At 58.3% G+C, this 57,671-nt stretch carries 48 protein-coding genes and 2 pseudogenes; 24 read left to right on the forward strand and 26 right to left on the reverse strand.

The window, feature by feature from the left end; translation table 11 throughout:
* The 6 genes from HQL76_07225 to rnhA form a co-directional block, all read right to left on the reverse strand.
* The coding region (locus HQL76_07225; protein MBF0108948.1) for a DUF3782 domain-containing protein at positions 1 to 456 on the reverse strand (456 nt) is incomplete at its 3' end.
* 272 nt (positions 457 to 728) lie between these two features.
* The gene (locus HQL76_07230) at positions 729 to 1,301 is read right to left on the reverse strand and encodes a hypothetical protein (GenBank protein ID MBF0108949.1); all 573 of its coding nucleotides are present in this window, start codon (positions 1,299 to 1,301) and stop codon (positions 729 to 731) included.
* 53 nt (positions 1,302 to 1,354) lie between these two features.
* The gene (locus tag HQL76_07235; protein ID MBF0108950.1) at positions 1,355 to 1,687 is read right to left on the reverse strand and encodes a DUF3301 domain-containing protein; all 333 of its coding nucleotides are present in this window, start codon (positions 1,685 to 1,687) and stop codon (positions 1,355 to 1,357) included.
* Positions 1,677 to 2,327, reverse strand: a complete 651-nt coding sequence (cysC, locus tag HQL76_07240) for an adenylyl-sulfate kinase (GenBank protein ID MBF0108951.1) — start codon at positions 2,325 to 2,327, stop codon at positions 1,677 to 1,679. Before cysC ends, HQL76_07235 begins: the two co-directional genes overlap by 11 nt.
* Positions 2,328 to 2,457: 130 nt before the next feature.
* Positions 2,458 to 2,667 (reverse strand): YdcH family protein, encoded by a 210-nt coding sequence (locus tag HQL76_07245; protein ID MBF0108952.1) that lies wholly within the window; start codon positions 2,665 to 2,667, stop codon positions 2,458 to 2,460.
* A 53-nt stretch (positions 2,668 to 2,720) separates the two neighbouring features.
* The gene (gene rnhA, locus HQL76_07250; protein ID MBF0108953.1) at positions 2,721 to 3,290 is read right to left on the reverse strand and encodes a ribonuclease HI; all 570 of its coding nucleotides are present in this window, start codon (positions 3,288 to 3,290) and stop codon (positions 2,721 to 2,723) included.
* A gap of 74 nt (positions 3,291 to 3,364) precedes the next feature.
* Between rnhA and HQL76_07255 the strand changes: the two genes are divergently transcribed.
* Together HQL76_07255 and HQL76_07260 are read left to right on the forward strand one after the other, a co-directional pair.
* Positions 3,365 to 4,375 carry an NAD-dependent epimerase gene (locus HQL76_07255; GenBank protein ID MBF0108954.1) on the forward strand — a complete coding sequence of 337 codons (1,011 nt, stop codon included), beginning with the start codon at positions 3,365 to 3,367 and terminating at the stop codon, positions 4,373 to 4,375.
* 130 nt (positions 4,376 to 4,505) lie between these two features.
* Positions 4,506 to 6,473: a HAMP domain-containing protein gene (locus tag HQL76_07260; GenBank protein MBF0108955.1), complete on the forward strand. Its 1,968-nt coding sequence runs from the start codon at positions 4,506 to 4,508 to the stop codon at positions 6,471 to 6,473.
* Positions 6,474 to 6,710: 237 nt separating this feature from the next.
* On the opposite strand, the gene HQL76_07265 is transcribed toward HQL76_07260, so the two are convergent.
* The 4 genes and pseudogenes from HQL76_07265 to HQL76_07280 all read right to left on the reverse strand — a co-directional run bounded on the left by HQL76_07265 (position 6,711) and on the right by HQL76_07280 (position 13,286).
* Positions 6,711 to 7,373 carry a DUF4276 family protein gene (locus HQL76_07265; protein ID MBF0108956.1) on the reverse strand — a complete coding sequence of 221 codons (663 nt, stop codon included), beginning with the start codon at positions 7,371 to 7,373 and terminating at the stop codon, positions 6,711 to 6,713.
* A 3-nt stretch (positions 7,374 to 7,376) separates the two neighbouring features.
* Positions 7,377 to 8,660, reverse strand: coding sequence for an AAA family ATPase (locus tag HQL76_07270; protein ID MBF0108957.1), 1,284 nt, complete (start codon positions 8,658 to 8,660; stop codon positions 7,377 to 7,379).
* A gap of 159 nt (positions 8,661 to 8,819) precedes the next feature.
* Positions 8,820 to 11,486: a pyruvate, phosphate dikinase gene (locus HQL76_07275; GenBank protein MBF0108958.1), complete on the reverse strand. Its 2,667-nt coding sequence runs from the start codon at positions 11,484 to 11,486 to the stop codon at positions 8,820 to 8,822.
* Positions 11,487 to 12,098: 612 nt separating this feature from the next.
* Positions 12,099 to 13,286, reverse strand: a pseudogene (locus tag HQL76_07280) (citrate transporter).
* Positions 13,287 to 13,909: 623 nt separating this feature from the next.
* On the opposite strand from HQL76_07280, the gene HQL76_07285 reads away from it, so the two are divergent.
* From HQL76_07285 to HQL76_07315, 7 genes are all read left to right on the forward strand, one after another.
* Positions 13,910 to 14,500 (forward strand): cytochrome b, encoded by a 591-nt coding sequence (locus HQL76_07285; protein MBF0108959.1) that lies wholly within the window; start codon positions 13,910 to 13,912, stop codon positions 14,498 to 14,500.
* The gene (locus HQL76_07290) at positions 14,497 to 15,096 is read left to right on the forward strand and encodes a YceI family protein (protein ID MBF0108960.1); all 600 of its coding nucleotides are present in this window, start codon (positions 14,497 to 14,499) and stop codon (positions 15,094 to 15,096) included. The genes HQL76_07285 and HQL76_07290 overlap by 4 nt, the downstream gene beginning before the upstream one ends.
* A complete protein-coding gene (locus HQL76_07295; protein MBF0108961.1) occupies positions 15,093 to 17,384 on the forward strand; it encodes a tetratricopeptide repeat protein in 2,292 nt (763 codons plus the stop codon). The genes HQL76_07290 and HQL76_07295 overlap by 4 nt, the downstream gene beginning before the upstream one ends.
* A gap of 229 nt (positions 17,385 to 17,613) precedes the next feature.
* Positions 17,614 to 18,054 carry a hypothetical protein gene (locus tag HQL76_07300; protein MBF0108962.1) on the forward strand — a complete coding sequence of 147 codons (441 nt, stop codon included), beginning with the start codon at positions 17,614 to 17,616 and terminating at the stop codon, positions 18,052 to 18,054.
* 153 nt (positions 18,055 to 18,207) lie between these two features.
* Complete coding sequence (locus tag HQL76_07305) at positions 18,208 to 18,906, forward strand: TIGR02281 family clan AA aspartic protease (protein ID MBF0108963.1); 699 nt, start codon at positions 18,208 to 18,210, stop codon at positions 18,904 to 18,906.
* 238 nt (positions 18,907 to 19,144) lie between these two features.
* Entirely contained in the window at positions 19,145 to 19,795 is a 651-nt protein-coding gene (locus tag HQL76_07310) for an AAA family ATPase (GenBank protein ID MBF0108964.1), read from the forward strand.
* 12 nt (positions 19,796 to 19,807) lie between these two features.
* On the forward strand, positions 19,808 to 20,587 hold the full coding sequence (locus HQL76_07315; GenBank protein ID MBF0108965.1) for a hypothetical protein: 780 nt from the start codon (positions 19,808 to 19,810) through the stop codon (positions 20,585 to 20,587).
* Positions 20,588 to 20,623: 36 nt separating this feature from the next.
* On the opposite strand, the gene HQL76_07320 is transcribed toward HQL76_07315, so the two are convergent.
* The 5 genes from HQL76_07320 to rplU form a co-directional block, all read right to left on the reverse strand.
* Entirely contained in the window at positions 20,624 to 21,736 is a 1,113-nt protein-coding gene (locus HQL76_07320) for a hypothetical protein (GenBank protein ID MBF0108966.1), read from the reverse strand.
* Positions 21,737 to 21,773: 37 nt separating this feature from the next.
* Positions 21,774 to 22,970 carry a glutamate 5-kinase gene (gene proB / locus HQL76_07325; GenBank protein MBF0108967.1) on the reverse strand — a complete coding sequence of 399 codons (1,197 nt, stop codon included), beginning with the start codon at positions 22,968 to 22,970 and terminating at the stop codon, positions 21,774 to 21,776.
* Entirely contained in the window at positions 22,939 to 24,096 is a 1,158-nt protein-coding gene (obgE, locus tag HQL76_07330; protein MBF0108968.1) for a GTPase ObgE, read from the reverse strand. The genes proB and obgE overlap by 32 nt, the downstream gene beginning before the upstream one ends.
* Positions 24,097 to 24,251: 155 nt before the next feature.
* Complete coding sequence (gene rpmA, locus HQL76_07335) at positions 24,252 to 24,503, reverse strand: 50S ribosomal protein L27 (GenBank protein ID MBF0108969.1); 252 nt, start codon at positions 24,501 to 24,503, stop codon at positions 24,252 to 24,254.
* An 89-nt stretch (positions 24,504 to 24,592) separates the two neighbouring features.
* The gene (gene rplU / locus HQL76_07340; GenBank protein ID MBF0108970.1) at positions 24,593 to 24,910 is read right to left on the reverse strand and encodes a 50S ribosomal protein L21; all 318 of its coding nucleotides are present in this window, start codon (positions 24,908 to 24,910) and stop codon (positions 24,593 to 24,595) included.
* Between the two features lie 435 nt (positions 24,911 to 25,345).
* On the opposite strand from rplU, the gene HQL76_07345 reads away from it, so the two are divergent.
* Both HQL76_07345 and HQL76_07350 read left to right on the forward strand, forming a co-directional pair.
* A complete protein-coding gene (locus HQL76_07345; protein MBF0108971.1) occupies positions 25,346 to 25,891 on the forward strand; it encodes a glycine zipper 2TM domain-containing protein in 546 nt (181 codons plus the stop codon).
* A gap of 88 nt (positions 25,892 to 25,979) precedes the next feature.
* The gene (locus tag HQL76_07350; GenBank protein ID MBF0108972.1) at positions 25,980 to 27,824 is read left to right on the forward strand and encodes a glycosyltransferase family protein; all 1,845 of its coding nucleotides are present in this window, start codon (positions 25,980 to 25,982) and stop codon (positions 27,822 to 27,824) included.
* 75 nt (positions 27,825 to 27,899) lie between these two features.
* Here the strand turns inward: HQL76_07350 and HQL76_07355 are convergent, their stop codons facing one another.
* The 4 genes from HQL76_07355 to HQL76_07370 all read right to left on the reverse strand — a co-directional run bounded on the left by HQL76_07355 (position 27,900) and on the right by HQL76_07370 (position 31,366).
* Complete coding sequence (locus HQL76_07355; GenBank protein ID MBF0108973.1) at positions 27,900 to 28,685, reverse strand: hypothetical protein; 786 nt, start codon at positions 28,683 to 28,685, stop codon at positions 27,900 to 27,902.
* A gap of 73 nt (positions 28,686 to 28,758) precedes the next feature.
* Positions 28,759 to 29,211 carry a GNAT family N-acetyltransferase gene (locus HQL76_07360; protein ID MBF0108974.1) on the reverse strand — a complete coding sequence of 151 codons (453 nt, stop codon included), beginning with the start codon at positions 29,209 to 29,211 and terminating at the stop codon, positions 28,759 to 28,761.
* Positions 29,208 to 30,416 (reverse strand): FIST C-terminal domain-containing protein, encoded by a 1,209-nt coding sequence (locus tag HQL76_07365; protein ID MBF0108975.1) that lies wholly within the window; start codon positions 30,414 to 30,416, stop codon positions 29,208 to 29,210. The genes HQL76_07360 and HQL76_07365 overlap by 4 nt, the downstream gene beginning before the upstream one ends.
* A 146-nt stretch (positions 30,417 to 30,562) precedes the next feature.
* Complete coding sequence (locus HQL76_07370; GenBank protein ID MBF0108976.1) at positions 30,563 to 31,366, reverse strand: OmpA family protein; 804 nt, start codon at positions 31,364 to 31,366, stop codon at positions 30,563 to 30,565.
* A 380-nt stretch (positions 31,367 to 31,746) separates the two neighbouring features.
* Between HQL76_07370 and HQL76_07375 the strand changes: the two genes are divergently transcribed.
* The 4 genes from HQL76_07375 to HQL76_07390 all read left to right on the forward strand — a co-directional run bounded on the left by HQL76_07375 (position 31,747) and on the right by HQL76_07390 (position 36,365).
* On the forward strand, positions 31,747 to 32,058 hold the full coding sequence (locus tag HQL76_07375) for a hypothetical protein (GenBank protein ID MBF0108977.1): 312 nt from the start codon (positions 31,747 to 31,749) through the stop codon (positions 32,056 to 32,058).
* 143 nt (positions 32,059 to 32,201) lie between these two features.
* Positions 32,202 to 32,417 carry a DUF2892 domain-containing protein gene (locus tag HQL76_07380; protein MBF0108978.1) on the forward strand — a complete coding sequence of 72 codons (216 nt, stop codon included), beginning with the start codon at positions 32,202 to 32,204 and terminating at the stop codon, positions 32,415 to 32,417.
* Positions 32,418 to 32,494: 77 nt separating this feature from the next.
* Positions 32,495 to 33,217 carry a M48 family metallopeptidase gene (locus HQL76_07385; protein MBF0108979.1) on the forward strand — a complete coding sequence of 241 codons (723 nt, stop codon included), beginning with the start codon at positions 32,495 to 32,497 and terminating at the stop codon, positions 33,215 to 33,217.
* Positions 33,218 to 33,290: 73 nt separating this feature from the next.
* Positions 33,291 to 36,365 carry a CHASE domain-containing protein gene (locus HQL76_07390; protein ID MBF0108980.1) on the forward strand — a complete coding sequence of 1,025 codons (3,075 nt, stop codon included), beginning with the start codon at positions 33,291 to 33,293 and terminating at the stop codon, positions 36,363 to 36,365.
* Positions 36,366 to 36,414: 49 nt separating this feature from the next.
* Here HQL76_07390 and HQL76_07395 read toward each other — a convergent pair whose 3' ends face one another.
* The 4 genes from HQL76_07395 to HQL76_07410 are packed head-to-tail and all read right to left on the reverse strand — an operon-like array spanning position 36,415 to position 38,727.
* On the reverse strand, positions 36,415 to 36,660 hold the full coding sequence (locus HQL76_07395) for an acyl carrier protein (GenBank protein ID MBF0108981.1): 246 nt from the start codon (positions 36,658 to 36,660) through the stop codon (positions 36,415 to 36,417).
* A gap of 45 nt (positions 36,661 to 36,705) precedes the next feature.
* The gene (locus tag HQL76_07400) at positions 36,706 to 37,917 is read right to left on the reverse strand and encodes a hypothetical protein (GenBank protein ID MBF0108982.1); all 1,212 of its coding nucleotides are present in this window, start codon (positions 37,915 to 37,917) and stop codon (positions 36,706 to 36,708) included.
* On the reverse strand, positions 37,863 to 38,342 hold the full coding sequence (locus HQL76_07405; protein MBF0108983.1) for a DUF86 domain-containing protein: 480 nt from the start codon (positions 38,340 to 38,342) through the stop codon (positions 37,863 to 37,865). Before HQL76_07405 ends, HQL76_07400 begins: the two co-directional genes overlap by 55 nt.
* A complete protein-coding gene (locus HQL76_07410) occupies positions 38,332 to 38,727 on the reverse strand; it encodes a nucleotidyltransferase domain-containing protein (protein MBF0108984.1) in 396 nt (131 codons plus the stop codon). Before HQL76_07410 ends, HQL76_07405 begins: the two co-directional genes overlap by 11 nt.
* A 480-nt stretch (positions 38,728 to 39,207) precedes the next feature.
* Between HQL76_07410 and HQL76_07415 the strand changes: the two genes are divergently transcribed.
* From HQL76_07415 to HQL76_07425, 3 genes are all read left to right on the forward strand, one after another.
* Positions 39,208 to 39,921, forward strand: a complete 714-nt coding sequence (locus HQL76_07415; protein ID MBF0108985.1) for an NUDIX domain-containing protein — start codon at positions 39,208 to 39,210, stop codon at positions 39,919 to 39,921.
* Positions 39,922 to 40,011: 90 nt separating this feature from the next.
* On the forward strand, positions 40,012 to 40,335 hold the full coding sequence (locus tag HQL76_07420; GenBank protein ID MBF0108986.1) for a type II toxin-antitoxin system RelE/ParE family toxin: 324 nt from the start codon (positions 40,012 to 40,014) through the stop codon (positions 40,333 to 40,335).
* Positions 40,332 to 40,682 carry a putative addiction module antidote protein gene (locus HQL76_07425; GenBank protein ID MBF0108987.1) on the forward strand — a complete coding sequence of 117 codons (351 nt, stop codon included), beginning with the start codon at positions 40,332 to 40,334 and terminating at the stop codon, positions 40,680 to 40,682. The genes HQL76_07420 and HQL76_07425 overlap by 4 nt, the downstream gene beginning before the upstream one ends.
* Positions 40,683 to 41,098: 416 nt before the next feature.
* Here HQL76_07425 and HQL76_07430 read toward each other — a convergent pair whose 3' ends face one another.
* From HQL76_07430 to HQL76_07440, 3 genes are all read right to left on the reverse strand, one after another.
* Positions 41,099 to 46,492: a cadherin repeat domain-containing protein gene (locus tag HQL76_07430; GenBank protein ID MBF0108988.1), complete on the reverse strand. Its 5,394-nt coding sequence runs from the start codon at positions 46,490 to 46,492 to the stop codon at positions 41,099 to 41,101.
* Between the two features lie 700 nt (positions 46,493 to 47,192).
* Positions 47,193 to 49,562 (reverse strand): tetratricopeptide repeat protein, encoded by a 2,370-nt coding sequence (locus HQL76_07435; GenBank protein ID MBF0108989.1) that lies wholly within the window; start codon positions 49,560 to 49,562, stop codon positions 47,193 to 47,195.
* A gap of 25 nt (positions 49,563 to 49,587) precedes the next feature.
* Positions 49,588 to 50,379, reverse strand: coding sequence for an inositol monophosphatase (locus HQL76_07440; protein MBF0108990.1), 792 nt, complete (start codon positions 50,377 to 50,379; stop codon positions 49,588 to 49,590).
* Between the two features lie 492 nt (positions 50,380 to 50,871).
* Between HQL76_07440 and flgK the strand changes: the two genes are divergently transcribed.
* The 6 genes and pseudogenes from flgK (at position 50,872) to HQL76_07470 (ending at position 57,463) form a co-directional block, all read left to right on the forward strand.
* Entirely contained in the window at positions 50,872 to 52,647 is a 1,776-nt protein-coding gene (flgK, locus tag HQL76_07445) for a flagellar hook-associated protein FlgK (GenBank protein MBF0108991.1), read from the forward strand.
* 32 nt (positions 52,648 to 52,679) lie between these two features.
* Positions 52,680 to 53,870, forward strand: coding sequence for a hypothetical protein (locus HQL76_07450; protein ID MBF0108992.1), 1,191 nt, complete (start codon positions 52,680 to 52,682; stop codon positions 53,868 to 53,870).
* A gap of 25 nt (positions 53,871 to 53,895) precedes the next feature.
* Complete coding sequence (locus HQL76_07455; protein ID MBF0108993.1) at positions 53,896 to 54,435, forward strand: flagellar assembly protein FliW; 540 nt, start codon at positions 53,896 to 53,898, stop codon at positions 54,433 to 54,435.
* 43 nt (positions 54,436 to 54,478) lie between these two features.
* Positions 54,479 to 54,961 (forward strand): annotated as a pseudogene (locus HQL76_07460) (flagellin).
* 1,056 nt (positions 54,962 to 56,017) lie between these two features.
* Entirely contained in the window at positions 56,018 to 56,524 is a 507-nt protein-coding gene (locus tag HQL76_07465; GenBank protein ID MBF0108994.1) for a hypothetical protein, read from the forward strand.
* 447 nt (positions 56,525 to 56,971) lie between these two features.
* The gene (locus HQL76_07470; protein ID MBF0108995.1) at positions 56,972 to 57,463 is read left to right on the forward strand and encodes a flagellar assembly protein FliW; all 492 of its coding nucleotides are present in this window, start codon (positions 56,972 to 56,974) and stop codon (positions 57,461 to 57,463) included.
* Positions 57,464 to 57,671 lie beyond the last annotated feature (208 nt).

Raw genomic sequence — 57,671 nt, forward strand, 5'->3', positions numbered from 1 at the left:
CTCGGCAAAAAGGGTTTCGCAGGCTGGGGCGACGATGCCTTCGACGAACTCACCCCACCGGCTGCCCAGGTTGCCAACCTGCTGGCTGACCTCCTTGATTTTTCGGTCGGTTTCCTTCATCTGTCGGTTGGTTTCCTGAAATTTGCGGTCCAACTCCGCGCTGATCTCTTTGATTGTGCGGTCGGTTTCCCTCATTTGAGCGGAAACTTCCTTGATCTGCTGGTCGGTTTCCTTCATCTGTCGGTCGGTTTCCTTCATCTGTCGGTCGGTTTCCTGGATTTTTCGATCGGTTTCCTTCATCTGCTGCTCGGTTTCCTGAAATCTGCGGTCGGTTTCCTTCATCTGCTGCTCGGTTTCCTGAAATCTGCGGTCCAACTCTGCGCTTCGCTCACGATTTTCCTGGACCATTTCCTGGAACATTTTCCAGATATCATCAAAAGTTACAGTCTGCGCCATCACAATACCTCCCGTTGACGGTGCTTGTTGACTACCGCGAGCCTGTTCATCCCGCATCACGGATTTCATTTTTCAATGTTTGCATGGCTTGACCATGTGTATCTTTCTGACCCGCCGGATGGGTGGAACCTTTGAACCCGTCTTCAGGGGACCAGGTTACCTGATCCACATCATGTCCTCCACAATACGTTTGGTTGAATGGTATCACCAACGGTTGCATTTCCGGGGTCCACCATGGTCCGGTAACAATGACGATATCGCCGACCCGGTGATCAATCGATGTACAGGTCATCGAAATCGCGGATCAGGTCGAGAAGATCGATTGCCGCTTCATTGGTTTGTTTTGCCGGCATGCTTGTGGCCAGGCGGTGGAGCTGGTCGAGGATCCCGCCCCAGATTTCCAGGTGGTCGGCATCGATCTGGGCCGCGAGGACGGTCAGCGATTCCAGGGATACCAGACCTCGTTGCGCGTTTTGTCCCAGGGCTTGTCCCATTTTCTCCGTCAGTCCCTGGTCCATGATTTCCCGTTGAATCAGAGCCAGTGGCATCGGAGGATTGCCGGGTGGCGTGACATCGGGCCGTTCCAGGGGACGGATCAACGAACCGAGGGCGCTCCTGAGGGCAAACTTGTGACTTCTTTTGGCATTCAGAGTGGTCCGTTTTTCGTAGACGGCGAAGACCACCACCAGGAACGCCCCTTGAAGGCAAAAGCCGATCAATTGTGGAAGAAGGCTGCGACTCAGATCGTCCTCGGCGTACAGCCACAGGGTCAGAAACGGCGCCGCGGCAAAAAAGAGAACCAGGAAAATAAGATACAGGGCAAGAAGCCCGCGCATGAATGACATCTGTCCCCCCAGTTTTTTTGTTTGAACCATGAGTGGTCCTGTCGCCTGGGAAACTAATGAGTGGTCTGCCGGGTGTGTACCAGGCAGGATTCCAGTTCATGGCCCGCGAGGATGATGGTTCCCTCGTGCAACAGGCCGTCATTGGCGACAAACCTGAATTCGTAGATCCGTTTCAGTACCAGACGTCCCTCGGTGGTGCGTTTGATCCTCATGGTACACAGGGCCACGGTGTCGTCGAGGAGTTCCACCTCCATGCGCCGGCAGAGGTCCCTTGCCACTTCATGGGATTTTTCTTTGGCGCGCATGCTGGCGAACCAGATCCAGGCGATGCCGAGCAAAATCCCGATGGCGGTCAGTTCCATGGTCGGGCTGTCTTTAGAGTTCACCCAGATCCACCTTGGCCAGGTCGGCGACCAGCAGGCGGGATTTTATGTTTTCCATGACTTTTTCGGTACATTCCGCGACGGACCATTCGCCGGTCTTCAAGACCAGATCGGGATGATCCGGCCATTCGTAGGGCGATGAAATGCCGGTAAAGTCGCGAATTTCCCCTTCACGGGCTTTTTTGTAGAGTCCCTTGACATCCCTGGCTTCGCACACTTCGAGGGGACAGTCACAGTAGACTTCGATGAAGTCGCCCGGATCCATGAGATTGCGCACTTTCTGCCGGTCGGCGCGAAACGGGGCGATCAGGGCGACCAGGGCGATGACCCCTGCCTGGGTCAGGAGTTTGGCCGCCTCGCCGACGCGACGGACATTTTCGCTGCGATCGCTGTTGGAAAACCCCAGGTCGGCGCAGAGTCCCTGGCGGACATGATCGCCGTCGAGGGCGAAGGTGCGGTAGCCATGTTTGCACAGACGCTCTTCCATGGCGTGAATCATGGTCGATTTTCCGGAGCCCGACAATCCCGTGAACCAGATCACGAAACTGCGGTGGCCCTGCACGCGCTCACGTTCGTCCCGGGAGATGGACATGACCTGCCAGACACAATGGGAATTTTTCAGGTTTGGATTCGATTCATTCATGGTACGTTCGTGAAAAATGACAGGCGGCCAGGAAGGCGAAGATTCGGGTGGTTTCTCTTGAGGTCGCCCCTTGAGGTCGTTCCTTGAGATCGTTTCTTGAGATCGACCCGAATTTTCGCGACGGCTGCGATCAGTGTTTTGCCGGGTCGGCCAGGATGGTGGCCATCTGGTCCTTGAGCATGAGTTTGCGTTTTTTCAGCCGTTCCAGGGCGAATTGATCCATTGCCCGTCCCGCTTCGGCAATTTGCTGCTTGAGCATCTGGTGTTCATTATGGAGGGCGCGAAACGTTTCGTTTTTTGCAAGCAGGGCCTGAACCAGCTCGGACTGATCCTCGAACATTTTTTTCTCCTGTTTGTTTTTCGTGATAAAAACTTTCCGATGCCTTGATGCCTTCATCCCTCGGAGGCAGGGGAAAAGGTCGGGACGACAGCCACTGCGTCAACCGGCAGCTCACCGGTTCGTCCGCGGCGGATGGCCTCGCGGGCGAGTTGATCGGCCCGTTCGTTATCGGTGTGTCCGGCATGTCCTTTGACCCAGTGCCATTCTATATCATGTTGTTGGCAAACGGCATCCAATCTTTTCCACAAATCGGCGTTCAGGACGGGATGGCCATCTTTTTTGATCCATCCGCGACGTTTCCAATTGGGCAACCATTCGGTGATGCCGTTGCGCACATAGGTCGAATCGGTGGTAAGGATGACGTGGCAGCGACGTTTCAGGGCTTCGAGGCCATGAATCGCCGCGAGAAGTTCCATGCGGTTGTTGGTGGTATGGTCCTGATAGCCATGAAGATGTTTTTCATGAACGCCGTGGCGCAACACTGCCCCCCAACCGCCGGGACCGGGATTGCCGCTGCATGCGCCGTCGGTGATGAGCTGGACCGGGATTGCGGGTGATCTGGAATGGTTGGGGGTCGGGATCACGGGATCGGGTCCGTCCTGGGGGTGCGTATCCTTGGCCATTGGGATATGATATACAAGAAGGGGTAATCTCTGGAAGATTTCATCGCGCAACCCAAGCACAAAGGATTCGTTCCATGGCCATGGTTCTGGTGACCGGAGCAGCCGGTTTCATTGGCTTTCACCTTGCCAGGAGACTGCTGGAGCGTGGCGATCGTGTCATTGGACTGGACAATCTCAATGATTACTATGATCCCCGGTTGAAGCGGGACCGGCTGGAGCGGTTGGCGTCCCTGGATGGTTTTCGCTTCATCCACGGCGACCTTGCCGACCGGGAGGGGATGGTCGATCTGTTTGCGACCCATGGGTTTGATGCGGTCGTCAATCTGGCGGCGCAGGCGGGGGTTCGTCATTCCATTGAAAATCCGGAATCCTACATTCAGAGCAATCTTGTGGGGTTTGGCCATCTGCTTGAGGGATGTCGTCACGGTCGGGTGGGGCATTTGGTGTTTGCCTCCTCCTCCTCGGTCTATGGTGCCAACACCCTCATGCCGTTTTCGGTGCGGCAGAATGTCGATCATCCGTTGTCGCTCTACGCCGCGAGCAAGAAGGCCAACGAACTGATGGCCCACACCTATGCCCATCTGTTCCGTGTTCCGGTGACGGGGCTGCGTTTTTTCACCGTCTATGGGCCCTGGGGCCGGCCCGACATGGCCCTGTTCAAGTTTACCCGGGCCATTCTTGAAAATCGTCCGATGGAAATTTTCAATCATGGGCGGATGCGGCGTGATTTTACCTACATCGATGACATTGTCGAAGGGGTTGTTCGGGTCATGGATCGTCCTGCCGCCCCCGATCCCCAATGGGATGGCCATCGACCCGCGCCGGGCACAAGCAACGCCCCGTACCGTCTTTACAACATCGGCAACAACACCCCGGTCGAATTGATGCGCTACATCGAGGCCCTGGAGCGATGTCTTGGCCGGAAGGGGGAGCGGCTCATGCTTCCCATGCAGCCGGGCGATGTCCCGGCAACGTGGGCCGACATCGACGAATTGACCGCCGACATCGGTTTTACGCCGGTGACCTCCATCGAGACAGGGGTGGAGCGGTTTGTCCAATGGTACCGGGATTATTATCAGGCGTGATTCCCGCGGGCGATCCGGTCCAGCCATCACGTTCCGATCCGGGGGGGCGACCGTTTTTCGGGGGGTGGGGCGTTTCCGTCAAAGGTTCTGGTTGTGACGCTGGAGGGAATTTCGACCGGAGGCGGGCGGCATGATTGGCTTTGGCATTCGTTCGAAGACGTATGCGGCGTTGTTGTCCATGGCCGTGGCGGCCATCATCGCCGGGGGAACGATGGTGCTTTCGATCGAGCGGATCAAGGAAGACACCGATATCGTCGTCGCCCTGGACCGCCAGAGGATGCTTTCCCAGACCATGGCCAAGGCGGCCATGGGCTATGTCCTGGCGCGGAGCGGCTCTTCGTTCCTGGAACGGCAGGTCGCGATTCTCGATGCCTACATGACCCGGGTCGAGCGGATTCTGGTGATGGATGCCCCCGTTTCCTCCCTTCCGGGGTCATCGTCTCTTTGCCCTGCCCAGAGGGTGGTCCGGCAGACGAACGCAGTCTTCGGGACCGACCTGGAAATTCCCATCACCATGATGTCGCGCCATCCAAAAAACAGGGAAAACCGGTTTCAGGATGCCATCGACCGTCAGGCTTTCGACTGGTTGAGTGCCCATCCCGGACGTTTGTTCAGCACGGCCCTGAAGGGGAAGGGACCGTTGCGACTGCGTTATTATGCCGCCGTCCTTTCCGACGAGCGCTGTGGCGCATGTCACGAGTCCGAGGGCGGGAGTGCCGGGACGGTTCCCATGGCGGTTCGCCGGTTTGATTTTCGTTTTTCCGGGGACATCGCCCTGGGAAAGGCGGAACTGGAGCCGAGTCTGATCGAGTATTATCAATCCAGGGATCTGTTCAAGGCGACGCTTCAGGCTTTGCGTCATGGCGGTCTTTTGCCTCTGGAGCGCAAGGGCGCCTTGGCCAAGAGGATCGATCCGATCGCGGTCCCGGCGATCCGGACCCGTTTGGCGCGCATGGACGCTTTGTTCTCCGGTTTTACCGCGGCGGTGCAGGAGTTGTTCAAGTCGCTGCCGGGATCGGAATCCTATCGTCAGGCGCGGCAGTCGATCGGCGAGGAATCCAATCGTCTGCGTGCCGTCAGTGAAGAGATGGTGCAACTTCATACCGCGATGCTTCTGGCGGAACAGGAACGGAGAATTCTTGGGGTGGCGGCGGTGGTCCTTGGGGTCATACTGGGGCTGACCCTGGTGGTGGCTTATGCGTTGCGCCGTACCCTTCTGGATCCGTTGGCCGCCCTCCATGCGACGACCGAGGCGTTGGCGGGGGGTCATTGGTCGGCGCGTGTCGATCTTGGCGGACGCCGGGATGAACTGGGACGGATGGGCGCGGCGTTCAATGTCATGGCGCTGCGTCTGACGCGGACGATTCAGGGGCTTGGCCTTCATGCCGGGACTTTGAAGGTGTTGACCGCGGCGTTGGTGGAACTGGAACAGGTTCTCGACAAGAACATACGCACCGGATCGGTTTTGAATCGCCAGGCGGAGGGGTGGCTGCGGCAGCTGGAACGATCATTGATGGATTGGGGACGGTTGGTTGCCGATGCACGGGCGGAATCCGAATCCGAAGTCCTTTCGGAATTACGTTTGAATCTTGGGCGTTTGCAGACGACCATGGCGGAGGCGATCAAACTGGCCAATCAAAGTTATGGCGTTCTGGATCATGCCCGACTGTTGACGGGGAGCATCACCGAGGTCGGGCACGCCCTTGACGAGGCGGGACCGTCCGACACCATCGGGCATCCGGCGGGACGGGTGTGGACGCTGCTCAAACAGGATTGCATGTCCCGATTGGCGCAGGTGATCGTCGTTTTGGGTGATTCATCGGGTCGGGTTTCCGTTGACGAGGGGATGAAACATCCGGAAGATGCGTTCTTCGACCGTTGGCTTGCAACCGAAGGAAAGACCCGGTATGGGCATCGGGCCGAGTTTGTCGAACTCGTGTCGGCTCATGAGGAATTTCTTGGGGCGGTGACGGAAGCGTTGCGGCAATCGCAACCCATGCAACGGGTCGTGTCGTTGCACTGGATGGAACGTCTGGAAAGACTTCGCGGCAGGGTTTTTACCGTGTTGGATCGATTGGCCAATTCCGAATTGTCGTGAAAGGTAACCGTTCAGACCCCTTTTTTCTTTCAATAATTTCAGACTTCCTGATCCCTTCCAGATAATGCTGGCTTTTTTGTCCACGAGACCGGAAGCGGCGGTGGCACTAAATCTAGCAAAATTGATAGGTAAATCAAAGTGCATGTTGCTCAAAAAGTGCCGTTAACGAATCCTGCGGGATCAGGAACTCTGAATTTTGAACACGGACATAAAGCAATCAACGTACCGGATGTCCTCTTATGTCGGGGCGATGGTTTTGCGCAATCCATCCCGGAATGACCGGAAACTTGGAGATCGGTTGTGTTCAACTTCCATGCGCGGGGCAATCTTTGCCGCCCATTTCCGTTTGATCTCAAGAACTTTCGCCGATCTTTTCCCGAAAGATCCCAGGGCTTCCATGCCTCCGGGATGAATGGCATCGGCCAGTTTTTCCCATGTGCCGCATTGAGAATCTTGAACATAGTCGTCCAGTTCCTCCTTGATCAAGCTGGGATAGGATGCTTCAACTGCCGCCAAATCTCCCAGGAACCAGGCTTCAAGTTCCTCGATGGCAATTCGAAACAGGCAGCGCGGTCGATCGGTGCAATAATCCAACATGTTTGCAAGTTCTTGTTTGAATGTGCGGCAATCGGCCCTGTCGTCCAGGTCAACCAGGACGACGACCATCTCGTTTCTGCTCATATCCTTTCCATAAGCCCTGAGCTTCCAGGGAAGGTTGTAGAGAAGGGTCGGGTCCTTCTTGTTTCTGGGTACCTCGGGGTTCTCCGGCAATTTGCCAATTCCCCGATGTTTGTGAATCTTCCATGTGTGTGGTTTATCGTAAGGTCCGACTATTTTCTCCATCAATATGGAAAGTGCCGTCAATTCGGTCTGTCCCTCTACAAGAATCTCAAAATGCATGATTTACCTTTCATCAAGATAGTCGCTGTACCACAACGCACCCAGAGGTTGTCCTTCTTCCACCATACTTTTGACATAGCGGATGTCGCTGGCGCGGCTGATCTTCGAGAAACCATCTTCTCCCTTCTCCAGAACCCAAACCTCATTCGGATCAAGGGCATCGACAAAATAGGGTTGATGGGTCGTAATGAAAACCTGCGTCCCTCCACGTTTGGAAGTCGCATACTCTCGAAATTCTTCGGCCAGTAAATCAAGTAATTTGTGATAGAGGCCGTTTTCCGGCTCTTCGACACAAAGAAAAGGGGGGGGATCGGGGTCATGCAACAGTAACAGGTAAGAAAATATTTTCAGTGTGCCATCGGACATTTGATAATGGGTCAATGGCTCTTTGAATGCCCTGCTGTAAAAAAGAAGGTAGAGATTTTTCGAAATATCATCCCGATGAATTTTTATATCACTGATGTCGGGTATCTTCTCGGATATTTTCTTGAGAATCTTATCGATTCGAGTTTTGTGTTCGCGTTCGAGAAATTGAACGACATTTCCAATATTGCTCCCAGACTCGTTCAGATGTTTTTGTGGGCCAGCCTTGGATATTTCACGCGCGGCATTTGGGGAAAAATAGCTCAGATACCATCCATCGAGGAAACTTATAAAACTTGTGATCCGGGGATGTTCTTTGAGCGAACCAAGAGTTACAATCCCCAATTTACGTTGGTCGGTCAACGCGACTTCGATACGGTCGGGATCTTCCTGAAGGGGCAGGGTCTTGATGTCAACCCCTTTGGAAAGAGCCTCTTCAATGTCATCGTTGGCAAGGCTCTCCCTTCCTGCCCAGGCCCAGCCCTTTCCTTCGGAGAGACGCAGCAAGGAATAGGGACGTCCGTGTTTTTGACCCTTTCGTCGTTGTCGAAGGTGTTCCTCTTGAACGTAGGGGCGTCCATTCTTGTCAAGATTGATGGCCAATTCATAGGTCAGGGGACGCGCATTTGCCTCTTCACGATAGTAGAGTTCGAATTGGATGGGCTCTTTTTCGACACCTTGGGACCGGAGTCGTTGAAATCCACCACGTTCTCTCAGGTCACACGCCTCCTCGACTCCGACGCGCAGGCAGTCACCCAGGAAACCAAACGCATCAAACAGTGAACTCTTCCCTGAGCCGTTTTTGCCGATGACGACGGTCAAAAGGGTCAAGGATTCGATTTTCTGAGTGTTCGATAATTTACCGAGTGTAACATCCCGCAGTGCCCGATAGTTTCTGATGCGCAGTCCCTCCAGTTTGGCCATGAGTGTCCTCCACCATCCGGGTTACCTCGGGTCGGAAATACGACTGATTATGCTGTTGATAACTTGAATCGTCAACAGTGATTCATAACATATAAAAAAAGGCGCCTTGGGTCTCAAGGCGCCATTCGAGTCGATCTGCGTTATTCTTTATGTGTCACATCAACCCGCCTTCAATGCCGCCAGGGCCGCGGAGAGGCGGGCGATGGGAACGCGGTAGGGGGAGCAGGAGACATAGTGCAATCCCACCGAGTTGAAAAAGGCGATGGAATCGGGATCGCCGCCATGCTCGCCGCAAATGCCCAGTTTGATCCCCGGACGTTTTTCCCGTCCCTTGGCCGCCGCCATCTTGACCAGTTGTCCCACGCCCGTCTGGTCGATACTGACGAACGGATCCTTGGCGAGCAGATTCTTGTGGACATACTCCTGAAGGAACGGGCCGGCGTCATCGCGCGAGATACCCATGGTCGTCTGCGTCAGGTCGTTGGTGCCAAAGGAGAAAAACTCCGCATGGTTGGCCAGTTCATCGGCCGTGAGCGCGGCGCGCGGCAATTCGATCATCGTCCCAATGTGGTACTCGAGACGAATGTTGAACTCGTCCATGACCTTTTCGCACACCGCGACGGCGCGGTCCTTGAGATATTTCAGTTCCGTTTCGACCCCAACCAGAGGAATCATGATTTCGGGGGTGATGAAGAATCCTTCCTTTTTGACCAGATGACAGGCCGCCTCCATGATGGCCCGCGTCTGCATGTCATAGATCTCCGGAAAACTGATTCCCAGGCGGCAGCCACGATGCCCCAGCATCGGGTTGAATTCCTTCAAGCCTTCCACCCGGCGTTTGACCTTCTCAAGAGGCATGCCGAACACCAGCGCCACCTCGTTCTGTCCCTCTTCATCATGGGGAATGAATTCGTGCAGCGGCGGATCCAAGAGGCGGATCGTGACCGGCAATTCGCGCATCTCACGGAACAACCCTTCGAAATCGCTCCGTTGCAACGGAATGATTTTCTCGATGGCCCGGGCCCGATCCGCGTCGGTATCGGAAAGGATCAAACCGCGCATGTGAATGATCCGGTCGGCGCCGAAAAACATGTGTTCCGTCCGGCACAATCCAATCCCCTGCGCCCCGAACTTGCGCGCCACGCGGGCATCGTCCGGAGTGTCGGCATTGGCCCGAACCTTCATCCGGGCAAAACCATCCACCCACTCCATGAACGTGGCGAATTCTCCGGTCATTTCCGGCTGGATCGTCGCAACCTGACCCGACATGATCTCTCCCGTCGAGCCGTCGATGGTGACCCAATCTCCCTTGTGTACCGTCACGCCGCCCAGGGTGAATTGCTCCTTCTCCTGCTCGATCATCAGCGCCGTGCAACCCGATACACACGGTCGTCCCATGCCACGCGCCACCACCGCCGCGTGCGAGGTCATGCCACCCCGGGCGGTGATGATCCCCTTGGCCGAATGCATGCCGTGGATGTCTTCGGGACTGGTTTCGTCGCGGACCAGCATGACCATCTGTCCGGCATTGGCCCATTGCTCCGCTTCGTCGGCATCGAAAACGACCTTGCCCGTCGCCGCACCCGGGGAGGCTGCCAATCCCTTGCCCAGAATCACCTTCTTCGCCCGCGGATCGAGCGATGGATGGAGCAGTTGGTCGAGTTGTTCCGGGGATACCCGAAGCACCGCCTCGCGGGTGTTGATCAAGCCCTCATGTACCATGTGTACCGCAATCTTCATTGCCGCCTTGGTCGTGCGTTTGCCGTTGCGGGTCTGCAACAGCCACAGCTTGTTGCGCTGGATCGTGAATTCGATGTCCTGCATGTCACGGTAATGAATCTCCAGCCGCTTTTGCAGGTTGAGAAGTTCCCGGTACAGTTCGGGCATCGACTCTTCCATCGCCGGCAGATTCGAACCGTTGAGACGTTTGCCTTCGATGGTGATCTGTTGCGGCGTGCGGATCCCCGCCACCACGTCCTCACCCTGGGCATTGATCAGATATTCGCCGAAGAACCGGTTGTCGCCGGTGCTCGGATCCCGGGTGAAGGCGACACCCGTGGCGCAATCGTTGCCCATGTTGCCGAACACCATCGCCTGCACGTTGACCGCAGTGCCCCAATTCTCCGGAATGTCGTTGAGGCGGCGATAGGTGACGGCCCGGGGGATGGTCCAGGAATTGAACACCGCGCCGATGGCGCCCCACAATTGATCCTGCGCATTCTCCGGAAACGGCTTGCCGGTGATTTCCAGCACCTTGGCCTTGTAGCGGGCCACAAGCCCTTTCCACTCGTCGGCAGTGACCGAGGTGTCCTCCTGTTTGCCCGCCGCCTCCTTCATGTGCTTGAGCATGTGTTCAAAATTATGATGATCCACCCCCAACACCACGTTGGAATACATCTGCACGAAGCGACGGTAGGAATCGAAGGCGAACCGCGCATCTCCGGTCCTCTTGATCAATCCCTGCACCGTGACATCGTTGAGCCCCAGATTCAGCACCGTGTCCATCATTCCCGGCATCGAAACCCGCGCCCCGGAACGAACAGAGACCAGCAGAGGATTGTCCGCGTCGCCAAAACGGGCCCCCATCACCTTTTCGACCTCCACAAGCGCCGCATCCACCTGGGCCTTGAGACCTTCCGGATAATCACGGCGTTGCAGGTACAACCCGCATACTTCGGTGCTGATGGTGAAACCGGAGGGGACCGGAATGCCCAGACGGGTCATCTCCGCCAGGTTGGCGCCCTTGCCACCCAGCAAATTGCGCATTCCCGAATCGCCTTCCGCCTTGCCATTCCCGAAAAAATAGACAAATTTCTCGCCGGACATTTATTCTTCTCCCTGATGACAAAACGCCCTTTCCGGGCCATTGAGTAAAATTTTAAAGGTTCGGAAACATGTTGAAATTGTTCTGCCGCGATCCAAAAATTTCGTGGTTCTCAAACGGTGCGCCACTCCTTTATCCAGGTTGGAATTACCCCTTCGGCCTGCATCAACGCCCCACCATGAAAACGACCTTCCATGACCTCCCCGCGCCGGCAAATTTCAGGAAAATGGAATTGATGATATATACATTATTTTTATGTTAAAAATAGATACATACAAAACGTTGACAATGACACCGACACATCACGGCTCTTGCCACCGATAACGTGGGCAAGTTAAAGCAAAAACGGACCGAAGGCAATGTAAAAAATGACCCGCGAACGGTGAATGGAAAAAGATTGGTGACCTTGAACGGGGAAGAAAAAATGGGTCTCGGATTGTCGAAGACCGAAGATGCGCGAGACGCCGGCCTAGTCGGCGAAGGGGGCGCCCCCCGAAAGCGGAATCGGTGTTTTCGGGGGGCGGCAAGGGGTGATTTCAGTGAGTCGCCGGGGCAGTCGATTCGGTCTGTGCCGGATGACCGCCATTTCCGTTGGCATGGTAGCGGTCTTCGGTGGGATGCCAGCCGACGAGGGCGAGCATGACGAAGAAGCCGATGGTGTAGGCAACGGTGACGTGCCAGCCATATTTCAACCATTGGCCGACCGATTTGGCCTCGGGGAACAGGTTGGAAAGGGCGACGCCGGCGGAGGAGCCGAACCAGATCATCGAGCCACCGAAACCGACCGAATAGGCGAGGGTGCCCCAGTCGTAACCTCCCTGTTTGATGGCCAGGGCGGTCAAGGGAATGTTGTCGAAGACGGCGGAGACATAGCCCAGTCCGAGGGCTGCCTGCCAGGAGGCCAGGGGAAGTTTTTCGACCGGCATCAGCGAGGCGCAGACGACCAGTGAAAGAAGGAAAACGCTTCCCTTGAAGGTTTCGGGGAGGATGTTCCATGCCGGGGTCCGGACCGGGACGGACAGGAGGATGGCCACCCATACCGCGGCGCCGATGAAGGGGAAGGTATCGGAGATTTCGTTGAATTTAATGTTGACGATCATGTTGACGGCAACGGCCATGACCAGGATGAGGGCGACGATGAAGACGCGGGCGCCATCGATTTTGTCGTTGCCGGAGGTGCTGGTGTGAATGGGCGAAAGTTTATCCTGTTGCAGGGCGGCGGGGATGCCGGTGATGAACAGGGCGATCAGTGCCCCGGCATAGGCGTGGATGACTGCGCCGGGGCTGATGCCGGCGATCCACATCATGGTGGTGGTGGTGTCGCCGACGACGCTGCCCGATCCGCCGGCATTGGAGGCGGCGACGATGGCCGCGAGGTAGCCGATATGGACCTTGCCGCGGAACACTGTCCGGGCGACGGCGCCGCCGATGAGGGCGGCGGCAATGTTGTCGAGAAAACTCGAAAGGATGAACACCAGGGCCAGCAGGACGAATCCTCCCTTCCAGCCTTCGGGGAGAAACCGGGGGAGAATCGCCGGAACCTTGCTTTCTTCGAAATGGTTGGAAAGAAGGGCAAATCCCATGAGGAGGCACAACAGGTTGGTCAGGATCACCCATTCATGCTGAAAGTGAAGCGCCAGTCCGTGCAGTCCGTCGCCATGCTTGAACCCGGTGAAGAACAGTTTGTAGAGCGTGATGGTGGTGACGCCGATCAGGGCGACCTGAAGGGTGCTGTGGTGGAACAGGGCGACACCGAGGAGCACAAAGGCAAACAGGATGAAGTCGATGGGAATGCCAAGAATGGCGGGTAGATCCCCTTGTGTCCCGGGGTTGGCCCAGGCAACCGCCGGGACCAGGAATGCAGCCAGTAGTGAAAGGAGGAACCGTTTCATGCCGAGTTACCTTATTGAGGTTGGAAATGGATCAATGAATGAAGAATGATGATACGAAAGGCCGGTTTGGCGAACACTGGACGATGCTTTCTGCATGGACAAGATAGAGATAAATCGGAGAATTGTAAATGTTAATATTATGAAAATACAATAATTTAACACCCTCGCTCCCGGTCCATGGCACCCTTGACGACAATGAATGAAAAATCAGAAGGATCTTGTAGATGGCCATTCTTTCGATGGTGCGGTCATGGGCGGAATTTGTGGGATATGAGCATTAAAATAATATAAATTTCGAATAAAATTTCGATTACGATGAATACCGATCAATGGCGGGCACACGAGGGCACTCTTCGTGGCATGAAGAATATGCATCCCATGTCAATGATGAATCCCCATGGGCGGAGGCAGTGTTGGTGGTAACCGCGAGAAAAAAGAGTTTGTTTCGGAAGGCTGGGCTGGTTTACAGTCGAAACTGGGGAGGCGCGGGGTCTGACCAGGGGATCGGGGGATGATCCGACAAGGAGAAGGGGATGTGGCGCAACAGCGAAGACCGTTACGGAACGCTGGCCCGTCTGTGGCATTGGGTGATGTTTGCGCTCCTGGTGGGGATGATCGTTCTGGGGTTGTGGATGACGGGATTGACCTATGGCGATCCCTGGTATCATCGGGCCCCGGCGTTGCATGAAGGATTGGGAATCATGACGTTCGTGGCGTTTGCCCTGCGTCTGTCCTGGCGGTTTTTCGATCCGCCGCCGCCCCTTTCCTGTGGGATTCCACGGTGGCAACGGCTGCTGGCCCATGGGACCCATTGGGTCCTTTATGCGCTCATGGGGGTCATTCCGGTGAGCGGCTATTTGATCACGACGGCCCGGGGAGAGGGGGTGGCGGTTTTTGGCTGGTTTTCCATTCCCGCGCTCTTTCCGTCACGTCCGGGGATGGAGGACCTGGCGGGATCGGTCCATCTGGTTTTGGCCCTTGCCCTGGCCGGTTTGGCTCTGATGCACGCCACCGCTGCCGTGAAACATCATGTCATCGATCGGGACGATACCCTTGTCCGCATGGTTCCCTTTCTCGAATTTCCTGAAAAACATCGTCCCACCAGCAAGGAGGAACGCTCATGACGATCCAGAACATCACAGGCAAGGCGCAATGGCTTTCTGTCCTGGTCTTGGCCCTATCCATGAATTTCATGATCGTTTCCCGCGCCGGGGCCGTCGTCTACGACATCGATCCGGCCCATTCGTTCGTCGAATTCCGGATTCTTCACCTTGGATTCAGTGTTCTCAAGGGACGATTCAATACGGTCCGGGGGGTGTTCGAATATGATGACAAGAATGCGGCAACCGCGTCCATTCAGGTCGAGATCGAAACCGCAAGCCTCGACAGCAATCATGCCAAAAGGGACAAGCATTTGCGTGGAGAGGATTTTCTTGATGTGGAGCGGTTTCCACTGGCCACATTCAAGAGCGTTTCCTACAAGGAATCGGGCCGAGAAGGCATCGTGACCGGTGATCTGACCCTCCATGGCGTCACGAAACGGGTCGAGATTCCGGTGATGTTCATCGGCGCCGGCGCCGATCCGTGGGGGGGACAACGGCGTGGCTACGAGGGGCGTTTGGAGATCCGTCGTGCCGACTTCGGGGTGAGCCACAATCTGGGGCCGGCGGCGGAAAACATGACCCTGGAGTTCTTTGTCGAGGGGGTGGCCCGCAAGTGACGGCGTCGCGGTTTTGGATCGATCAGGGTGAGAGGCTCCAGGGTTTGGGGCGGCTCGAAGAGGCAGCGGAATGTTTTGTCCGGGCCTTGTCGATGGATCCCGGAAATCCGGGGGCCTTGTCCGGACTGGGCGTTGTCCGGCTGCATCAGGGGCGGCCCGATCTGGCCATCGAGGTATTGGATCTTCTGGTGCGCCGCAATTCCGGAGACTTGGCGGCCCTTTTCAATCTGGGGTTGGCATACCATCAATTGGATCGTCTCGATCACGCGGAGGAATGTTATCTCCGGATTTTGCAAAAGAACCCTGATGATCCCGGATCCCTGACCAATCTGGGGGCGATCCGGCAACGCCAGGGACGCCTGGAGGAGGCCCTTTCCTGTTATCGGCGGGTCTTGGGGATTCGGCCCGATGCGGTCAATACCCTGTGCAACCTCGGGGCGCTCCTGATGGAACGGGGGGAACTCGACGAGGCGGAGGAACGATTGCGTGCGGTCGTGCGTCTCGTGCCCGATCATCCCGAGGTGCGATGCAATCTGGGCCATGTCCTGCGGCGCAAGGGACGGCGGGAGGAGGCCATCGCGGCGTTTTCCCGGGCCTTGACCTTGCGTCCTGGCATGCCCGAAGCCTTGTCGGGGTGGGGGATGGTCCTGCTGGAGTCCGGGCGGGTCGGGGAGGCCATGGACACATTTCGTCAGGCCCTTCAAATCCGTCCCGATTTTCATGAAGCCCTGTCCAATATGGGCAACGCCTGTCAGGAGATGGGACGGCTGGACGAGGCCATCGATCATTATCGCCAGGCGCTCGCCATCCAGCCGCGCAACCACGAAGCCCTGACCAACATGGGGGTCGCCAGGCACAAACAGGGGCAGATGGACGCGGCACGCTCCCTGTTGCTCCAGGCGTTGGCCGTGCGGCCCGATCATCCCGAGGCGCTGATCAATCTGGGGGTGATCCAACACAAGACCGCGGACATCGAGGCGGCCATCGACAGTTACCGCCGTGCCCTGAAGGGGCGTCCCGATCATCCCGAGACCCTGTCCAATCTTGGCAACGCCTTGCAGGACCTGAAACGATTGCCCGAGGCGGTCGATTGTTACGAGCGGGCGATCCGTCGCCAACCGGATCATGCCGAGACCTGGTCCAACCTGGGCAACGCCCGCAGGCTTCAGGGACAGCTGGACCAGGCCATGGTCTGTCATCGTCGGGCCATCGCATTGAAACCCGATTATCCCGAAGCGTTTTCCAATCTTGGCGTCGTCCTCATGGATCTGGGACGCCACGAGGAGGCCAAGGTTGCCTTTCGTCGCGCCCGCGACCTGCGGTCCGATTTTGCCGATGCCTGGTTCAATGAAGGTCTGCTGCATCTTTTGACCGGTTCATTCCGCGAGGGGTGGCGGGGTTATGAATGGCGCTGGCGCATGGAAGGGTTTGGCCGTCATCCGCACGACCAGCCGCAATGGGACGGTTCTCCCCTGGAGGGGCAGTCGATCCTGGTCCACTGTGAACAGGGGTTCGGCGACAGCATTCAATTCATCCGCTACGTTCCAAGGGTTCAAGAGGCTGGAGGCCGGGTGACCCTTCTGTGTCCGCGTTCCCTGGCGCGATTGTTCCAAAGCGCCCCGGGCATCGATTCCCTGGTGGTCCAGACCGAGCCGCTTGAACGCTGTGACCTTCAGATTCCCCTGCAAAGCCTTCCCGGCCTGTTTGGCACCGATGCGACCTCCATTCCCGCAACCGTTCCCTACCTGAAGGCCGAAGCAGTGGCGGTCGCGACCTGGGGTCGGCGTCTGGCCGATTTTTCCGGGGTCAAGGTCGGAATCGCCTGGCGCGGCAACCCAGGCCACCGCAACGACCACAACCGTTCTCTCGACTGCCACACCTTCGCCCCTCTGCTCGAACGACCGGGAATCACATTCTTCAACCTTCAGAAAGAGGCCAGGCCGGAAGAACTCGAATGCCTCCGGTCTCATGGCGCCGTGGTCGATTGTGCCTCCGACCTGACCGACTTCGCCGAAACCGCCGCCCTCATGGCCCATCTGGATTTGGTGATCTCGGTCGATACTTCGGTGATCCACCTTGCCGGCAGCCTGGGTCGTCCTGCCTGGCTCCTTCTTCCCTTCAGTCCCGATTGGCGCTGGCTCCTGGAGCGTGACGACAGTCCCTGGTACCCAAGTCTTACCCTGGTGCGCCAACCCGCTCCGCGGGATTGGCGAGGAGTGATCCAAACGGTCCGGGAACGTCTGGAATTCGAGGAGAATAAAATACTCGAAAGAAAAAAGAGGACATGATGGATGGCCTACAGGGAGGTGATCATTATGTTTCCCATGGGCAGTCGGTGTATTTTTTTGGTTGCAAAATTTTTTTAATTACTGTTTGGCAATGTCTCCTTTTTGGTTTATGATCAGATCCTGATAAACGCCGACTGTGTGGAAACTGTCCCACAACGGACTGTCTGGATCAACTCATGATCCTTGGTCGCCTTCAGTTCAAGATCAACGTTTTTTCTGGGAGGACAACATGAGAAAGACTCTTGGCACTCTGGCCACGGCTGCCCTGCTGTTCGGGGCCTCCGCAATGACCGCCGACGATGCTTCGGCATGGTGGGGTGGACCCGGTTGGGGTGGACCGGGCTACAACAACTGGAACGACAACTGGAACAACAACTGGCTGGGTAACGGCAATGGCCGCGCCTCGGGCAACTTCGGGTTCAACATGAGCGGTGATGCCGCCGGTTCGGGCAACAACGGTTGGAACAACGGTTGGAACAATGGCTGGAACAATGGCTGGTATCCCGGATACGGCTATGGTCCGGGTTGGGGTGGCTATGGTCCGGGTTGGGGTGGCTATGGTCCGGGCTGGGGTGGCTATGGTCCGGGCTGGGGTGGCTATGGTCCGGGTTGGGGTGGTCCGGCGGCGGATGCCGGGCAGGCCAACAAAGCCGACGATGGGAAAAAATAACCGTTCCTCCGCGGCCTTGCCGGGTGGCGTGACGCCTGGGCGAAGGACGACCTCATCCGATGTCATTTTTCCGGGAGCTGTGACAAGCTCCCTTTTTTTTCGCTTTGGATCCCGGAGCGGGCGAGGAATCATTGTGCGGATGATGGGTGTTTCATGAGTTCGGGACTTCGGTTTTCGCTGGTGTTTGTGGTCCTGGTTCTGCTGGTTCTTGGCGTGCGGTTTCTTGTTACCGGAGAATTCGCGGCGTTTTCCGACTGGGAACAGGTGGCCTCGGCCCTTTTTTCGATCACCATCGTCGGTTGGATGCTGTCCGGAAGCCGTTGGCGGGGGCTGGGGACGATGTTGCGGCGGACGGTGCCGTGGTTGGTGCTCGTGTTTGCATTGTTTGGCGGATATGTGTTTCGTCGGGATCTGGCGGCGGTCGGGCAGCGGTTGATGGGGGCCTTGCTGCCGCATGCGGGAATCGAGGAACAGCGGGGAAGCATCCGTTTTGTCCGCTCTTCCGATGGTCATTTTCACATTCAGGGACGGATTAACGGCGTGGGTGTGTTGTTTCTCGCCGATACCGGCGCCAGCGACATCATCCTCGACCGCAGGACGGCGGCCCGGGTTGGCATCGATGTGAACCGGTTGCGGTTCTCCAGGATTTATGAGACCGCCAATGGCCAGGTCCGGGGGGCGCCGGTTCGGCTGGATCGGTTGACGTTGGGATCCCTCGATCTGGAACGCCTGCCCGCCAGCGTCAATGAATCTCCCATGGCGCAACCGTTGCTCGGCATGAGTTTTTTCAATCGTCTCGACGGGTTCGAGGTCCGCGACGATACATTGACCCTTCACTGGAAGACCCCTTGAGCGACAGTTCTTTACACCGACCGGACATCTATTTCCGTCATGGCCATTTGTCGGATTTGCGCCGAACCTGCACGGAAAAACCATCACTGATGGCATGGTGTTTTTTCAACCCATCGACTATCATCAGGATCGAAAGCGAAATTTGCGGTGATGCGCCCCGGACGGGAACGGTTTCGTGGATCCATGAACGTTCCGTCTTGATGAACAGGCCATCCTTGTCACCAGCCAGGGGTTTGCGGTGATCATTTCGGTAATGAATCAAAAAGGGGGGTGCGGCAAGACGACCATCGCCGTCAATCTGGCGGCGGTATTGAAAAAAGGGGGATACGACACCATCATCCTGGATGCCGATCCGCAATTGTCGGCCAGCCGCTGGGCCGGACAGGGGGGGGAGGGGTTTCCCCTGGAGGTGCGCCCATTGGACATGACCCGGGGGGCGCCCACGGTCAAAAGCGACATTCAGGCGTTGGCCGGGACGGTGGACATCATCGTCATCGACTGTCCGCCCGAACTGCGGGAGCCGGCGATGCTCGCCTCGCTTCTGGCGGATGTGGTGCTGGTGCCGGTGACGCCGTCGCCGTTGGACATTTGGGCGGCGGAGGCGGCAACGGATCTGGCGCATGATGCACGGGAACTCAATGGCAACGACAAACCGGTGGTGGTATTGGTCCCTTCCAAGACCAACACCAAGACGGTCATCGCCAAGGACCTGGGCCAGGCCCTGGCCACGATGAAAGGGCGGGTGTCTCCGGTGGGGATCGTGCAGCGGGTCGTCCTGGCCGAATGCGTCATCGCCGGCAGCACCATCGATCGTTATGCCCCGACCTCTCCGGCCCTTAGGGAAATGGAAGCGTTGGGACAATTCGTCCTTCAATTCAGGCAATCATGAGGAGTCTCGGGCATGCCGCCAAGAGCCACGCTGGCCAAACTCAAGAAGCAGTTGGACGCATCCGGAAAAACGGGCGTCGAAGTTGCCGGGGGGGCACGAGGCGCGTCCGTTTCCGCCCTGGAACAACGTCTCCTTGGCGTGGAATTGCGTCTGGAAGAGGCGTTGCGTCACCTTCCCGCGACGCCTGTCGTTGCCTCGGACCATGAGGTCCGTCTGGCCGATGTCGAGCGACTTCTCGCTGAACTGAAGGAGGGTCTCCACGCTTTGGGTTCCGGGGTCTCTCCGGCGACCGCGGAGCGGTTTCTGGTCATCGAAAAACATCTTGGTGATTTGAACCGGACGTTTCAGTCCTTTTCCACTGCCGACGTGGAACGGCGGCTCGGGACCATCGAGGAACGGATGGGGGACATGAGTCGTGCCATGGATGCGGTCTCGACCGCCGACGTGGAACGGCGTCTGGTCGCGGTAGAGCGTTATCTGGGAGAGGTGGCGCGGCAGCATGAAGCGCAGGTCTTGGTCGATGCCGCGCGGCGTCTGGAAACGATTGAAAAACGTCTTGGCGAAATGACCCGATCGTTGGATGCGATTTCCCGGACTGAAGTCGAGCCACGCCTGGCGGCAGTGGAACAACGGGTGGATCAACTCAAGGACACTCCGGTCGTTCCTGTCGCTTCCGCCTCGTCCCAGGGGATGAGTCCTCCCGAATTGTTGCTTCGGATGTGGTTTGCCCCTTTGACATTTCTGTGGAGTTTGAATCAGTCGATGCGGGTCGAGCCGAACAATCGTCGCTGAGTCTTCCTGGCGAAAGATCGATTTTTTCCGTTACGATCAAAGCCCCGAGTCGCCCATGTTGCGGCTACCATAGACCCCCGGATCGGCCACCGGTTCACAGCCCCTGGGGGGCAGATAGTAGCCTGTCAGGTCCGGGAGGGGAATCGTCAGGCCAATCCCCTGACACACGGAAGCCAGAAGAGGATGATAATGGGGAACGCGAAGGACACGAATGCCGCGCCGCGCCGCATGATCCGCGGCAAAATCCAGGAGCGGAATCAGGTTCTTCCTTTCCGGCGGCGCGGACCAGAGATCCTGAGCCAGATAATGCTCGGAATCGGGCCAATCGTTTGTCCTGCGACGGGTAAACAGACCAAAGGCCAACAGTTCCTCGCCCCGTTGGTGGGCCAGAAGGTCGATGGTCCCACCAACGGGGTTGCCGTGCAGATACCACTCCAGGTCACGGGCCGCCCGCACGTTGGTCAGCGAAAAGTTGTGTCGCGTCCGTTGCCACAATCGATCAAATTCGGGACCGATGGTCGTGACACGCAACCGTTTGCCCGCGCCCCTGGATCCCATGCCCAAACGCCATCGATGTTGCACATACCGTTCCAAGGCCCGCCCCGCTCCCTGCCATCGACCATTGTTCATGATTTCCGGGCACCAATGGCCATGGATTCGCAAAACATCCTTCATTCCTTGCCAATACGTCGTTGCCGACGCGGGACGGATCAACAGAGTCTGTGTCGTCATGGCGCGGGAAAAATGAACGAAAGGAACCCGTTGCAACATGAGTTCCACTTCCCGGGTCGGGGTGGTGTTGAACAGAGGATAGTCCTGGGCCTGGGTCATCAGGAACACAAACATGCGCATGCTGTGACTGCGCCATTCGGGAAGGACGCGCCAGCAGGACATGTTGGCCGCCAATCGTTCCTCCCCGTTCCACTGCACCCGGGTGGGAATCAAGGCAAACAGTCCGCCCACGTTTCCCGCCGCGTCAAGCAGGCATCCCCTGGGAAAACCAGAGGTGAAGGCAGGGTTGTCCTCCCACCAGAAACGAAAGCGCCGCAACCAGAATTCAACCGGACGCAACTCCCCGGGAAAGGCCGCGCAAAACCGAGCGAGCCTGAGACTGTCATCGGCCATGATGGGACGGAGGAGATCCTTCATGGGAGTCACTTCATGCCTGAATCAACGATCGCCACATTCAATCCTGGTCCTCAAGCCCCTGCAACGAAATCATGGCCATGCGATCACGATGAATCACTTCCGGATCACCGAGAAAACCCAGAATTGATTCGAATTCATGGCTGTGTCGTCCGGCGATCCGTTCAAGCTCGGCGGAGGCATAGTTGACCTGGCCCTTGGCGATACGGTTTCCCGCGGGATCGAGGCAAAAAACGGCATCACCCCGATCGAATTCTCCCGCGACGGCAACGATTCCCCGAGCCAGAAGGCTCTTTCCCTTGCCAAGTGCCGTCACGGCGCCGGCATCGAGGGTCAGTTCGCCCCGGGCCAGACGGGAATTGGCCAGCCAGCGCTTGTGCGCATTGAGCGGCTCGGCAACAGGAAGAAACAAGGTCCCCACCGGTTGCCCCCGGAATACCCCGAGAATCGGATCCGTGGCAAAACCGTTGGTCAAAACCATCGGACAGCCGCTGAAAGCGGCCATCCTGGCCGCCTTGAGCTTGGTGATCATTCCTCCCAACCCCACCTGGGAACCACTCCCCCCCGCCAGTTTTTCCACCTCCGGCGTGACCTCGGTGACCAGGGAAATGGGACGGGCCCCGGGATTCAGTCGGGGGTCGGCATCGTAAAGACCATCGACATCCGTCAACAAAATCAACAAATCAGCCCCGACCAGATCGGCGACATTGGCCGACAAGGTATCGTTGTCGCCAAATTTGATCTGCTCGACCATGACGGTATCGTTTTCATTGACGATGGGGACCAGACCGAAGTCGAGAAGCGTCTTGAGGGTATCGCGCGCGTTGAGATAACGACGGCGATTTTCGACATCGTCCCGGGTCAGGAGAACCTGCGCGGTATGAATGCCGTGGGCGGCGAAAACCGATTCGTAACATTCCATGAGGATTGCCTGCCCTGCGGCGGCGGCGGCCTGTTTTTCCCGCAAAAGTTTGGGCCGGGCCGCAAGTCCCAATCGCGGATACCCCGCCGCCACCGCCCCCGAGGTGACAATCGCCACCCGCCGTCCCTGACGGATCAGATGCACAAGTTCCCGACCCCGGGCAGCGATCCAATCCCGATTCAGGCCATTGCCCGCAAGCGTCAAAAGATTCGATCCGATCTTGACCACCACCATCCTGGACGCATGAACCGTCGCCCAGGCGCGTTGGGCCAAGACATCGGTATCAGGGGACCCAGACACATTCCACTCCTTCATCCTCGGAGCGATGGTCTTCGTCTTCATGCCCGTCGTCGCCGTCGGAGACGAAAGAAACCCGCGACACACCCGCCCGGGTCGGGGCATCCGCCAAGGGTTGGCCGGCATTCCGTTCGGGATCGGCCTCCTGGGCGCCACGGACACGACCCGCAAGCCGCCCCAACCATTCCTCAAGCCCCATCCCGGTGACACTGGAAAGGGTCGTGACCACTTCTCCTTGTTTCTTCAACCGTCTTTCCAAACGCAGACGCCGCGATTCGTCCACCAGAAGGTCCCCCTTGCTGATGACGATCCATCGTGGCTTGGCCGCCAGGGCAGGCGAATAGGCGGCCAATTCCTGTTCGATGAGGCGCAGATTGGTCACCGGATCGGAATCGTCCGTCGGCTCTGCCTCCACCAGATGAACCAGGATGCGGCATCGCTCCACATGCTTGAGGAACAGATGTCCCAACCCCGCCCCCTCGTGGGCCCCTTCGATCAAGCCGGGAATGTCGGCGACGACGAAACTAAACTCATCGTATCGAACAACGCCAAGATTTGGGGTCAGCGTAGTAAACGGATAATCGGCAATTTTGGGACGGGCCGCCGAGATTCGCGAGATCAGGGTCGATTTGCCGGCGTTGGGAAGACCGATGAGACCGACATCCGCCAGGAGCTTGAGTTCCAGACGCAACGTCCGCTCCTCCCCAGGCCAGCCGGGATCGCTGCGCCGCGGCGCTTGATTGGTGGATGTCTTGAAATGACTGTTGCCGCGTCCGCCGTCACCGCCTCGGGCAGCCAGGTATTGCTGTTCCGGGTGTTGCAGATCGCACAGAAGATCACCGGTGATTTCATCCCGCACCAACGTCCCGACCGGCACCCGCACGATGACAGGATCCGCGGAGGGACCGGTGCGATTTTTGCCCATTCCGGCGGTGCCGTTGCGTGCCGTCAGATGGGGGCGGTACCGATGATCGATCAGGGTGTTGAGCTGGGGGTCGGCCAGGAGAATGACATCACCGCCACGCCCCCCGTCGCCACCGTCGGGACCGCCGTAGGGGATGAACTTTTCGCGGCGAAAGGAAACGGCCCCAGGGCCGCCATCGCCGGAACGCACATAAATTTTCACTTCATCCAGAAAGCGCATGGATCACGTCGGGCCATGGATAACGGTTGCGGGAAACCGGAAGAGAACAAATCGCAAATACACGCAAAGGCAGGCCCAGACCCTGCCCCCATTCCGACCAACAAAACCCTCGGAATGGGGATGGCCAAACAGGTCAACGATGTCAACGCCTGAAGTCAGGCGGGATTGACAATGACAAAATGCCGATTGTTGCGCCAAAGGAAGGAGACCTTTCCTTCGACCAGGGCAAAGAGGGTATGGTCCCGACCGATACCGACGCCATCGCCAGGGAACATGCGGGTACCGCGTTGCCGGACGATGATGTTGCCCGGAATGACCGCCTCGCCACCAAATTTTTTGACGCCCAGGCGCCGTCCCTCGGAGTCGCGTCCGTTACGGGTCGAGCCGCCCGCCTTCTTGTGTGCCATGATTCATGCTCCCTTCAAGCGTGGGCCGGCATCGGCCTGAAAATGGAACCGAAAAAAAACAGGGTCGAAAAACCTCGTGCCGCAATCGTTTATTGGATCGCGGTGATCTTGAGTTCGGTCAGGTCCTGGCGATGACCTTGATGCCGGCGATAATTTTTGCGCCGTCTTTTCTTGAAGACCAGGATTTTCTTGGCGCGCACCTGCTGCATGATGCGCCCGGTCACCTGAACCGAAGCGACGGCACTGCCGGTCCGTGGTCCATCCGCATCGGAAAGGAGGATCACATCCGGAAGGGTGACATCGTCCCCCTTTTCACCCGGGAGGGTCTCGACCCGCAGGATGTCATTGACCGCGACCTTGTATTGTTTGCCGCCTGTGCGGACGATTGCATACGTTTGGGCATTCATTTTTGGATGTTCCTCCCGGTCGGACAGCGCATCCGCCCGCCGTGTGTGCATGTGAACAGTGTGCATGTAAAAAAACGTGCGTGTCAATTAAGAGTGCCAGCCATCTCATGATCCCAGGGATCCCCACGGTCCCCGCGAAGCCCGACCGGCGCGGGAAACTTCCGGTCAACCAACAAGCCCCGATCTGCCTTGCTCACGCCTCAACCAGAACCGCGCAAGCTATTACGAACGCACCTGAAAAGTCAAGATCCATCGTTGCTCCAGGCCTCCGTTCCCCATTTTTTTCGTTTTCCGGATGCGATCGACCCGCCCCGGGGAACTTTTTTCCCGATACCGGTTACCCAGTGATCAAGACCGCTTCGAACGAATGGGAAAGGTACCGTTGGAGCCAAATCGCGGAACACAAGGGACTAAGGATAACCAGGGAGAACGGCAATGAAAAGGACTGGAGTATGGCTGGCGATGACGGCGGCCATGGGCATGATGGTCAACTCCGGTGTGGTCTGGGCAGGCAGCATCGATCCCCTCGGAGGGATGATCACCGGTGCATTGGTTGGATCGGTGTTCGGTCCGGACAAAAAACATCGGACGAAAAACGCCCTGATCGGCGCCGTGGCGGGGGCTTTCCTGGGAAGCCAGGTCTCTTATGCCCAGGATCAGTCCGCCTCCGGGACCGGTTACGCTTATGTCGGCGGCTACCGCGGCGATGACGATGATTGGGATCGTCGCCACCATGATCGTCGCCATCACCGCCACCACCACCATACCACCACCATCATCGAACGGGTTCCCAGCCAGCAAACGGTCGTGGTGACGCCGCGCTACGATGACGAAGAGACGGTCGTCGTCACACGGTATGGCAATACCAAGGTGATCGTCGTCGATCCGCCGGAGACCCGGAGCTACATTCATGTGACCCCCGCGCCACGCGGATACACCAATTTCGGTTACGGCGCCTACACCACCTCCAGTTCCTACTGATCGTCATAGTTTACCACGGATCGAGGGGAGCCATCTCCCTTCGATCACGGGTATCCCGATCGCATCAACACTATTTGTGGATGGTGGGATGAACCGGTCAACCCGGCGTCGTGAAGCCAAACTTGCCAAACGGACCGCGGTCGTCAGGATGGATGGGCCGTCCGTGGTGGAACTCCTGAATCAGGCCCGTGCGCATCGGCACGAGGGGCAATGGGAGGAGGCCTTCGCGGTGTACCGGGCCATTTTGCGGCGTTTTCCCGATCATTCCGAGGCATGGCATGATCTGGGGCTGGCATTTTCCACCCAGGGGCGCGTCACCGAGGCCATTCCCTGTTTTTCCCGGGCCGGACAATTGGCCCCCCACCAAACCGAACCCCTGCTGCACCTGGGACGCTCCTGGCAACTTCTGGGGCGCATCGATGAGGCGATGGGCTGTTTCCAGGAGATTGTCCGCCTGGACCCGGGTCATTTCGAGGCCTGGTTCCATCTGGGCAATCTTCTGTTGCTCGGCGGGCGGCTCGAAGAGGCGGTCTCGGGCTACCGGCAGGCGCTCGAAATCCAAAAGGATTCACTCGAGGCCCGGGTCAATCTGGGCAGCGCCTGCCTCAAACTGGGCCTCTGGGACGAAGCGGTGGCGCATCTGGGGACGGCCTGGAAACTGGCGCCACACGAACCGGTGATCGGGACCAATCTGGGAACCGCCTTGCATCAGATGGGCAACAGCGATGAGGCATTTGCCGTTTGGCGCGCGGTATTGACAAAACATCGCGATTTCCCGGATGCCCTGCTCAACCTGGGTCTTGCGGCTCAGGAACGGGATCGCTTCGAAGAAGGGCAAAACGCCCTTCTTCGGGTACTCGAAGTCCGGCCCGGATGCGCCGAGGCGATGACGGGTCTGGGAATCATGGCGCACAGGCGCGGAGAATTCACCCAGGCCCTGGAATGGTTCGATGCGGCCCTGAAACATTCACCCGACCTGGCGCTGGCCCATTACAACAAAAGCCTCACCCTCCTCCTGACAGGCGATCTGGCCAGAGGCTGGCGCAAATATGAATGGCGCTGGCGGACCGAGGGGTTCCCCCGCCCTGGTTTTTCCGCGCCCCCCTGGAACGGCGGGTCGGCTGTCGGAAAGACGATTCTTCTCCATTGCGAGCAGGGGTTTGGCGACAGCATTCAGTTTGTCCGATTTGCCCCCCAGGTCGTCTCGCGAGGGGGGCGGGTGCTCCTTTTGTGTCCACCCCGGTTGCATCGTTTGTTCAAAACCGCTTCCGGAATCGACACCCTTGTGTCCCGATCCGAGGGGCCTTTGGAATGTGACGCGCACATTCCGTTGATGAGCCTTCCCGGCAGAATGGACATTGCGTGTGCTACCCTGTCCGGAGTCATTCCCTACCTGTCGGCGGCGGCGGATGATGTGGCACGGTTTGAAGAACCGTTGCAAAAGATTTCAGGTCTCAAGGTTGGCGTGGCATGGCGGGGTCATCCCAAACACGTCAATGACCGCAACCGCTCCATCGATCCGGAATTGTTGCGCGAACTGTTCGCCATCGAAGGCTGTTCGTTCATCACGCTGCAACAGGAACTGACCTCCCGCGAGCAGGAACTCGTCTCCGCCAACGATCGTATATACCCCCTGGGCCTCGGGCTGGAGGATTTCGCGGTAACGGCGGGATTGCTGTCCCAACTGGATCTGATCATCAGCGTCGATACGGCGGTCGCCCATCTGGCCGGGGCGATGGGGCGGAAATGTTGGCTTTTGTTGCCGAAAGTCCCCGACTGGCGTTGGCTGCTCGACCGGAGCGATTCACCCTGGTATCCCACCCTGAAACTCTTCCGGCAAACCGAAACGACCACATGGGAACCGGTCCTGCGCCAAATCACAAGCGAACTCAATACATTGCTTGCGTTCGGCGTCGGTTTGCCCAGACCGTGACCGACGGAAGGGCGCCGTGGAAGTGAATGCCTCCTGGCGTTTCCATGATCTCAGCCGCCATGCAAAACGCCATCGTCACCAGGTACGTGGGACAAACGTTTTCTCATTGGCCAGCCTGACGCTGTCGCCGGACTGGACGATGACGAACAGCCCTTCATTCATGGCGAATCGATCGACATCCTTATCGATCAGGATGCCGGCCACGGCGCCCATGACCCGTGCGCCACCTTCGCCTTCATAGAACTCCTTGTATTCACGCACCCGCTTCAGATGATCACGGACATCCTCGGCGGTCAGACGACTCTTGACTTCCACCAGGACCACGCTGTCGGTGTTGTCCACCAACAGGTCAATCTCCATGCGCCGGCGACCGTCCAGGCTCATGGCCTTGACCCGAGGCGCAACACGATGCACGGGAACGCCCCGCTCGGCAAACAGGGTCTCGCAGGCCGGAGCGACGATGCCTTCGACGAACTCACCCCATCGACTGCCCAGGTTGCCAATCTGCTGGCTGATCTCCTTGATCTTGCGGTCGGTTTCCTTCATCTGCCGATCGGTTTCCTTCATCTGCCGGTCGGTTTCCTTCATCTGCCGATCGGTTTCCTTCATCTGCCGATCGGTTTCCCTTATTTGCACGGAAACTTCCCTGATCTGCTGGTAGGTTTCCTGGATTTTTCGGTCCAATTCCGCTCTTTCCTCCTTGATTTTGCGGTCGGTTTCTCTCATTTGAGCGGAAACTTCCTTGATCTGCTGGCCGGTTTCCTTGATTTCGCGGTCCAATTCCGCTCTCCGTTCACGATCCTCCTGGACCATTTCCTGGAACATTTTCCAGATATCATCAAAAGTCAAGGCCTGCGACATCACGACATCTCCCGTTGACGGTGTTTGTTGACTACAGTCGCCCCTGTCCATCCCGTATCATGGATCTCATTTTTCAACGTTTGGCGTCAAGGCGATAGAGCAGCCAATCATGGAGCGGGGAAAATCCATGTGCCTGGTAAAATGAACGGGCGGCTTCATTCCACGACAGCACGTTGACATCCAGGCGACAACACCCTTTTTCCAGGGCCAATCGTGTGACTTCCGCAAGCATCGCCTTGCCGATGCCACGGCCACGCATCCCGGCGTTCACATGAAAATCGTGGACGGTCAACGTTGGCGCTCCGGCCCAACTGGAATAGGCGTGCAGCAGGGTCACCATGCCGTGAACAATCCCATCCTCTTCCGCCAGCAATACCGTAAGAGGCGCATTTTCCCTGAAAAAATCCCGGCGGACGACCTCTTCGGTCACAGCCACGGTCTCCAGGGAACGCTCGAATTCGGCAAGTCGGCGAATCATCGCGACGATCACGGCGGCATCCTCGATTGTGGCGGGCCGAATGTTCACGCCTGCCTCGACGGGGCGGTAAACAAGCACAAGACACTGGTAAAACCATGAAGACAGGTTTTTCCATGAATGGGGCCGATTTCGCCATTGCAGAAAAATCCCCCCATGGGGACGGAACCGAGTTTTTCCTGGAATATCCGGGCGTCATGGTGGGAAAGACCGAAAAAATCACGGCCACGACCCAGGCAGGTGAACATGAGGGCACCGGCGGGGAAAGGACGATCCTTGAAGTTGAATACATGCCGATCAATAAGCGTTTCCAACTCAAGATGCGCCGCCAAGGGATCCCGCAGATGAAACTGCACCGCCTGATAGGGATGAAGATGGCCGTTGATGGCCAGATGACCATTCTCCGGTTCGCCGCCCTTGATGCGTCGAATGAGAAAATCACCCTGTTGCAAGGTATTTCCCTCGGGAGTCACGGCAATTCCAAGGGTCAGGGCATGCTGAAACAATTCCTGGTCCGGTTCGGACAATTCATTGAAAATCTGGCGCAAAACATCGATCGGATTTTGATTGTCGAGCGAAAGAATCAGATGTTTCCGACTCGCGGTGACAAAATAGGGTTGGCCTATGGGACGGCACCCCGGACTGACGATGGTATCGATCCGAATGGCCCCGGCCAGACAAACCCCCGCCAATCCCGATTGATAAATGCCATCATCAACCAACAGAAAATGATCGCCCCCCTTTTGCCCACCGCTGACGTGTCCGCCAACCTTGATCCCATCGGGGAATTCATCGTCCAGGACCTCAAGAAAGTTTTCCGTGTTGAACGTGAACGGATCGGAAAGGAGAATGAAATGAGGCGTTGCGCCAGAAATGGCCCCATGCGGCAATCCCAGGGCATCGACAACCCCGCGGGCATCGGCAAAGGCCCGTGGAACGATGTGAAATGGATGAAGGATGACATCGGGCAGGTGGGCCAGGGTGATGGAAACCGCCTTCTTCCGCTCCAGCTCCATACCCTGGCCAACGACACCGCCACACGAACAGCCAATCCAGTGTTGCGGCTTGAGACACGTCGGAATCAGGCGTGACAGGGCAGTGACCTCCTCTCGCGCATAGCCGCTGAAGAAAAGAAGCGCCAAATGCGGCTGCGTACCGGAGAACCGACGGGAAAAATATTGCGCCGCATCCGCCATTCCCTGTTCGATGCCCCCCGCGACCGAATCATCGGTGAGAACCCAGGTTTCCCATTTCATGAAATTCTCCCGGTCACGATGGCTCGAGCCACCAAGGAGCCTTTGCTCCAGCCCATGATTTCCGACCCGAACCTTTCCCATCGATACATGAAAAAAGCGGGCCGAAAAAATCGGCCCGCTCGATCGACTGCCATGAATTCATCCGATCATTTGATCGGATCCAGTTGTACACGACGGTTCGCGGCGCGGCCCTGGGGCGACACATTGTCGGCAACGGGTTTATCCTTGCCATAACCAACCGTGGTGATCCGGGCCTTGGCGACCCCCTTGCCCACCAGGTAGGCTCGAACCGCTTCGGCCCGTTTTTCCGACAGTTTTTGATTGTATCGACGGCTGCCGGTGGTATCGGTGTGGCCTTGAATCTCGACCTTCATGGAGGGATTCTTGTTCAACACGCCGAGGACGCCATCCAGAAGCGGAAAATCGACAGCCTTGATGACCGCCTTGTCGATGTCGAAGTGAAGGTTTTCCAAAACCCAGCATCCGACATGATTGACACTGGCCCCCTTGGGCGTTCCGGGACACTTGTCGGCATCATCCACGACGCCATCGCCATCCGAATCGACCGGAGGAAGGGGAACCGGACAGCCCTTGGCATCGACCTGGGTGCCACGCGGCGTTCCAGGACATTGATCGAGGCCATCGACAACCCCATCGCCATCGGAATCCAGAGGACACCCCCTGGCATCGACCGGAAAGCCCTTCGGCGTGTTGGGACATTGATCCTTGTCGTCGGTGACGCCGTCGCCATCGCTGTCCATCTCGGTGCGTTCACAAAAATAGCATTGGGTTCCGGCAACGCCGACGGTTTTTTTTCCCGCCTGGGGATGCCACTGTTTGAATCCGCCATATTGCCACCCCTCGGGGACGGTCGGGGCGGTACACGCGGTCAACGCCAGGGTGAGCAGCCCCACCGTGGCCAAAGCCGCCATTCTGAATATCTTCATCATTTGCTCCTTTTGATAATGGATATATCGCAGGTCACGATTCCAGCAAACTGTTTGAAAGCCTCCACTGTATCACACTTTTACCTTAATATTGACCTCATGCCAACCATCAATAATCGAATCAATCCTTCGGGAACCCCAGATTACCGCAAACATCCAATGACAAGGACACCATCCGCGCCCCCGAGGGCATTCCGGGTTGCCGACCGGTGGCATTGGAAAAAAAATGGATGCCTCATCAAATTGTTACCCCCTTCGGAAAATGAAATCCACCCGCTTGGGCAAACTGTTGTTTACTTCCCTGTTTTTTGCGGATATTGTTTTTCCATGGGGTGGCACCGCGACCTCGGACACGATCGACTCGGACACATGGAACGGATACGATGGGCACTGTCAATTGTTGGGAAGTCAAACGTTGTGGATTCGACAAGGCGGGTCCAGGGGATACGGTGTGTCCCGCGGTGACCTGGGAAGAGGCGGACGGATTCCTGGGGGGACGAAACGGAGGACGGGCCTGCTTCTTCATTCCCGGGACATTCTGCGGCAAGGATGGGCCCTGTTCGACCCGGGACAAGGCGGAAATCTGCGTTCAGTGCCGTTTTTTTCACGATCTCAAGGAAAACTACGGCGCGGCCTTCAATGCGGCCAACTTTCGTCGGTTCGTCAAGAATTCCGCCGCCAGAACGTTCGTCTGACCGTTATCTTTCTCCTTTCCCCCATGGATTTCCGATTGGTTTTACATTAGCATTCCTCGACGGGAACCGAAGACGACCCGGACATGTCCATGATGTGGGAAGCGTGGGCGTTTCCCGAAGGACAACGGGAAAGGAAATCGGACATGAAAATCAATATTGGCGGCATCGACCGCGCGGTGCGTGTCGTGGCGGGGGTGGTGCTTATCTCTTTTGTCTATGTCGGACCGCAGTCGGTGTTGGGATGGTTGGGGCTCGTCCCTCTGGTTTCGAGCGTGTTTCGCGTCTGTCCGTTCTATCTTCTTTTCGGTATCGATACCTGCCGCATGTTCGGAGTCGATACCTGTTCCACCACGACCTGAAGGGGCTTGCGGGCCATCCATGGGGTCATGGCTGGATCCAACGTCAATCTTGTGGTTCAAGGATGCCGGCAAACCCCATGGAAAGGGTGATCGATCAACGAAAAATCGTCATCGCGGGCCGGGAAGAATCCGTTCAGATCGCCTTCGTCGGCAATCGCAAACGCATCTCGATCCGAATCGACGACGCGGGGGCGATCCAGGTGCGATGCCCCCCCGATGTCCCCCTCAAACAGGTGGAGGCGCTTCTTCATCGAGAAACCGACTGGCTCGACCGTCGCCTTGCCGATGTCCGGTCGAAAAACCTCGATCGAAGCAGGCTCGGTGAAGGAAGTCCCTTGCCTTTTCTTGGCGATTGCCTGACATTGCGCCTGGGAAACTGGGGACGGGGTACGGTTTTCCGCTGTGGCGATGACCTCTGGATCACAGGTGGCAACCCGGGATCGCCGGACCTGAATCTTGATATTCTCCGTCCCTTGGAACGATGGTATCGCCGGGTCGCCCAGGCCTACTTTCGACGGCGTCTCGACCATTGGTCACGCATCATGGAAACCCCCTACAACGATCTTCATGTACGGGGACAAAAAACCCGCTGGGGCAGTTGTTCCGGTCGTGGCAACATCAATCTTAACTGGCGGTTGATGTGGGCCGACCCGCGGGTTGCGGACTATGTGGTGGTCCACGAACTGAGTCACCGGCGTCACATGAACCATTCTCCTGCCTTTTGGGATCTGGTTCGGCGCCATTTTCCCGACTTCATGGAGTGCCGCGGGCGTTTGCGGAACATCAATTCCCCCTGGTAACCCTGATCCGTGGCCGTCATCGAAACAATGTTTCGCCCCTTCCGTTTTCCGTCCCACGGATGGCATGGTTGCGATGGAAACAACATTCAAGGTCTCTCCCAGATCCAAATTTCTCCCCATCTTTCTCCTTCTTCTGGGAATCGCCCTGTCCAACATCTATTGGGCCTATGCCACCGCCGAAAAAAAAGAGTTTTCCCGCCGCTATTTCGACCAGGTGACCGAAAACGCCTGGGACATGATGAACAAAAGGCTGTTCCTCCAGGAAAACCTTTCACGGGCGGTCAGTGGCCTGTTCACGACCTCCGATGCCATTTCCACGGTGGAATGGAACCGCTTTCTGGATGCCATGGATTGGGAAGTGCGCTACCCGGGCCTCCAGGAAATCGCCTTCGTGGTACCGGTGACCGAAGAAGAACGGGAACGGTTCGAACGGCGCATGCAATTTCCCTTCAGTCCCTACTTTCGCGTCGAGAGCGAGGAAAAAAGAGATGATTATTTTGTCGTCACCTTTCACCGCGCCTTGAATCCACAGCAGGTATTCTACAAGGCTGGAACCGATCTTGGCTCGGAAAAAGGGCGAAGAGAAGCGGCCCGGCAATCGCGAGACTGGGGCCGACCGGTATTTTCTCCGTTATTGATCCGCCGGATCGGCAACGAAAACCGCTGGGACCTGCTTTATTTCTATCCGGTCTATCGCCCAGGGCGGGGACTGGCCACCGTCAAGGAGCGGCGGTCGGCCTTGTTCGGTTGGATCGCCACGGTTTACGACGCCCGCAAACTTTTCGAGTCCCTCTATGGCAGCGTCCATGTCGATATTCGTGCTTCGGTGTTCGATGGCCTGTTGATGTCGGGCAACGCCAAAATCTACGATACCCACCCCGAAATGCCCATGGACCGTTCACCCCTCGAATGGGTCCGGATGGTGCAATCGACCTCGGGCCAGGGAGGATGGACCGTTCGTTTCTCGCCCAGTCCGATGTTTTTGGAAAACGATCAATCCCGGGCGAGCATCACGATTCCGGTGGCGGGATTCGTGATCAGCGTCGCCATCGCGCTCGCCTCGTGGGTATTGATTTCGGGACGGGAACGGGCCATGGAAGAGGCGTTGCAGATTACCCGCCGTCTGGGGGTGAGCGAGGAACGATTCATGCGAATCGTCCTTTATGCCCCGATTCCCGTCATGATCCATTCCGCCGTCGATGGTCGGATCATCCAGGCCAATCAGCGCTGGCTTGAACTTTCGGGACAACGCCGGGATCAGAAGCTGTCGGTCGCGGATTGGGTCGATCGAATCTGCCCCGAGGAACGGCGGGCGGCGGTGATGAATCTCCTGGGACCGCCCTTTCCCGCCGACAATCCCCTGAAGGAGGGGGAACTGACCTTGTATCCCATGGAAGGGGGCCCGCGTGTGTGGATGGTCCGTTCGCGGCCCCTGGATCATTCGGCGGTCGAGGGGGGGATGATTATCAGCATGGGTATGGACATCACCGAACTCAAAGCCACCGAATCCTCCCTGGTCCAGGCAAAAAGAGAGGCGGAAGCGGCCAATCTGGCCAAAAGCGAATTTCTGGCGACCATGAGCCATGAAATACGCACGCCGATGAATGCGATCGTCGGCATGGCCGAGGTGCTGGAAGAAACCCCCCTGACCCCGGAACAACGTGAATATGTGGCCGTGTTTCGCCGCGCCGGCGACAACCTGCTCGAATTGATCAACGATATTCTCGACCTGTCCAAGGTCGAGGCGGGACGGATGGAGCTGGATCGGGTCCCCTTCTCGCTGAAGGACCTTCTGCGACGTCTCATGGACATCATGATCCATCGCGCCCGGGAAAAAGGATTGGCGCTGGAACTGGAAGTTGCCAGTGGCACCCCCGACGGTTTGGTGGGTGATCCGAAACGATTGCGTCAGGTATTGATCAATCTGACGGGAAACGCGATCAAGTTTACCCATGAAGGGACGGTTTCCATTCATGTGGAAAAAAACGCCGGACACCCCGAACCGGGGGCGTTGATGTTCTGTGTCGAGGATACCGGCATCGGCATCCCGCGTGACAAGCATGAACGCATCTTCGAATCCTTCACCCAGGCCGACACCTCCACCACCCGCGAATATGGCGGAACGGGGCTTGGATTGGCGATCACGCGGCGGCTGGTGAATCTCATGAAGGGAGACATTCACGTCACTTCGGCGCCGGGACAGGGGAGCGTTTTTTGTTTCACGGCGATCTTCGACGCGGTGGGCGCACAAGATCCCTTGCCGTCGCCCGGACGTGGCCATGGACGCGGGGACCTTGCGGGACGCCGGATCCTGCTGGTCGAGGCCCAACCCGATCACCGTCTGGTCCTGACGCGATTGATCGAGGGACTGGGAGGAAACGTGGTGGCGGTGGACCAGTCGGAGTTGGCTTTGACGGTGTTGGCGGAGCAGAAAAAACAGGGGGCCAACGTGGATGTCGTCCTCCTTCCCCCCCCCCCGGGACCGATGGACCTGTTGGAAAGCGTGCAAAACTTTCGCACCGAGGCCAATCGCCCCGATCTTCCGGCGGTGGTCATCAGTTCCTATCAACAACAGGGGGACCTGGCCCGGGGGCGGCAGTTGAACATTGGATTGTTGTTGCGACCGGTCAAGGGAGAGGAATTGTTGGAAGTCCTGCATTCGGTCCTGGAGGGCAGCCCCAGGGAACAGGGAACACCTCAACCGGTCGATGGAACCCTGCACAAGGATGCAACCTTGACAGGACACTCGGACCGGTGTCGTATCCTCCTGGTGGACGATTCCGAGGACAACATCCTGTTGATCCAGGCGTTCTTGAAAAAGACCACCCATCAGGTGACCGTGGTGCAAAATGGCAAGGACGCGGTGACGGCAGTCCAGGAGGGAACCTTCGATCTGGTGTTGATGGATGTCCAGATGCCGATCATGGACGGCTATACCGCGACCCGCCTCATTCGCCAGTGGGAGCGGGAACAACAACGGCCTCCCATCGTCATCATCGCCCTGACGGCCCATGCCTTCGCCGAAAACGAACGCCAATCCCTCGACGCGGGATGTACCGCCCACCTCACCAAACCAATCACCAAACCAAGGCTTCTGGAGGCAATTTCAAGGTATGCTCCGGAAAATAATGGAAATATTCCCGCTTGATAAATATTGTTTGTAACTACCCAGGTACCTCCCGGTTCGAGATTATTGATCAGCCTCCTTTTTTTGCCTGGATCAACGCGATCAAATCGCCAACCTCGGCCACCGAAACGAGTTCGGCCAAGCTGAACCGAATGTCGAATTCCTGTTCCGTCGCGGTGATCAGGGCCATGTGACTGATGCTGTCCCAGGAGGGAATGTCCTCCATGCGGGTTGTTTCGGTGAGTTTGAGGGTATCATCGCCGAAGGCCTGCCGGAACATGGGCTGGAGGCGATGCAACAACGATTCGATGGACATGTCCATGGACTCCGGGAAAAGGGAACAATGGTCACAGGCGCGGGATCAACGTGACGATCGACCTTCCATGTCGTGGGTTCCCGCGCGCACCTGTGCCGGCCAATGATCGGGATTGATGCCAAATTGGGCCAGAAAGGCGAAGGCCAGCCGTTCCAGGCCCAGACCGATGCAACCGGAGTGGGCCGGACTGCCATCGGCCAGTGAAATTTCGACGCCACGGCCAAAAAAGTCGATATGATAATTGCGCGAGCCGATACTCAAGGTTTCATTCTTGAACGGCAGGAGTGCGCGGTATTCATATTTCAACTCGTAGATCTGTTGGAAACCCGATTGGCTGCCGAATTCCCGGATGAAGAACGGATCGTTGGCGTTTTCGAGGCGATAGGCCAGTCCAAGTTCCTGAAGAAACGCGCTTGTTTTTTGCCCGGCTCCGGTCAGCAGCTCTTTCACCTCCCGGCTGGAACCGACGAAAATCACCTCCCACATGGTAAAGTTCCATAACCGTTCCAGAGAGTGCATGTTGATGGATTCATAACGGAAACAATTTCCATGAGCGGTGGCGATCATGGGTTTTTCTCCCAGGGTTCGACCCGAGAGCATTAAATAGAAGTTGTGACAGACCGTCGGCGAAAGAAGGTTTTGCACTCTGGAGAAGGAGCCATGCGGTTGAAACAGTGTATTCTCGGTGCAGCGGGTTTCGCGGGCGAATCGTTCGATGATGTCCAGGTCTTCCTTGAGATGGGCGACGAATCCCAACGAATGGGGAAAATTTTTGAAATAGTGAATTTTTTCCAGGAACCTCGCCGGGATCATGGCGGGAAAACGATACACCTGTCCGCCCACGGACATTCCCAGGGCGAACAATCGTTCCTCGAAGTACCGGCACAGAGAGGCAACCCTCGGTCCCAGGGAATACATTCCATCACCCGTTTGAAAAACGTGTCCGCCATCCATCAGTGCGCCCATGGGGTCCTGGGCATGACGAAGCGGCTGGTCCATTCGATCTTCAAGAATCTTGACCGGAGGTTCGCGGGTGGTCGTCACCAGGAGGGTCAGGGTTCGTTGCACCTTGTCCAGCAGGGACAGCCGTTCCTGGTCCTCGGGGGTCCGCCGCAGTCGGAAGAGCAGGGTGTCACCGTCATGCCAACGGACATGCGCCACCAGAGGATCCACATAGGCCAGTTTGGCGATGATCTCCTGTTTCAGGAATCGGGGGACCGTGATGGCGGGCTGAATGATACATGTCGGTTCGGACATGGGGCTTCTCCTTGAGAATCTGTTTTCAGTAGGGTCCGGGCGTATCCAAGCAGGTCATCGAGATGGGTGGTGATGATGGCGATGGTGATGGGGAGTTGCAGGGTCTGGTAGTCGTGTACCGCGATGTTGCGGAAACCCACCATGGGTTTGAGTTTCCCGGCCATTTCCCGGGTAATCCATCCGCCTCTGGCCAGCAGTTCGAACACATCCCGCGCCCCCTGGGGAACGCCCAGCCGTTCCCGTCGTACCAAATGCTGTCCCAGGTCCAGGGCTGCCTCGCAGGCGCGTTGTATGTTCAGGATGGCGGCATCCTGGCGGGTGAAGTCGCTGGCGAAGGTTTCGGGATGTTTGGCATATTCCTCGCGGGCGCGGGCGACCGCACGTTCGATGAGGGCGGCCTTGTTGATCAACACCTCATCGACCATGGATGGTTCCTTCCCGTTGGATGATGGCCATGAGCGGGGCGCGGGCCTCGTCCAGGGCGGTTTTTTCGCTGAGAATGAAACTTTCGTAGAGGAGGGCGCGATGGTCTTTGGTCCAGATCCTCTGGCCGGTGGTGATGATGTGGTACTGCATCACCGTGCTGGCGGCGCGCAGATCCAGAAGATCGACCGGACAGCCGGCAATGTCGGCCAGTTCGCCCGCCAGTCGCCACAGAATCACCGCATCGAGCTTGCCCATGACCAGTATCCCCAGGTCAAGGTCGCTCTCCGGACCGGCGTCGCCACGGATACGGCTGCCGAAGGCATACAGCGCCAGCAGTTCCGGAAGGCAACTCCTCAGACATTCGATCAAGCGGGTCCAGTCCATGTTTCGGAAAAAGAAACCTTGAAAGAAAAAAGGGGGACCGAAGGGATCGTTCCCAGGGTTGGTTTTGCCCGCAGGGCATCGTGGTTCATTGGTCGAACCGTGTTCCGGGCATGAAAAAATGGAACCAGGAACCACCATGGGCCGACGGGGTGATCCGTCGCAGGGATGAATTTCAGGTTCGACCCTGATTCGGGCCGGCCCGGGCTTCTGGACCAACCGCGGCTTTCTCGTGCGGAAACCGGACGAGAAAGCCCCTCGGTTGCGAAATCGCCGGCGGTTGACCCGGTTCATACCTTTCTGTTCGGTTCCTGGTCCATGACTCATGAGTCATTTGCTTCAAGGACGGTCCTTATGGAAAGATTGCATTTTGCATGCCTGAAATGGTTTCCGCTCCGGGGCCATCGGTCGCGGTTTTGACGCGGCATGGGCGGCAAAGGTGTCCTGGGTGGGGGGAAGGGGTTGCCCTGTCGGGGGCAATGCATGGATCATGGGGAGGGCGCGTGTTCACGGGAACCCGGGATCCCTTCATGGCGAAAACAACGTCGCCGCTTCCGGACATCCCAGGCGCGGGGCGATGACAACAAAGGCGAGGTGGTCATGGATGTCGAAATCAGCGAGACCCGGGAGGTCTATCGGGGGTTTTTTCGTCTTTTCAAAATATTCCTGCGTTATCGACGTTTCGACGGTCGCATGAGTCGGACCATCGCCCTGGAAGCGCTGGAACGGGGGGAGGGGGTGGCGGTCATTTTGTATGATCCGGTGCAGGATTGTGTCGGTCTGGTGCGTCAGTTTCGGATCGGAGCGCATTTGCGCGAAAATAAGGGTTGGGTCCTTGAACTGGCGGCGGGATCCTGTCAGGGGGCGGAAGATGTCCGGGCGGTGGCGCTCAAGGAGGTCCGGGAGGAGACAGGATGGACCCCCTCGGTCATGGAACATGTCATGACCTTCTACATCAGTCCCAGTGGCACCACGGAACGGATCCATCTGTTTCTCGGTATCTTCGACAGCCGCATCCCCCCTTCCGCCTCCGGAGTCCCCGAGGAGGAGGAGGACATCCAGACGGTCTGCGTCTCCTTTTCCGAGGTGATGGCCATGATGACCCGGGGAGAAATCAACGCCGCCTCGGTCATCCTCGGGATGCAATGGTTGCAGCTCCATCGTTCGGAATTGCGGCAGCGGTTTGTCGATGGTTGAGCCGGGGCCGGAAGGTTCACCTGGAGGAGCGGTCATGCATGGTTCGAGATATGTTTATGGTAGCAGGTTTGTGATTTATATGTTACAGTCATGAATACGATTCGTCGCTACCGCACCGAGGACGGCCACGAAATTGTCACCGAGTGGCTGGCCCGGCTGAGAGACAGGCAAGCCAAGGCCAGAATTCATGCCCGCATTTTAAGATTGGCGGCAGGCAACTTCGGGGACTGCAAGCCGTTGCGGGATGGCGTGGCGGAGTTGCGGGTGGACTGTGGTCCTGGCTACCGGGTTTACTATGGGATGGTTGGCAAGACAATCGTATTGTTGTTGGGCGGAGGGGACAAACACTCCCAGGATGTGGATATTATTCAGGCCGTAGCCTGCCTGAAGGATTTCAAGCGGAGGCTGACATGAAGCATTTGGATCGGGCGAGCGTGTCTCATGACGAGTCCCTGGTACGGGAACTGCGTGATGATCCGGAACTGGCAAAGGAATATCTACAGGCCGCCATGGAGGACGAGGAGGAACCGGCGGTGTTATTGTTGGCCTTGCGTCATGTGGCCGAGGCCTATGGCATGCCCAGGGTGGCCGAACTGGCGGGAATCCAGCGCGAAAGCCTCTATCGGGCGTTGTCTCCGAGGGGCAATCCCACCTTGCGCACCCTGACGGCGGTTTTGAAGGCTGTCGGCTTGCGGTTGACCGTAACTCCGGGTCGCCATGGTCCTTTTCAAGCCTCTGTATCATCGGAATTCGGGCGGTGAACCTTGGGCGGCTAAAAACTGTGCCTGAATCCTCTATTGCCGCCCTGCGGTGTTCCCCGGATGAATTCGTGCGAGAAATGAAGCTGGCGGCAGCGAGGTGTTTCCCTTGACGGAGGAAAGCCTTTTCCGGGCGTTGGGATTGGGGGAACCACCGCTCATGTTGCAAGCTGTGTGACGCTGCATAGAATCCCGAGGAATTCCAACGTCACTTTTTGAATTCTACATTGCCGCACCGATAATGGCATAGGTCTGCTCATCCCTCTTTGAAAAATCTGCGTCCATCTGCGAAATCCGCGGATTCACGACCTGTGCGATCCGCAGATTTCGCAGATTCGCGCAGATTCAAGACGAAGGATTCTATGCGGCGTCACACACTTTGCAACATGAGCGGGGGGAACATCGGCAATGAGCGAAGATCAAAAGGCCGATGCGAAATCAAGACTGCTGCGGGTCAGGGTGACTGTGTTGTCCTGGATCGATACCGAAGCGATCAATCCGGGAAAATAATAGTCCAGACGTTGACTCAGGGGGATGAGAAGGCTCCCCTGTTGGCTCCGGTCGGACAGGGTGCTGGTGGCGCGGCTGGCGGAGGCGTCCAGATTGAGTGTGTTGTTGTATTGGCCGACGCGCGCGGCCAATGCGGCGTTGCCAAGGCTTTCGGTGAGGAAATGATTCGGTGGACGTGCCCCGCCACCCAGGAAAAAGGCGAGAAGATCGTTGCTGGCCAGGGCGTTGACCATGCTGTTGTAGGTGGAGATCAACGTCCCCATGCCAAAGGTCACGGTCGGGATATAATCGGATTCATCGACAAAGTCCACGTAGGAGGAGGCCGTGTCCAGGGACACGTCAAGCCCGCTCAAGACCGGTTTGATCCGCATCCGGACCCCCAGGACATAGCCCGAGGCGTAGGGGGCCAGGGCATCGAGCACCGTTTGCGCCAGGCTTCGGGTCGTGGTCGAAATGCGTGAATAAATAAGATCCACCAGCGCCACCTTGAGGGTGACGGTGATCTGACTGGCGGTGATCTGAATGTCGAACTTGTTGATGACCTCGCCCAGGGTGTGGGAAAAAGTACCTGCCTCGGTCAACTGTTGCGCCAGCTTGCCCAGGACCATGCTTTCGAATTCCTCTTCCGAGACGATGATCTGTCCCCCAGCCTGCGCCGTGACCAGATGGTTGTAGATGCTGGCATAGGTGGTCCTCGATGAAGAAAGCAGGGTCGCCACATTGGGGGTCTCGGGGATCGATTCCACCGAAAACCCGACCACCGTGATCGAAAAGGTCTTGTCGAAGGTCAGACCTCCCTTGTCGGTTACCCGTACCCCCAGGTCGAAGATGCCATGGATCGGGGTCGTGGTCTCCACGACGAGCAACTGATCGCCAAGGATGGCGAAGCGACCGTTCAGGGTGTCCGGGAGGGAATAGGTGAACTGTTCGTTGCCATCGGGATCGGTGGTACTCAGGGTGCCGACCGCCGCATTGCTTGGTCGCGAAAGAAAGGGAAGGACATTGTTGCTCAGGGAAATGTTGGTCGGCGATTCGTTCAGGTCGTTGACGGTGATGGTCACGGTGGCCGAATAGGATCCAAGGGCGTCACTGTTGGAAATGAGGACGCTGTAGCTCGACTTGGTTTCATGATCGAGGGTGGTTCCCGCCTTGATGTAGAGTTGCGTCCCCACGACCGTGAAGGAACCCTGATCCGCCCCGCCGGCGATGGCAAAGGTGTTGTTGCCGACCGCGGTCAACGTTCCGAGGCTTACGTCGCTGGCGGTGCTCGTGTTTTCATTGATCGATGTCTGCGCAACGGTGATCGAGCGATCGATCGCCTGAAGGGTGACCGTCAGGGTCTTGGTGAGCGACAGGTTTCCCGTGTCGCTACAGGTGACCGCCACCGTGTAGGTGGGTTTGGCATTCAGGTCGAGGACCGAGCCTGCCTTCAATTGCAGTTGGGCGCCGCTGATCTGGAAACTGGCGGCGTCCGTCCCCCCGGAAACGGTGCAGGTGTGGGTATTGTTGGCGTCGGGATCGGTGACGGTCAGGGTGCCCGCGCTCATGGCGGCACTGGTATCGACATTGCTGTAGATGATGCCGGGGCTCAAGGTAATGTTGGTCGGGGCCTCGTTGACATCGTTGACGCTCAGGGTAAAACTCTTGGCGTAGGACAGGTTGCCCGAATCGGTGGCGGTGAGTTCCACGACAAGGCTTGGTGTCGTCATCGCCTCGAAGTTGAGCGTCGTTCCCCCCTTGATCTGAAGATTGCTGCCGCTGACAGTGAAATAATCCTTGTGGGTACCGCCGGTGACGCTGTAGGTCACCGAGTCGGAACTGTCGGGATCGATCACCCCCAGGGTGGCAAACGTGGTGGTGGCGCTGGCTCCGGTGTTTTCATCCACGGAAGAGGCCGACAACAATACCGAGGTCGGGGCCTCGTTGACATTGTTGACCGCGATGGTGACATCCTTGGTATACGTCAGTCCGCCGCCGTCGGTGACTTTGATTTGCACCTGCAACGCTGGCGTGGTCATCGCCTCGTAGTTCAGCGCCGTTCCCGCGACCAGTTGCAGGTTTTGACCACTGAGGGCAAAAAGTCCCTGGTCCGTTCCACCGACGATGGCAAAGGTGTGGGTCGCGTTGGGACCGGTCTTGTCGGGATCGATTCCTGAAAGGGTCGCGATGGTCGCATTGCCGGTCGTGTTCGTGTTTTCGTTGACCGAGGAGGCGGAGAGGGCGATGTCGGTGGGCGTTTCATTGACATCGGTCACCTGGACGGTGAACGGCTGGCTCGCGCCTTCCGCGGTCACCTGGACGCCAAGACTGGCCTTGCTCTCGTGATTCAGAGTCACACCCGATTTGATCCACAGTTCGTTGCTGTTCTGGATTTCGAAGGAGGTGCCGTCGCTCCCGCTACTGACGCTGAAGACGGTCCCCGTCGCCTCGGGATCGCTGTAGGTCAGGGTGCCGACCTTGACGGGAGTCGTGGTATTTTCCGCCAGGGTCGCGGATGACAGGGAAATCGCCCCCGCCAGCAGGGTGAATCCCTGTTCGTAGACCCGTTTGACCGGCATCGTCCCGACCGACCAGAGATAACCGCCCGGATTCAGTTCGATGGACGGCGTGACGGAACAGTTTCCCGTTCCCGCGGCGCATCCCGCCTGGGTCGGGGTGTAGATCTGGTTGTGGAAGGTTTGGGGAATGGCGTGGGTCGAGACGATCTTCACCAGATACTGGGTGGCGTCGGCGACCGCGTTCCAGGTCAGGGTCGGGCTCCGGTCGTAGGTGTTGCCCGTGGGGGAGACGATGATGGTCCCCACCACTTCGACGCTCAACGTGAAGGAAAGGCTTGACGAGACCGTTCCATTAAGGTTGGTCTCCGAGTTGTAGGCCTGCACCGTCCAGGATCCCGCCCCGGCGGTGAACGGATTGGGAAAGGTGGTGGCGCAGGTGGCCCCAGTCGTCGGGCATCCCGCCTGGGTCGCCGAGACGATCCGGGTCGCGGTCGTTTGGCTGGCATCGGTCACCTTGAGGATGTATCCATTGGCATCGCTGGCGGCGGTCCAGGAAAAAGTCGGCGTCAGCGAGGTGACCGCGCCGGTCGGGGCGATCAGGGTCGGCGTTCCGGGGGTCGATGCGGGTTGCGTGATCGAAAAGGAGGTCCGGCCCGATTCGGCGCTTTGGGTTGAATTCGACGTGTGCAGGGCCATGATGGTCCAGGTCCCCTTGCCGATGGCCAGGGTCGTCCCCGGTGCGATCGAACAGCTTCCCGAGCCGCTGGAACAGGAGGTGGCGGCGATCGTATAGGTTTGATCGATGACCAGACTCGATGTGGCATCGGTGACCCGCAAACGGTAATGGGTCGCCCCCTGGACCGCTCCCCAGGAAAAGGAGGGTGTCAAAGTGGCAACCGTGCCGTTCGGGGCGATCGGCGTGGGGGTGGCGAGGGCTGGGGTCGGAACATTGATGGTGGCCTGTCCGGTGGTCTTGGAGGGGACCACGGCCACCGACCAGGTGATCGTCCCGGCGGGAAGCGATACCGCGGGCGTCACCGAACAGGTACCCGTGCCGCTGGCGCAGCCTGCCGCCTCCGGGGTCATGTTGGCATAGTGCAGCACAAGACCATTGGCGTTGGTGACCTTGAGCAGGTATCCGGTGGCCCCCGATTCGGCGTTCCAGATATAGGTCGGGGTATTGGTGGTCACCGAACCGATCGGAGAGACCAGGAGTGGCGTGGTCGTCGCCGGGGCGGAAAGGGTGAAGCCCAGAGCCGCCGAGGCGGTTCCGGTAAGGTTGTCGGTGGCATTGTATCCCTGAACGGTCCACGATCCCGCGCCGGCGACGAACGGGTTGGGGAAGGTGGTGGCACAGGTTCCGCTCGAAGAGGGGCATCCCGCCACCGTGGCGGTGACGACCCGAGTGGCGACGCTGCCGCTGCCGTCGGTGACCCGCAGAATGTAGGCGTTGGCATCGGTGGTGGCATTCCAGGTGAAGCTGGGCGACAGGGTGGTGACGCTGCCGCTCGGAGAGACAGGGGTCGGTGTTCCCGGTTTGGTCGTCGGTTGGACGATGGTGAACCCTTGACGGCCCGACTGTGCGCTTTCGGTGCCGTTGGTGGTATTGGTGGCCATGATGGTCCACGACCCGACACCGACCGCCAGGGTGGTCCCCGGAGAGACCGAACAGCTTCCGGAACCGCTGGAGCAACCGGCGGTGGCGGCTGAATAGGTTTGATCGATCACCTGGACATTGCTGGCGTCGGTGACCCTCAGGCGGTAATGGCTCGCCCCGGAAACGGCGCTCCAACTGAATCCCGGCGTCAGGTTGGCGACGGTTCCCTTGGGCGAAACCGGGGTCGGGGTGGACAACGTCGGGGTGGGAACCGTGATCGTGGCTTCCCCGGTATTTTTCGAGGGGGTGACCGCGATCGACCATTTGACAAGCCCGGCGGGAAGGGTGACCGAGGGGGTCCTGGAGCAGGTGCCGCTGCCACTGGCGCAGCCCGCCGCCGTCGGGGTCAACGTTTCCTGGTGCAGCACCAGACCGTTGTTGGTCGTTACCTTCAAGGTGTAGCCACTGGCCCCCGATTCGGCGTTCCAGACATAGGTCGGGGTGTTGGTGCTGATGGTCCCGGTTGGCGAGACGATCAGCGCCGTGACCGTGGTCGTCAGGGTGAAGGTGGCCGAGGTCGAAACAGCCTGGAGCGAGGTGGTGTAAGGCTTGACGTCCCAGGAATAGGTGCCGTTGGTGAAGGTCATCGCCAGGTCGGTGCGGCAGGTACCACTGCCGCTCGCACACCCGGCGCTGCTGGCCGACAGCCACTTGGTGACCGGCGTGCCGCCGCTCTTGGTCACGGTCAGGAGATAGAACGTGCCTCCCGAAACCGCTCCCCAATTGAACGAGGTCGGGGCGGTCGTCAGCTGGCCGCTCGGGGAGCCCGTGGACTGCGTCACCGGCACCACGGAGAAACTTTTGGCCACAAGCGCCTTGGCCACCCCGCTGTTGGCGATGGCATACCAGGTGTAACTTCCGGCGGCGAGGGCCGTGGACGGCGTGACCGAACAGCTGCCACTGCCGCCCGAACAGTTGGACTCCTCCTTGGTGTACCAAAGATCGACAAGCGTTGCATTCTTGGAATTCTTGACGACGAGGCGATATTTGCTGGCCTGGCTTTCGGCGGTCCAGACGTAGGTCGGCGTTGTCGTGGTGACGCTGGAATCGGGGGAAATGGCGGACACGGCGGCAGGCCCGGCAATCGCGGCAGCCGAAAATCGCAGGATGGCCAGCCACACCAGCAGCGCCATCGGGATTCGTGTCAACAGCTTTCCCACATCCATAACCCTGATCAAGTTACCGATGGTTAATGGCAAAGGAAAATCCCTTGCCCGCACGGACTGCATCTCGGGATGTTCCGACTATACATGACCCGTTGAAAAACACAATCCGCTTGTCCTGACACAGGTTGACGCATGTAACGCTTTGTAAAACAGATCCGATGCTTTTATTGTTTCATCATTTTGTTTCATGTGCATGATTTTGTGCCGGATCGAACCGGGGTTCCCTTGAAAAGGATGACGAGGGGACATTCATCGCTCTCGAAAGAGATCCGTGACATGAACACACATTCATCCTGAACTTTGTCGTGTTTTGAATCGTGTCATGAAACATTCGGCGATCCGGAACTTCGTTACAAAAAAATTCACGACGTGTACTCCCTGACGTCCCTTATCCATTGTGACGGTGGGAAAAATCTGCTGCCCGAACCGGGACCGGGGGAAAAAGTGGACCTCTTCATCACATCCCCGCGATATTCCATGATTGCGTTATCGGAAGCCATTTCCCGATTCTTGAATCAATTATCTTCCGGGGTGCGGCGGGTGTTTTCATTGTCTGATCATTCTGTTCGGGGCATGGTTCGGTCGATCGTTTCCAGGTCGGGCCACAACCGGACGTTTGTGCCGTGTCGTTCGGCGGATGTGGACGTCCAACCCGGCTTGCATGAATCGGACCGAATCAATTTTACGGCGAGGGTGCGGTCTGGCCGATGGATTCGACCTCCATGGCCTCGGTGGTGCGATTCATCCGCCTGAGAAGATTGGCATAATTCTGGGTGACTACCCGGATCTGTGCCTGATTGGCGAGGGGAGCGCCGGTCAGAATGTCGAGGGAACGGCGATACAGGGGAAGGGCTTCATCGAAGCGTCCTTCCTGATCCAGGGTGCGCGCCAGATTGTTCAGGCTTGCCGCGACCTCGGGATGGTCCATTCCCAGAACTTCCTGGTGAATTTCCAACGTTTTCTTCTGAAGTTGTTCCGCCTCGCCGTAGCGGTTGCGGCGGCTGAGGATGGCGGCGATGTTTTTCATGCTCGTCGCCAGGGACAGATGGTTTTGCGGCAGGGTTTCCTGTTTGATCTTCAATGATTTTTCAAAAAGCGGCAAGGCTTCGTCATAGCGACCGAGGCTTGCGAGGATCGAGGCCAGGTTGTTCATGCTGGCGGCGACGGTCGGATTGTTTTCTCCAAGGCTCTGGGTCGAGAGTTCCAGGGAACGCTGGAACAGTTCGAGGGCTTTGTCGTAGTCACCCTGGCTGTAATAGCGCGAGGCCAGGCCATTGAGGTTTGATTCGGTGGCTTTGCCGTCGATGGCGGAGGTATCGCCGGCAGGGGGAGGGGTGATGTCGGCGGGCGTGGTGGTTCGGGATTCGGGAACAGGGGGGGATGGGATGATCGAGGGGACGGGGGGGCTGGGTGTGGCGGTGGGATTTTCCGGCGACTGGGTTGATTGGGGCGTGGCGAGGCGTTCCTGGGGTTTGGTTTCCGCGGCGTCTGGCACGGATGGTTGTGCATTTTGCGTCGCCGTCGGGGTTTGTTTTTCGATTTCCAGGATGCGTTCATGGGTCGCTTCCGCTTCGGCGACCCGCCCCTCGCCGAGAAGAATTTCGGTGATCGGGGCCAGGGTGTCGATCAGTCCGGGATCCGAGGTTCCCAGAAGCGATTCTTTGATCCGCAGGGATTGTTCCAGGAGGACCAGCGCTTCATGGGATTGATTTTTCTGGGACATCACCTGTGCCAGAAGGTCGATGGTTTCGGCGGTCTTGAGCGTGGCCGGTCCTTGAATCTCTCCCTGGAGGGCGAGGGCTTCGCGCAGCACCGGTTCCGCCTGTTCCAACTGTCCCGTCGATTCGTAGTGGCGCCCCAGACCGGAAAGCGAGGAAATGACCAGGGGATGTTTGGGACCGATTTTTTCCCTGGCGGCATGAAGCGATTGCAAAAGAGATTGTTCCGCCGCCAGGGTGTCGCCCGCCAGGTTCTGGGCCGATCCTCGTCGTTGAAGGAACTGGACGTGCTGTTCGGCGGAGGATGCGGTTTCAGCCGCGTCGGCAAAGGATTGGGCGGCGGCCGCGGGTCTGGACTGCAACAGGTGAATGTCTCCCAGCGAACCGAGAAGGTCGGCGGTGATGGTGCGCAAATGGTCGTCCTTGAAGGGCAGCAGTTTCTGCTCCTCCCGAAGATCGGTGACGGTCGCTTCGAGAAACTCCCGAGCCATCTGGAGGTCGTTTCGTGTCAGCGCCTCGATCACCCGATCCCGTCTTTGCCCCAGTTCCTTGAAGGGAAAATCGATGAGCGCCAGTTCGGCGATCAGTCGCTGCCGTTCTACCTGCTCCGTGTTACGGGCGGCGGGGAGGGAGGAGAATGGACGTGGAAGATGGCGCGACAGGAGGGCCGTGGTGGCGGAAGGTCGTGGTGTTCCGTTCGGGGGCGCGGCATGCCAGGAGGGGACCAGAAGGGGCCAGAGAATGGCCACGAGGGAAGCAATGGCCGCCGTGACGGGCAGATGGGCCGGAAGATCGGGAAAGCGGGTCATGAATCTTTCGAGGGGATCGTGTTCCGTCGCCCGCGGGATCCCGGGCGGTTCGAAACGGCAGTCGATGCCGCAGCCATTCATTTGACGCCGATAGTTTTCCGCCTGGGAGCGTAAAATATTGTTCAAACGAAACGTTTTTCCCGGTTTCTGATACAGTTTCGCGGCAAGCGAGCGGATCGCGGGATTTTGCATGTTCACGATCGCCTGAAGTCCTGCCTCGTCCCCTGGATCCGATTCCTTCTTCCATTGGAAGACGGCATCGCACCGGTCGCCGGTTGCCGGTTCCTCGGTTTCGGGGACCGGCGTCGGCGGAGGGGACCGATGACGCCGGAAAAGGATTCCCAGGGCAAGGCTTCCGCCAAGGGTGGTGACGCCGATGGCGGAAACGATCATCGGAAACAGGAGCGGATGATCGGGCTTGTGTGACAGGTGGGCGAATGTCAGCGGCAGAAAGATTCCCGCCAGTCCCGTCAACAGGACGACCCACCCGGTATACAACAGAGAATGATTGCTGCGTGCGTCCATCTTGATTCATGCCACGGGTGATGATTCAGGACCATTCAGGTTCGATGGTTGCGCGCAGGAGGCGGTGAATCATGGGGGAGGCGGCCAGGATATTCCCCGAATCCAGGACGTTGCCGTTGCCTGTGAAATCGGTGACCAGTCCGCCCGCTTCCGTGACCAGGAGCACTCCGGCGGCGATGTCCCAGGGTTTGAGTCCCGCTTCCCAGTATCCATCATAGCGTCCCGCGGCCAGATGGGCCAGGTCGAGGGCGGCGCTGCCGAGACGGCGGATGCCACGGGATCCGGGGATCAGCGCCATCACCGTCTTCAATTGGCGTTGCAATCGTTCGGGATGATCGATGGGAAATCCCGTCGCCAGCAGGCACTGGTCGAGGCGGTGGTTTTGCGTCACCCGGAGGCGTTGGCCGTTGAGAAAGGCGCCACGGCCCCGTTCGGCGGTGAACAATTCGTCGGTGGCGGGGTTGAAGACCACGGCGGCATGGAGTTCATTGTCGTTGGCCAGGGCGATGGACATGGCAAAGTGGGGCAGGCCATGTATGAAGTTGGTGGTGCCGTCGATGGGATCGACGATCCAGCGCCATCCCTTGGCAACTTCACTCCGGCTGCTCTCCTCGGCGAGGATGCCGTATTGCGGCGTGGCCTTGCGCAGATGGTAGAGGATTTCCCGTTCCACCGTGGTGTCGGCCTGGGTGACGAAATCGTTCTTTCCCTTCGTTTCGAGGACCAGTTCGTGCCGTCGCTTGAAAAACGTCAAGGCTTCCCGTCCAGCCGACCGGGCGGCGCGGATGGCGATGTTGGTGTGCGGCGATACGTTCATGATGGGGAAGGTGGACTGGAGAAGGGTTCACGGGGACCTCGGGAGCGGATTCCGGAGGGATCGGAGCGGTTGCCGGGTTTGCGACACGCATGGACAACGACAGTTTCAAGATTAGCACGGTCCGGATGCTGCGTCACCTTGGTCGATGATCATTTCGAATCTTGCCGGTGGGTTTTTCGGGATGGCGGGTGGGCGACGGTAACATTTGCCGCATGAGGCGCGGCCATGGGGGGAAATTTGCCCGGAATCGATGATAAACGTTTATTGGCATATCTATTGCACAAGGCGTTCGCGGATGGTTCAGGGAAAATCCGGAAATGGAAACGCAAGTAAAACACGAATAACGGCAGTGACTTGCCCATGGTCGTCCCCGGTTCGCCGACGGCCCCCGGAGGATGGACTCATGAAACGATCAACTGGCATGGTCGGTGCATAATAGCTTGGCAACGGAGTTTACCCGGCATTTTCCTTCCAACCCTAGGAATCGTTTTCATGGCCATCACCAACGTGTTGAACATTTCCAAGCAGGGGATCTTCGTGTCCCAGGGGGCGTTGCAGACGGTTTCCCACAACATAAGCAACGTCAACACCCCCGGGTATTCGCGACAGGTCGTCCTTCAGGAAAACACCGCCGGGGACAAACAGGATCCGGGTGGTTCCGGGGTCAGGATGAGCGATGTCGTCCGCAACTTTGACCAGTTGGTGGACCGGAGGATGGAACTGGGGACCGGGGAGCTGGGACGGTTGGAAACCCGCGAACACTATCTGACGATGATCGAGGATGTGTTCAACGATTTGGACGGAGAGGGGTTTTCGCAACGTCTGGAGGCGTTTTACGCCGCGGCCGATTCCCTGGCGGACAATCCCACCAATCCGGTCGGACGCGAGGAACTGGTGGTCGAGGCCGATTCCCTGGCCCGGACCATTCAGAAGATGTACACCGCCCTGACCGAGATGACGATGCCGGTGGACAAGGAAATCAATGTCGTCATGGAGGACATCAATACCCGGTTGAAGGCGATTCAGGATGTCAACCGGACGATCGTGGCCAATGAAAATTCCCATCCCGCCCTGGACCTCAAGGATCAACGGCGGCAGATGGTGTTGGAGCTTGGCGAACTGATCGACATCCAGACGCTGCCGATGGAGCAGGATGGTTTGCGGGTGATGACCTCCCGGGGGCAGGAAATTCTTGCCGACCCGGTGTTCGCCGCCACCCTCGAACGCAGTCCCAAGACCAATGCGGAAGGGTATCTTGGGATCAATATCAATGGCCGCGAATTTGCGAGTTCCGACCGGATTCGTGGTGGCAAGCTGCGGGGCCTGTTGGAAGTCCGCGATGAGATCATCCATGGGCCGAAAGGTTTTTTGACACGGCTGGAGGCGATCACCGACGAATTGCGCTGGCAGGTCAACCGGGTGCATAGCCAGTCGGTGAGCCAACAGATGTATTCGTCGCAACAGGGGATCACCGATCTGGGGCTTGATCTTTCGACACCCATCAAGAATCTGGTCACCAAGGAAAAGGATGTGAACTACAAGAAATCGCCCGAGGATGTCGGTCGGGTGGTCGATGGCGCCATCACCTTCGTTTCCGGGGCGAACACCGATGCGCTGACGGTCGGCAAGCCGGTGACCATCACCACGGGGATGTCGCTGCGTGAGATCAAGGATGCCATCAACGCTTCCGAGGCGGTGGATGCCGCCATCGTCACCGAGGGGGACAAGCGGTATCTGAAGATCACCCCGGCCAAGGAAGGTGGTGTGTTCGGGGTTCTCGGGGATACGAGCGGGGTCTTGGCCGCCCTTGGCGTCGGAGCGATTTTTACCGGGACGGGGGCGGGGACGATCCAGGTGGGCAAGAGCCTCAAGGAGGATTCCAAACGGGTGGGATTGGCGCGGTTTGGCGTGGACAACGAACTGGCCCCGACCCAGGCGACCTTCGACGATGGCAACAGCCAGGGCGCGCTTGCCCTGGGCAATCTCAGGACCATGAAATTCACCATCAACGGCCAGAACGCCTCCCTGACCAGCCATTATGCGACGTTGTCGGGCAACCTGGGGTCGCTGATCAATCAAAACAATGAAAGCCTGGTGGCGCAGCAGTCGGCCCAGGAGTTTGTCAGTGACATGCGCGAATCGATTTCGGGGGTGTCGCTGGAAGAGGAACTGACCGACCTCATCCGTTTTCAGAGGGCGTTTCAGGCATCGAGCAAGATGGTCAACGTGGCGGATGAACTGCTGCAAACCTTGATTTCCATGGTCTAGTCGTTGGTCGAGTCGTTGCGAAGGGGAAGAATATGCGCGTCACCCACAATCTGATGTTCAAGACGGGAACCAGCGCCATGCAGGCGCAACAGCAGGATATTCTGAAGATTCAGGAAAAATCGCTGACCGGCAACCAGACCAACCGTCCGTCGGACGATCCGACGGGGATCTATCGGCACATGTTGTTTTCCGCCGACCTGACCGGGGTGCAAAGCCTGAAGAAGACCACCGAGTTCGCCGCCGAACGTCTGACCCTGGCCGACAGCCATGTCAATCAGGTGCATGAGCGGATGCTCGAAGCCAAGGACCTGGCGTTGAAGATGGCCAACAGCCAGGTGGGCGGCAATCCGGAGATCATGAAGGCGGTGGCGGAGGATGCCGAGGCGATCTATCTGGACATCCTCAAGAGCGTCAATTCGGAGTTGGATGAAATTCCCCTCTTTGGCGGCAGCCGCACCCGGATGCCCTACGATGCCACCCATCTTCAGACGACGGCGGTTCAGGTGCGCGCCGATGGCAAGGGACCGATGACGGCTGCGGCCACGGGGATCACCGCGAGCGTCGCTGACGGCCATGGTGTCACCGACCTGCCGCTCAGTGTCAAAGTTACCTTTCAGTCATCGACGGGGCTGTACGAGGCGGACATCAATGGCGTCAAGAATCCTCCGGTGGCCCCGACCGGAACGCCTCCGGTCATCGACATCGGCCAGGGGATCCGGTTGACGATGGGGGCCGAACCCAAGGCGGGCGATGTCTACTACTTCGAGGTGGTTCCCGAATATCAGGGGGGCCAGGCGGACCGGCCCATCAAGGTCTTGAATGGGCAGACCCTGCCGGGAAATGTCAATGCCCAGGAGTTGCTCGAAGGGACGGGATCGGTGGGACGCAATGTCAACGTCCTGGGGGCCGTGGCGGCATTGAGGGGGGCGTTGCTGCGCGCCGACCCCGACGAGGTGTCGTTTCTGATCGACCGGTTGCAGGAGGGGCGGGCTCAGGTATCGGACTTGCAAGCGGTGACCGGTGTGCGGGTGACCCAGGTGGAAGCGGTTGGGAAAACTTTGGAAATTGATGAGCTGGCGTTGGAGGAGGCGAAGGCGACCAACATCGAGGCGGACATTCTGGATGTCTTATCGACTCTGGAACAGACGACGCAGGCGATGCAGGTGATGACCATCACGGAACGCCAGGTGCTCAATACATCGTTAATCGATTTTATTCGGTAGCATCCTTTGGGAGTGGAGATAGAACATGGAGATTCATGGAACCCGGTTTGGGGTACTGGAGTTCGAGGAAAACGAGATCATCACCATCGAGGATGGGCTGTTGGGGTTTCCGTTGAGCAAGAGGTTTCTGTTGTTCCCCTACGGTCAGGATTCCTCCTTTTTCTGGCTCCAGTCGGTGGATGAACCCGAGATTGCGTTCATCGTGGTCAATCCCTTCGACTTTTTCGCGGATCTGGAGTTTTCCATCCAGGACGAGGACACCCGGACGCTCGGTCTTTCACGCAGCGAGGATGTGGAGGTGTTTTCCCTGGTGACGATTCCGGAAGGGCGTCCCGAGGAGATGCGTACCAACCTGGCGGGACCGGTGGTGGTGAATACCGGCAACCGTCGGGGCAAGCAGATTCTGATCAAGGAGTTTTCTCCGCGACAGCCGTTGATTCCCAGGGAGTTGCGGGCGCGCTATCTGAACGAGTCGGATCGGAGGAAACCGGTGACCAAAGGGAGCCGCCGGCGTTCGCGGCAGACGGAAAAACAAAGATCGCTGAAGGTTGCCGCGGTTGGGTGATTCGACAGAGGGATCGCAGGATACGTAACGAGAGGAAATGACCATGCCACTCTATATCAACACCAATATCTCCTCCCTCAATGCCCAACGCAATCTGTTGTCATCGACGGGGGATCTCAACAAGGTATTTGCCAGGCTCTCCTCGGGTCTGCGCATCAACACTGCCGGCGACGATGCCGCCGGTCTTGCCATCAGCAACCGCATGACGGCGCAGATTCGCGGATTGTCGCAGGCGGTGCGCAATGCCAACGATGGTATTTCCGTCTCGCAGGTCGCCGAGGGCGCCCTGGCGGAACACGCCAACATGCTGCAACGGATCAACGAACTGTCGGTGCAGGCGGCCAATGCCACCAACAGCCCGCAGGATCGTGAGAATCTGCAACAGGAAGTGGTGCAACTGCTGTCGGAAATCGAGCGGGTCGCCAACGAGACCGAATTCAATAACTGGCCGATGCTCAACGGTCAGACCCAGCCCCTGGTCTTTCAGGTCGGGGCGCAGGAAAATCAAACGATCGTCGTCACTCTGGCCGATGCCCGGTCGCAAACGTTGCTGGCCGCGCCAAAACTTGCCGACCCCAACAGCAAGGAGAGCGTCAACAATCCCAAGATCAAGGGGTTGACCATCAAGGCTCCGGCGAAAGCGCTCGAAAACTCCAAACTGTTCAGTTCCAAGGCGGGGGCGATGGTCGGGACCCTGGCCAACGCCAATACCCAGGGCAAATCGCCGGCGACCACCCTTTCCACCGAAGTCTCCACCAACATGTTGACCGTCATGGACAACAAGAACGTCACGGCGGTGGCGGCGGCGGTGGATGCGGCGGTGGTGAGCGGCACCGGGGTTGTCAATGCTTTGGAAAACGGGATTACCGATGGGGCGACGGTGGATCAGACGGCGACGACCATCGTGACGCAGCTTCTGGGGGCCCCCGATGCCACGATCAACACGGCCATCGCCAATGGCATTGCCGATGGCGATACGGCGGCGGAGATTGCCGCGGACATCACCGCCGCCAACGCCCTGGTGACGGGGACCGATGCCCTGGGATTGGCGTCCGCCTCCCTGGCCGCCTTTGGCCGGACCAACGATGGCGCGACCAAGGTGACGGGGGGCTCGGGCAAGAAGGCGACCATCATCGCCTCGTGGGTTGCCGAGGCGACGGTGAAACCGACCGATCCGACGATCAACTCCGACCAGGCCCGGGTCATCGCAGCGGCGGCCTATGAGGCCAAGCGGTCCTACACGGCGACGGAAAACGTTCCCACTGCCTATAAGACCCTGGCGGGGACGACCAACGGGGCGTTGACCAAGAATGTGACCGATCCCGCCGAGGTGGTGGACAATGCGGTGACCAAGGGGACGACGGTCGAGGATGTCCCGGTGGGCAACATTCGGATCGTGATTCAGGCGTTCGATGCGCAGATTTCGCAGAACAAGGACATCGAGACGATTGCCGCGACGGCGAAAGCGGCGGACAAATCGGGAAAACTGACCCTTTCCGAGGCCAAGATCATTGCCGCGGCGGGGCTTGCGGCGGCGAAGCCGGGTGGCACGGTCGCGCTGGCCGGGACCGCCGGCAAGAACATGGCGCTGGTCCTGGCATCGCGGGATGGGGCGGTGAATGCCGCGTCGCAACCGACGGGCGGGGAATATGTGACCGTTCCGGAGTGGTTGATCGACACCTCGGGCAGCACCCGGTTTCCCCCTTCGCCCCTGGTGGACATCACCGGCAGTTCGATCCCGACCGATCCGACGTTGCCGTTCAATCCCCCGACCACCGATGCCACCAATCCCCCCTTGTCGGGGCAGGATGCGGCGGCGCGGATGATCGCGATCGTCAAGGAGGCCATCGACCGGGTTTCCGCCACCCGCGCCGAGCTGGGGGCGATCCAGAATCGATTCGAGGCCAATATCAAGAACCTGTCGAACGTGGTGGAAAACGTTTCCGCCGCCCGGTCACGGATCCTGGATGCCGACATCGCCTCCGAGACGGCCAATCTGACCAAGCTGGCCATCATGCAGCAGGCGGGAACGGCGATTCTTGCCCAGGCCAATCAACAACCTCAACTGGCGCTGCAACTCCTCGGTTGAGGTGCGGGCCCCAGGGAAATTCGCCGGCCATCCCACTCCCAGGCCGGCGGATTTCCCCGCCCGAAAGGGATGAGGGGGGCCAGAACAAAGTTTGCCGGCGGGATGGGCAACAAATTCCCCCACAAGGGAAGAAAAGGGGGGAAGGGGAGGGGGGAACATGAGCAAATACGGGGAAAAATGGAAACAATTAAGATGGCACGCAAGCTGCAGTATTACAGGTAGATGGAAAGTGACGGGACGGGGCCTGGACGGCGGTAAAAGGGTAACGGATTGTTTGATTGATTGATGAATCGATTGATTGGCGAATCACTGGAACATCGAGACTGGACCGAGGTTGCACAGGGTACATTGGTTTAACAGACGGGATCCTCGAAGGGGGCCGGCAAGGAAGCGTCGAACGCCCGCCGGAGCCGCGAAGACGAGGTGCCCAATGACAGGGAGATGACGATGATGGAGGTTCAAGGCACCCGTTTCGGAACCCTGAGTTTTGACGCGGAGGACATCATCCAGTTGGCGGACGGTTTGTTGGGGTTTCCCATGAGCAGGCGGTACATCATGTTTCCCTACTCGGATGATTCCTCCTTCTTCTGGCTGCAATCGGTGGATGAACCGGAGATTTCCTTCATCGTCATCAATCCGTTCGACTTTTTTGCCAACATCGAGTTCGAGATTGCGGATGAGGATGCGCGGGCGATCGGGTTGGAGAAGAGCGAGGATGTGGAAATGTTCACCCTTGTGACCATTCCCGAGGGACAGCCCGAGGACATGAGGACAAATCTGGCGGGACCGGTGGTGGTCAACACCCGGACCCGGAAGGGCAAGCAGATTCTTTTGGGTCAGTATTCGGCGCGTCAACCTTTGATTCCGAAGGAGCTCCGGGCCCAGGCCAAGGAGCAGGCGGTTCGCGAGATGCGGCAACCGCGGATGATGGCGGTATGAAGACAAGGGAAGTGCTGGACTCTTTAGATCGATTGAATTGAACGCAAGAACCTGAATACGGATGGAGTGACCTCCCGGTGGAGGGGATTCGTCGAAGAAGCGGCGGAAGGGATGAAGCCCAGGTGTCGGGCGGAAGGATGACCCGGCAGCCGACGAATTCCATCTCCAGGGTATCCCGAAGGCCTGGCTGGCCTGGGAAAAGAAACGA

The organism is Magnetococcales bacterium, from assembly GCA_015228815.1.
Taxonomy (GTDB): Bacteria; Pseudomonadota; Magnetococcia; order Magnetococcales; family UBA8363; genus UBA8363.

Bases quoted from the DNA above. Each gene is read 5' to 3' on its own strand.
- HQL76_07230 (MBF0108949.1), bottom strand. From the start codon at position 1,301: ATGTCATTCATGCGCGGGCTTCTTGCCCTGTATCTTATTTTCCTGGTT.
- cysC (MBF0108951.1), bottom strand. From the start codon at position 2,327: ATGAATGAATCGAATCCAAACCTGAAAAATTCCCATTGTGTCTGGCAG.
- HQL76_07245 (MBF0108952.1), bottom strand. From the start codon at position 2,667: ATGTTCGAGGATCAGTCCGAGCTGGTTCAGGCCCTGCTTGCAAAAAAC.
- rnhA (MBF0108953.1), bottom strand. From the start codon at position 3,290: ATGGCCAAGGATACGCACCCCCAGGACGGACCCGATCCCGTGATCCCG.
- HQL76_07255 (MBF0108954.1), top strand. From the start codon at position 3,365: ATGGCCATGGTTCTGGTGACCGGAGCAGCCGGTTTCATTGGCTTTCAC.
- HQL76_07260 (MBF0108955.1), top strand. From the start codon at position 4,506: ATGATTGGCTTTGGCATTCGTTCGAAGACGTATGCGGCGTTGTTGTCC.
- HQL76_07265 (MBF0108956.1), bottom strand. From the start codon at position 7,373: ATGCATTTTGAGATTCTTGTAGAGGGACAGACCGAATTGACGGCACTT.
- HQL76_07270 (MBF0108957.1), bottom strand. From the start codon at position 8,660: ATGGCCAAACTGGAGGGACTGCGCATCAGAAACTATCGGGCACTGCGG.
- HQL76_07275 (MBF0108958.1), bottom strand. From the start codon at position 11,486: ATGTCCGGCGAGAAATTTGTCTATTTTTTCGGGAATGGCAAGGCGGAA.
- HQL76_07285 (MBF0108959.1), top strand. From the start codon at position 13,910: ATGTGGCGCAACAGCGAAGACCGTTACGGAACGCTGGCCCGTCTGTGG.
- HQL76_07290 (MBF0108960.1), top strand. From the start codon at position 14,497: ATGACGATCCAGAACATCACAGGCAAGGCGCAATGGCTTTCTGTCCTG.
- HQL76_07300 (MBF0108962.1), top strand. From the start codon at position 17,614: ATGAGAAAGACTCTTGGCACTCTGGCCACGGCTGCCCTGCTGTTCGGG.
- HQL76_07305 (MBF0108963.1), top strand. From the start codon at position 18,208: ATGAGTTCGGGACTTCGGTTTTCGCTGGTGTTTGTGGTCCTGGTTCTG.
- HQL76_07315 (MBF0108965.1), top strand. From the start codon at position 19,808: ATGCCGCCAAGAGCCACGCTGGCCAAACTCAAGAAGCAGTTGGACGCA.
- HQL76_07320 (MBF0108966.1), bottom strand. From the start codon at position 21,736: ATGAAGGATCTCCTCCGTCCCATCATGGCCGATGACAGTCTCAGGCTC.
- proB (MBF0108967.1), bottom strand. From the start codon at position 22,970: ATGAAGGAGTGGAATGTGTCTGGGTCCCCTGATACCGATGTCTTGGCC.
- obgE (MBF0108968.1), bottom strand. From the start codon at position 24,096: ATGCGCTTTCTGGATGAAGTGAAAATTTATGTGCGTTCCGGCGATGGC.
- rpmA (MBF0108969.1), bottom strand. From the start codon at position 24,503: ATGGCACACAAGAAGGCGGGCGGCTCGACCCGTAACGGACGCGACTCC.
- rplU (MBF0108970.1), bottom strand. From the start codon at position 24,910: ATGAATGCCCAAACGTATGCAATCGTCCGCACAGGCGGCAAACAATAC.
- HQL76_07345 (MBF0108971.1), top strand. From the start codon at position 25,346: ATGAAAAGGACTGGAGTATGGCTGGCGATGACGGCGGCCATGGGCATG.
- HQL76_07350 (MBF0108972.1), top strand. From the start codon at position 25,980: ATGAACCGGTCAACCCGGCGTCGTGAAGCCAAACTTGCCAAACGGACC.
- HQL76_07355 (MBF0108973.1), bottom strand. From the start codon at position 28,685: ATGTCGCAGGCCTTGACTTTTGATGATATCTGGAAAATGTTCCAGGAA.
- HQL76_07365 (MBF0108975.1), bottom strand. From the start codon at position 30,416: ATGAAATGGGAAACCTGGGTTCTCACCGATGATTCGGTCGCGGGGGGC.
- HQL76_07370 (MBF0108976.1), bottom strand. From the start codon at position 31,366: ATGATGAAGATATTCAGAATGGCGGCTTTGGCCACGGTGGGGCTGCTC.
- HQL76_07375 (MBF0108977.1), top strand. From the start codon at position 31,747: ATGGGCACTGTCAATTGTTGGGAAGTCAAACGTTGTGGATTCGACAAG.
- HQL76_07380 (MBF0108978.1), top strand. From the start codon at position 32,202: ATGAAAATCAATATTGGCGGCATCGACCGCGCGGTGCGTGTCGTGGCG.
- HQL76_07385 (MBF0108979.1), top strand. From the start codon at position 32,495: ATGGAAAGGGTGATCGATCAACGAAAAATCGTCATCGCGGGCCGGGAA.
- HQL76_07390 (MBF0108980.1), top strand. From the start codon at position 33,291: ATGGAAACAACATTCAAGGTCTCTCCCAGATCCAAATTTCTCCCCATC.
- HQL76_07395 (MBF0108981.1), bottom strand. From the start codon at position 36,660: ATGTCCATCGAATCGTTGTTGCATCGCCTCCAGCCCATGTTCCGGCAG.
- HQL76_07400 (MBF0108982.1), bottom strand. From the start codon at position 37,917: ATGTCCGAACCGACATGTATCATTCAGCCCGCCATCACGGTCCCCCGA.
- HQL76_07405 (MBF0108983.1), bottom strand. From the start codon at position 38,342: ATGGTCGATGAGGTGTTGATCAACAAGGCCGCCCTCATCGAACGTGCG.
- HQL76_07410 (MBF0108984.1), bottom strand. From the start codon at position 38,727: ATGGACTGGACCCGCTTGATCGAATGTCTGAGGAGTTGCCTTCCGGAA.
- HQL76_07415 (MBF0108985.1), top strand. From the start codon at position 39,208: ATGGATCATGGGGAGGGCGCGTGTTCACGGGAACCCGGGATCCCTTCA.
- HQL76_07420 (MBF0108986.1), top strand. From the start codon at position 40,012: ATGAATACGATTCGTCGCTACCGCACCGAGGACGGCCACGAAATTGTC.
- HQL76_07425 (MBF0108987.1), top strand. From the start codon at position 40,332: ATGAAGCATTTGGATCGGGCGAGCGTGTCTCATGACGAGTCCCTGGTA.
- HQL76_07435 (MBF0108989.1), bottom strand. From the start codon at position 49,562: ATGGACGCACGCAGCAATCATTCTCTGTTGTATACCGGGTGGGTCGTC.
- HQL76_07440 (MBF0108990.1), bottom strand. From the start codon at position 50,379: ATGAACGTATCGCCGCACACCAACATCGCCATCCGCGCCGCCCGGTCG.
- flgK (MBF0108991.1), top strand. From the start codon at position 50,872: ATGGCCATCACCAACGTGTTGAACATTTCCAAGCAGGGGATCTTCGTG.
- HQL76_07450 (MBF0108992.1), top strand. From the start codon at position 52,680: ATGCGCGTCACCCACAATCTGATGTTCAAGACGGGAACCAGCGCCATG.
- HQL76_07455 (MBF0108993.1), top strand. From the start codon at position 53,896: ATGGAGATTCATGGAACCCGGTTTGGGGTACTGGAGTTCGAGGAAAAC.
- HQL76_07465 (MBF0108994.1), top strand. From the start codon at position 56,018: ATGGCGCTGGTCCTGGCATCGCGGGATGGGGCGGTGAATGCCGCGTCG.
- HQL76_07470 (MBF0108995.1), top strand. From the start codon at position 56,972: ATGATGGAGGTTCAAGGCACCCGTTTCGGAACCCTGAGTTTTGACGCG.